At 63.1% G+C, this 57,117-nt stretch carries 50 protein-coding genes and 1 pseudogene (2 of these 51 running past the window's edge); 19 read left to right on the forward strand and 32 right to left on the reverse strand.

Annotated features, from left to right (window positions below):
• Positions 1-497: the beginning of an aspartate aminotransferase family protein gene (locus NKJ58_RS16885; protein WP_023681950.1), read on the reverse strand. It extends 703 nt beyond the left edge of the window; only the first 497 of its 1,200 coding nucleotides appear in the window; it begins with the start codon at positions 495-497; the stop codon falls past the left edge of the window.
• Positions 498-855: 358 nt separating this feature from the next.
• On the opposite strand from NKJ58_RS16885, the gene NKJ58_RS16890 reads away from it, so the two are divergent.
• Entirely contained in the window at positions 856-1,374 is a 519-nt protein-coding gene (locus NKJ58_RS16890) for a GcrA family cell cycle regulator (RefSeq protein ID WP_023669627.1), read from the forward strand.
• Positions 1,375-1,506: 132 nt separating this feature from the next.
• On the opposite strand, the gene NKJ58_RS16895 is transcribed toward NKJ58_RS16890, so the two are convergent.
• The 3 genes from NKJ58_RS16895 to NKJ58_RS16905 form a co-directional block, all read right to left on the reverse strand.
• Positions 1,507-2,514 carry a magnesium and cobalt transport protein CorA gene (locus NKJ58_RS16895; RefSeq protein WP_023669626.1) on the reverse strand — a complete coding sequence of 336 codons (1,008 nt, stop codon included), beginning with the start codon at positions 2,512-2,514 and terminating at the stop codon, positions 1,507-1,509.
• Positions 2,515-2,609: 95 nt separating this feature from the next.
• The gene (gene phoU, locus NKJ58_RS16900) at positions 2,610-3,332 is read right to left on the reverse strand and encodes a phosphate signaling complex protein PhoU (protein WP_023692535.1); all 723 of its coding nucleotides are present in this window, start codon (positions 3,330-3,332) and stop codon (positions 2,610-2,612) included.
• A gap of 114 nt (positions 3,333-3,446) precedes the next feature.
• Positions 3,447-4,715, reverse strand: a complete 1,269-nt coding sequence (locus tag NKJ58_RS16905) for an ATP-binding protein (RefSeq protein WP_023715333.1) — start codon at positions 4,713-4,715, stop codon at positions 3,447-3,449.
• A gap of 102 nt (positions 4,716-4,817) precedes the next feature.
• On the opposite strand from NKJ58_RS16905, the gene ppk2 reads away from it, so the two are divergent.
• Positions 4,818-5,723, forward strand: a complete 906-nt coding sequence (ppk2, locus tag NKJ58_RS16910) for a polyphosphate kinase 2 (RefSeq protein WP_023703442.1) — start codon at positions 4,818-4,820, stop codon at positions 5,721-5,723.
• A gap of 201 nt (positions 5,724-5,924) precedes the next feature.
• Here ppk2 and NKJ58_RS16915 read toward each other — a convergent pair whose 3' ends face one another.
• Both NKJ58_RS16915 and NKJ58_RS16920 read right to left on the reverse strand, forming a co-directional pair.
• Entirely contained in the window at positions 5,925-6,563 is a 639-nt protein-coding gene (locus NKJ58_RS16915) for an acyl-homoserine-lactone synthase (RefSeq protein WP_023681954.1), read from the reverse strand.
• Between the two features lie 275 nt (positions 6,564-6,838).
• Entirely contained in the window at positions 6,839-7,570 is a 732-nt protein-coding gene (locus NKJ58_RS16920) for a helix-turn-helix transcriptional regulator (RefSeq protein WP_023669621.1), read from the reverse strand.
• A gap of 303 nt (positions 7,571-7,873) precedes the next feature.
• Between NKJ58_RS16920 and NKJ58_RS16925 the strand changes: the two genes are divergently transcribed.
• Positions 7,874-8,683, forward strand: coding sequence for an ABC transporter substrate-binding protein (locus NKJ58_RS16925; RefSeq protein ID WP_502902312.1), 810 nt, complete (start codon positions 7,874-7,876; stop codon positions 8,681-8,683).
• A 60-nt stretch (positions 8,684-8,743) separates the two neighbouring features.
• On the opposite strand, the gene NKJ58_RS16930 is transcribed toward NKJ58_RS16925, so the two are convergent.
• Positions 8,744-9,157: a tellurite resistance TerB family protein gene (locus tag NKJ58_RS16930; protein WP_352853500.1), complete on the reverse strand. Its 414-nt coding sequence runs from the start codon at positions 9,155-9,157 to the stop codon at positions 8,744-8,746.
• Between the two features lie 156 nt (positions 9,158-9,313).
• Here NKJ58_RS16930 and NKJ58_RS16935 point away from each other — a divergent pair, with 156 nt between their 5' ends.
• A complete protein-coding gene (locus NKJ58_RS16935) occupies positions 9,314-10,963 on the forward strand; it encodes a lysine--tRNA ligase (RefSeq protein ID WP_352545742.1) in 1,650 nt (549 codons plus the stop codon).
• Here the strand turns inward: NKJ58_RS16935 and NKJ58_RS16940 are convergent.
• The 8 genes and pseudogenes from NKJ58_RS16940 to NKJ58_RS16970 form a co-directional block, all read right to left on the reverse strand.
• Positions 10,926-11,798 (reverse strand): thermonuclease family protein, encoded by an 873-nt coding sequence (locus NKJ58_RS16940; RefSeq protein ID WP_352853502.1) that lies wholly within the window; start codon positions 11,796-11,798, stop codon positions 10,926-10,928. The genes NKJ58_RS16935 and NKJ58_RS16940 overlap by 38 nt on opposite strands.
• Before the next feature lie 8 nt (positions 11,799-11,806).
• A complete protein-coding gene (locus NKJ58_RS16945) occupies positions 11,807-12,457 on the reverse strand; it encodes a S24 family peptidase (protein WP_023681959.1) in 651 nt (216 codons plus the stop codon).
• A gap of 304 nt (positions 12,458-12,761) precedes the next feature.
• Positions 12,762-12,895 (reverse strand): annotated as a pseudogene (locus NKJ58_RS31500) (thioesterase family protein); the annotation flags it as partial.
• A 43-nt stretch (positions 12,896-12,938) separates the two neighbouring features.
• Positions 12,939-15,158 carry a 3-hydroxyacyl-CoA dehydrogenase NAD-binding domain-containing protein gene (locus tag NKJ58_RS16950; RefSeq protein ID WP_352853504.1) on the reverse strand — a complete coding sequence of 740 codons (2,220 nt, stop codon included), beginning with the start codon at positions 15,156-15,158 and terminating at the stop codon, positions 12,939-12,941.
• Between the two features lie 23 nt (positions 15,159-15,181).
• A complete protein-coding gene (locus tag NKJ58_RS16955) occupies positions 15,182-16,390 on the reverse strand; it encodes an acetyl-CoA C-acetyltransferase (RefSeq protein ID WP_023669613.1) in 1,209 nt (402 codons plus the stop codon).
• 31 nt (positions 16,391-16,421) lie between these two features.
• On the reverse strand, positions 16,422-17,591 hold the full coding sequence (locus tag NKJ58_RS16960) for an acyl-CoA dehydrogenase family protein (RefSeq protein WP_352518520.1): 1,170 nt from the start codon (positions 17,589-17,591) through the stop codon (positions 16,422-16,424).
• A 232-nt stretch (positions 17,592-17,823) separates the two neighbouring features.
• On the reverse strand, positions 17,824-19,632 hold the full coding sequence (locus tag NKJ58_RS16965; RefSeq protein WP_023688701.1) for an acyl-CoA dehydrogenase: 1,809 nt from the start codon (positions 19,630-19,632) through the stop codon (positions 17,824-17,826).
• Positions 19,633-19,906: 274 nt separating this feature from the next.
• Positions 19,907-20,365: a MerR family transcriptional regulator gene (locus tag NKJ58_RS16970; RefSeq protein ID WP_023669610.1), complete on the reverse strand. Its 459-nt coding sequence runs from the start codon at positions 20,363-20,365 to the stop codon at positions 19,907-19,909.
• 480 nt (positions 20,366-20,845) lie between these two features.
• Between NKJ58_RS16970 and NKJ58_RS16975 the strand changes: the two genes are divergently transcribed.
• The 4 genes from NKJ58_RS16975 to NKJ58_RS16990 all read left to right on the forward strand — a co-directional run bounded on the left by NKJ58_RS16975 (position 20,846) and on the right by NKJ58_RS16990 (position 28,178).
• Positions 20,846-24,838, forward strand: a complete 3,993-nt coding sequence (locus tag NKJ58_RS16975) for a peptidoglycan-binding protein (RefSeq protein WP_352560130.1) — start codon at positions 20,846-20,848, stop codon at positions 24,836-24,838.
• A gap of 193 nt (positions 24,839-25,031) precedes the next feature.
• Complete coding sequence (locus NKJ58_RS16980) at positions 25,032-25,955, forward strand: sulfite exporter TauE/SafE family protein (protein WP_023669608.1); 924 nt, start codon at positions 25,032-25,034, stop codon at positions 25,953-25,955.
• Complete coding sequence (locus NKJ58_RS16985) at positions 25,955-26,746, forward strand: TIGR02186 family protein (protein ID WP_023692548.1); 792 nt, start codon at positions 25,955-25,957, stop codon at positions 26,744-26,746. The genes NKJ58_RS16980 and NKJ58_RS16985 overlap by 1 nt, the downstream gene beginning before the upstream one ends.
• 175 nt (positions 26,747-26,921) lie before the next feature.
• Positions 26,922-28,178, forward strand: a complete 1,257-nt coding sequence (locus NKJ58_RS16990) for an Hsp70 family protein (protein WP_023692549.1) — start codon at positions 26,922-26,924, stop codon at positions 28,176-28,178.
• A gap of 4 nt (positions 28,179-28,182) precedes the next feature.
• On the opposite strand, the gene NKJ58_RS16995 is transcribed toward NKJ58_RS16990, so the two are convergent.
• Positions 28,183-29,082 carry a LysR substrate-binding domain-containing protein gene (locus NKJ58_RS16995; RefSeq protein ID WP_023692550.1) on the reverse strand — a complete coding sequence of 300 codons (900 nt, stop codon included), beginning with the start codon at positions 29,080-29,082 and terminating at the stop codon, positions 28,183-28,185.
• A 278-nt stretch (positions 29,083-29,360) separates the two neighbouring features.
• On the opposite strand from NKJ58_RS16995, the gene NKJ58_RS17000 reads away from it, so the two are divergent.
• Genes NKJ58_RS17000 through NKJ58_RS17010 form a run of 3 tightly spaced genes read left to right on the forward strand, consistent with a single transcriptional unit; the run spans position 29,361 to position 33,960 of the window.
• Complete coding sequence (locus NKJ58_RS17000) at positions 29,361-32,291, forward strand: molybdopterin oxidoreductase family protein (protein ID WP_352518522.1); 2,931 nt, start codon at positions 29,361-29,363, stop codon at positions 32,289-32,291.
• Positions 32,288-33,016 (forward strand): 4Fe-4S dicluster domain-containing protein, encoded by a 729-nt coding sequence (locus tag NKJ58_RS17005; protein WP_352518523.1) that lies wholly within the window; start codon positions 32,288-32,290, stop codon positions 33,014-33,016. Before NKJ58_RS17000 ends, NKJ58_RS17005 begins: the two co-directional genes overlap by 4 nt.
• 5 nt (positions 33,017-33,021) lie before the next feature.
• Complete coding sequence (locus NKJ58_RS17010) at positions 33,022-33,960, forward strand: dimethyl sulfoxide reductase anchor subunit family protein (RefSeq protein ID WP_352518524.1); 939 nt, start codon at positions 33,022-33,024, stop codon at positions 33,958-33,960.
• 12 nt (positions 33,961-33,972) lie between these two features.
• Here the strand turns inward: NKJ58_RS17010 and NKJ58_RS17015 are convergent, their stop codons facing one another.
• Positions 33,973-34,851: a LysR substrate-binding domain-containing protein gene (locus NKJ58_RS17015; protein WP_352853509.1), complete on the reverse strand. Its 879-nt coding sequence runs from the start codon at positions 34,849-34,851 to the stop codon at positions 33,973-33,975.
• A gap of 94 nt (positions 34,852-34,945) precedes the next feature.
• Between NKJ58_RS17015 and NKJ58_RS17020 the strand changes: the two genes are divergently transcribed.
• Positions 34,946-35,917, forward strand: a complete 972-nt coding sequence (locus NKJ58_RS17020) for a quinone oxidoreductase family protein (protein ID WP_352853511.1) — start codon at positions 34,946-34,948, stop codon at positions 35,915-35,917.
• A 4-nt stretch (positions 35,918-35,921) separates the two neighbouring features.
• Here the strand turns inward: NKJ58_RS17020 and pdeM are convergent, their stop codons facing one another.
• Together pdeM and NKJ58_RS17030 are read right to left on the reverse strand one after the other, a co-directional pair.
• Entirely contained in the window at positions 35,922-36,638 is a 717-nt protein-coding gene (gene pdeM / locus NKJ58_RS17025; RefSeq protein WP_023703455.1) for a ligase-associated DNA damage response endonuclease PdeM, read from the reverse strand.
• Complete coding sequence (locus tag NKJ58_RS17030) at positions 36,635-39,124, reverse strand: ligase-associated DNA damage response DEXH box helicase (RefSeq protein ID WP_352518594.1); 2,490 nt, start codon at positions 39,122-39,124, stop codon at positions 36,635-36,637. The genes pdeM and NKJ58_RS17030 overlap by 4 nt, the downstream gene beginning before the upstream one ends.
• Here NKJ58_RS17030 and NKJ58_RS17035 point away from each other — a divergent pair.
• Complete coding sequence (locus tag NKJ58_RS17035; RefSeq protein WP_245261392.1) at positions 39,032-39,226, forward strand: hypothetical protein; 195 nt, start codon at positions 39,032-39,034, stop codon at positions 39,224-39,226. The genes NKJ58_RS17030 and NKJ58_RS17035 overlap by 93 nt on opposite strands.
• 141 nt (positions 39,227-39,367) lie before the next feature.
• Here the strand turns inward: NKJ58_RS17035 and NKJ58_RS17040 are convergent, their stop codons facing one another.
• From NKJ58_RS17040 to NKJ58_RS17050, 3 genes are all read right to left on the reverse strand, one after another.
• Entirely contained in the window at positions 39,368-40,228 is an 861-nt protein-coding gene (locus tag NKJ58_RS17040) for a C40 family peptidase (protein WP_352518527.1), read from the reverse strand.
• Between the two features lie 29 nt (positions 40,229-40,257).
• A complete protein-coding gene (locus tag NKJ58_RS17045; RefSeq protein WP_023669596.1) occupies positions 40,258-40,608 on the reverse strand; it encodes a MarR family winged helix-turn-helix transcriptional regulator in 351 nt (116 codons plus the stop codon).
• 69 nt (positions 40,609-40,677) lie between these two features.
• Entirely contained in the window at positions 40,678-42,039 is a 1,362-nt protein-coding gene (locus NKJ58_RS17050; protein ID WP_023715316.1) for a leucyl aminopeptidase family protein, read from the reverse strand.
• A gap of 237 nt (positions 42,040-42,276) precedes the next feature.
• On the opposite strand from NKJ58_RS17050, the gene NKJ58_RS17055 reads away from it, so the two are divergent.
• Positions 42,277-43,098, forward strand: coding sequence for a tetratricopeptide repeat protein (locus tag NKJ58_RS17055; RefSeq protein ID WP_023681978.1), 822 nt, complete (start codon positions 42,277-42,279; stop codon positions 43,096-43,098).
• A 113-nt stretch (positions 43,099-43,211) separates the two neighbouring features.
• Here the strand turns inward: NKJ58_RS17055 and NKJ58_RS17060 are convergent, their stop codons facing one another.
• The 9 genes from NKJ58_RS17060 to NKJ58_RS17100 form a co-directional block, all read right to left on the reverse strand.
• Positions 43,212-44,228 carry a type II secretion system F family protein gene (locus NKJ58_RS17060; RefSeq protein WP_023681979.1) on the reverse strand — a complete coding sequence of 339 codons (1,017 nt, stop codon included), beginning with the start codon at positions 44,226-44,228 and terminating at the stop codon, positions 43,212-43,214.
• A 39-nt stretch (positions 44,229-44,267) separates the two neighbouring features.
• Entirely contained in the window at positions 44,268-45,281 is a 1,014-nt protein-coding gene (locus tag NKJ58_RS17065) for a type II secretion system F family protein (protein WP_023715315.1), read from the reverse strand.
• 28 nt (positions 45,282-45,309) lie between these two features.
• Positions 45,310-46,815, reverse strand: a complete 1,506-nt coding sequence (locus NKJ58_RS17070; protein ID WP_023681981.1) for a TadA family conjugal transfer-associated ATPase — start codon at positions 46,813-46,815, stop codon at positions 45,310-45,312.
• Positions 46,816-46,844: 29 nt separating this feature from the next.
• On the reverse strand, positions 46,845-48,128 hold the full coding sequence (locus NKJ58_RS17075) for a CpaE/TadZ family protein (protein ID WP_023681982.1): 1,284 nt from the start codon (positions 48,126-48,128) through the stop codon (positions 46,845-46,847).
• 54 nt (positions 48,129-48,182) lie between these two features.
• The gene (locus NKJ58_RS17080; protein WP_023681983.1) at positions 48,183-48,920 is read right to left on the reverse strand and encodes a CpaD family pilus assembly protein; all 738 of its coding nucleotides are present in this window, start codon (positions 48,918-48,920) and stop codon (positions 48,183-48,185) included.
• Positions 48,921-48,934: 14 nt separating this feature from the next.
• Positions 48,935-50,467 (reverse strand): type II and III secretion system protein family protein, encoded by a 1,533-nt coding sequence (locus NKJ58_RS17085; protein ID WP_023681984.1) that lies wholly within the window; start codon positions 50,465-50,467, stop codon positions 48,935-48,937.
• A complete protein-coding gene (gene cpaB, locus NKJ58_RS17090; RefSeq protein ID WP_023681985.1) occupies positions 50,464-51,276 on the reverse strand; it encodes a Flp pilus assembly protein CpaB in 813 nt (270 codons plus the stop codon). Before cpaB ends, NKJ58_RS17085 begins: the two co-directional genes overlap by 4 nt.
• A 205-nt stretch (positions 51,277-51,481) precedes the next feature.
• Complete coding sequence (locus NKJ58_RS17095) at positions 51,482-52,000, reverse strand: A24 family peptidase (protein ID WP_023681986.1); 519 nt, start codon at positions 51,998-52,000, stop codon at positions 51,482-51,484.
• Between the two features lie 149 nt (positions 52,001-52,149).
• Positions 52,150-52,320, reverse strand: a complete 171-nt coding sequence (locus tag NKJ58_RS17100) for a Flp family type IVb pilin (RefSeq protein ID WP_023681987.1) — start codon at positions 52,318-52,320, stop codon at positions 52,150-52,152.
• Positions 52,321-52,667: 347 nt separating this feature from the next.
• Between NKJ58_RS17100 and NKJ58_RS17105 the strand changes: the two genes are divergently transcribed.
• From NKJ58_RS17105 to NKJ58_RS17115, 3 genes are all read left to right on the forward strand, one after another.
• Positions 52,668-53,090, forward strand: coding sequence for a pilus assembly protein N-terminal domain-containing protein (locus NKJ58_RS17105; protein ID WP_023681988.1), 423 nt, complete (start codon positions 52,668-52,670; stop codon positions 53,088-53,090).
• Positions 53,091-53,243: 153 nt separating this feature from the next.
• On the forward strand, positions 53,244-53,861 hold the full coding sequence (locus NKJ58_RS17110; protein WP_050587454.1) for a TadE/TadG family type IV pilus assembly protein: 618 nt from the start codon (positions 53,244-53,246) through the stop codon (positions 53,859-53,861).
• 57 nt (positions 53,862-53,918) lie between these two features.
• On the forward strand, positions 53,919-54,527 hold the full coding sequence (locus tag NKJ58_RS17115; RefSeq protein WP_245260268.1) for a TadE/TadG family type IV pilus assembly protein: 609 nt from the start codon (positions 53,919-53,921) through the stop codon (positions 54,525-54,527).
• A 28-nt stretch (positions 54,528-54,555) separates the two neighbouring features.
• On the opposite strand, the gene NKJ58_RS17120 is transcribed toward NKJ58_RS17115, so the two are convergent.
• A complete protein-coding gene (locus NKJ58_RS17120) occupies positions 54,556-55,509 on the reverse strand; it encodes a PhnD/SsuA/transferrin family substrate-binding protein (protein WP_352518528.1) in 954 nt (317 codons plus the stop codon).
• Between the two features lie 175 nt (positions 55,510-55,684).
• On the opposite strand from NKJ58_RS17120, the gene NKJ58_RS17125 reads away from it, so the two are divergent.
• Both NKJ58_RS17125 and mutM read left to right on the forward strand, forming a co-directional pair.
• Positions 55,685-56,923 (forward strand): phosphopentomutase, encoded by a 1,239-nt coding sequence (locus tag NKJ58_RS17125; protein ID WP_023681992.1) that lies wholly within the window; start codon positions 55,685-55,687, stop codon positions 56,921-56,923.
• Positions 56,916-57,117, forward strand: partial view of a bifunctional DNA-formamidopyrimidine glycosylase/DNA-(apurinic or apyrimidinic site) lyase gene (mutM, locus tag NKJ58_RS17130; protein WP_023681993.1) — the 5' portion only. Its footprint extends 689 nt past the window's final position; only the first 202 of its 891 coding nucleotides appear in the window; it begins with the start codon at positions 56,916-56,918; its stop codon lies off the right edge, out of view. Before NKJ58_RS17125 ends, mutM begins: the two co-directional genes overlap by 8 nt.

Below are 57,117 nucleotides of genomic sequence, written 5' to 3' on the forward strand. Positions count from 1 at the left end.
TCGATGTCGTCGAAGCCGACCTGGTCGAAGCCTTCGACCTTGGGGCCGAAGCCTTCGAGATATTTGTACTGGCCGCCGGCGGCGATGGTCGCCAGCGTGCGGCCGTGGAAGGCGCCTTCGAAGGTAATGACCCGGAAGCGCTCGGGATGGCCCTTGACGAACTGGTAGCGCCGCGCCGTCTTGATCGCGCATTCGAGCGCCTCGGCGCCGGAATTGGTGAAGAACACCTTGTCGGCGAAGGTGGCGTCAGCCAGCCGCTCGCCGAGCCGGGCCTGCCCCGGGATCTCGTAGAGATTGGAGACGTGCCAGAGCTTGGCCGCCTGTTCGGTCAGCGCCGAGACCAGATGCGGATGGCTGTGGCCCAACGAATTGACCGCGATGCCGCCAGCGAAATCGAGATATCGCTCGCCCTTGTCGGTAACCAGCCAGGTGCCTTCGCCATGGTCGAAGGCCAAAGGGGCGCGGGCAAAGGTCTCGTAAAGCGCCGAACCGCTCATTATATGCGTCTCCGGTACCGGAAAAATCAAAAAAGCCGCCAAAGCGGCGGCCTTTGCGGCTTATCGTGTTTTTCGGCCATGAAGTCAACGAAAACGTCGCGCAGAGGCGCGCGGCAAGCTCCCGACGAGACGCCGGCTCATAAGCGACCGGGCAAGTTGGGGAAAACCTAAAAAACCGATTCGTGTTGCACCTGGGACTCTTGTCACCGAGTCAACACATGAGGTAATTGTAGTCGGGAAATAACTAGATTTCGTGCGGCGGACCTAATCACCTAATATATGTGGTGTCTGCCCCGGCAAAGATTGCCGGGTCGGGAATGGATTCCGGCTGCCGCACACTTAGCAGGAGCGCGGTCTCATGAACTGGACTGACGAGCGGGTCGAACTTCTCAGGAAACTGTGGTCGGAGGGCTTGAGCGCAAGCCAGATCGCCGCACAACTCGGCGGGGTCAGCCGCAACGCGGTCATCGGCAAGGTGCACCGGCTGAAGCTGTCGGGCCGCGGACGCTCGACCGCGACGCCGGCGCGTCAGAAGAAGACAACGCAGGGATCTTCGATCCAGAAATCGGTGCCTCGCGCCGCAACCACGCAGCGCCATGTCACGACGTCGATCGGGGCGAACGCGCTGCAGGCGCAGTTCGACGCCGAGCCAGTGGCGCGCCACTACATCCGCCCGGTCGAAAACGTCGTCGTGCCGATCTCGCGGCATCTGCAGCTCACCGATCTCACCGAGCGCACCTGCAAATGGCCGAATGGCGACCCGCTGTCGGAAGACTTCAACTTCTGCGGCAACGAGGCGGCTGAAACCGGACCTTACTGCAAGTACCACGCAAGGGTGGCGTTCCAGCCGGCTTCAGAGCGGCGCAGAAGCCGGTAGTTAGGAATAGGGATTGGGGACTGGGCAGTAGGGAATGGGGTAGCGCTCGTGAGGCGCTACCTTATTCTGCCTACTGCCTACTGCCTACTGCCTACTGCCTACTGCCTACTGCCTACTGCCTACTGCCTACCATCACAGCCACCCACTCTTCCGAAATCGCCAATACAAAAACGAGCAGATCAGCGCGATCGAGACCAATACGACGGGATAGCCGTATTGCATCTTCAGCTCCGGCATGTCGTCGAAATTCATGCCGTAAATGCCGGCGAGCGCCGTCGGCACCGCCAGGATCGCGGCCCATGAGGCCAGCTTCTTGGTGTTCGCGGTTTCCTGGCTCTGGCCGACCAGCAGGCTGGCTTCGAAAGCGAAGGCCAGAACCTCGCGCAGGCTGTCGATCTTTTCCTGCACGGTGCGGATATGATCGGTGACATCGCGAAACAGCGGATGCATGGCGGTATGGATCTGCGGCAGGTCGGCGCTGGTCAGCCGGCGGCAGACCTCGACCAGCGGCAGCGCCGCATTGCGCAGGCGCAACAGATCGCGGCGCAGCATGTAGAGCCGCTCGATGTCGGGACCGGTCATCGGCTTCAGAAGCACCCTGTCCTCGATTGCCTCGACCTCGTCCTCGATCTGCTCGAGCACCGGCATGTAGTTGTCGACGATGAAGTCGAGAATGGCGTAGAGGACGAAATCCTCGCCCTTGGCCAGTGAGTGCGGACAGCTTTCCCAGTGCTGGCGCACGGCGGCGTATGAGGTCGAGGGACCATGCCTGACGCTGACGATATAGCCTGAGCCGACGAACAGATGCGTCTCGCCGAAGGTGACGCGTCCGTCGATCAGCTGTGCAGTGCGGGCAACGATGAACAGCGCATCGCCATATTGCTCGATCTTCGGCCGCTGGTGCGGATGTTCGGCGTCTTCAATCGCCAGCTCATGCAAATGGAATTGCGCCTTGACGCGCAGCAGAAGCTCGCGGTCGGGTTCGAGCAGCCCGATCCAGACGACATGGCCCGACTTCTTGGCCCATTCGCCGGCTTCTTCGATCGGAATGTCGGCGATGCGCTTGCCGGCGGTGTAGACGCTCGACGCGATGATGCCGGACGATGCCGGCGCCGGCTTGAACTCTCGGACATATTCCATCGCAGCCTCCTGAGCGCCTGGCCTTGGCCAGGAACCGAGACGCTAACATCCAGGTAGTTTAGCGCAATATGATTAAGCGTTCGAGGGGAGCGCGATCACTTCACCGGCAGCGCCGGAAGGGCAACCTTGTCGGTCTTGTCGCCCTTTGGACGCTCGGCCGGCAACTGCTCGCCGGTGACGATGTAGTAGATCGTCTCGGCAATGTTGGTGGCGTGGTCGCCGATGCGCTCGATGTTCTTGGCGCAAAACAGCAGATGCGTGCACGGCGTGATGTTGCGCGGATCTTCCATCATGTAGGTCAAAAGCTCGCGAAACAGCGAGGTGTACATGGCGTCGATCTGGTCGTCGCGGTCGCGAACGAAGCCTATTTTCTCGACCGAGCGCGAGGCATAGACGTCGAGCACTTCCTTGAGCTGGGTCAAAGCGAGTTCGGCAAGCGCCTCGAGGCCGCGAAACAGGCTGGTCGGCTGGCGGCCGTCAATGACGCTGACCACACGCTTGGCGACGTTCTTGGCGAGGTCACCGACCCGTTCGAGGTCGGCCGAAATGCGGATGGCGCCGACGATCTCGCGCAGATCCGTCGCCATGGGCTGGCGCTTGGCGATGATGACGATGGCTTTGTCGTCGATTTCGCGCTGGCCATCGTCAAGCACGATGTCGTCACGAATGACCTTCTGGGCGAGGCCGGGATCGGCATTGACCAGCGCCTGGATCGCCTGCTCGACCATGCGCTCGGCATGGCCGCCCATCGCAGCGATGCGCTTCGCCAGGTATTTCAGCTCTTCGTCATAGGCGCTGACAATGTGTACGGACTGCATGGGCGAAATGCCTTCCTTAAATCTTTGGCCTTTTGAGTCGTTTCCTCGACCCTGTGCTGATACGCTAGCCGGATGACAGAAAGAAGAAACAGGCAGTTAGCAGATAGTACCGCCTCAGCCTGCCGGCAAATGGACCGTGAACGCCGCGCCCTTGCCAACCTCCGACTTGATCGAAAGCCGGGCGTTGTGGCGCGTCAGAATATGCTTGACGATGGACAGGCCAAGACCGGTGCCTTTCTGCGTGCGGCTGCTCTCCACGTCGACGCGATAGAAGCGCTCGGTAATGCGCGGTATGTGCTCTTCCGGGATGCCCGGGCCATAGTCCCTGATGGTGACATCGATGCCCGGTTCCGGGCCGGCCTCGCCCCGCGCGATCGACACTGTGACGCGTCCGCCAGGCTGGCCGTATTTGCAGGCGTTTTCCAAGAGATTCTCGAACACCTGGAACAGCTCGTCGCGGTCTCCGGGCACGTCGAGCGGCCCCTCGGCGTAGTCGCGGTCGATGACGACGCCGTTCTCGCTGGCGAGCGGGCCTAGTGAATCGATGACGCTGTCGATGGTCTGGCGCAGATCGACCTCGGTTCCCGGCCTCAGGTAAGGCTTCATTTCAAGCCTCGACAGCGACAGGAGATCGTCGATGAGGCGCGCCATGCGGCCGGTCTGGTTCTGCATGATCTGCAGGAACTGCTCGCGCGCCGCCGGATCGTTGCGGGCCGGGCCGCGCAACGTCTCGATGAAGCCCGAGATCGAAGCAAGCGGGGTGCGCAGCTCGTGGCTGGCATTGGCTATGAAGTCAGCGCGCATGCGATCGATGCGGCGCGTCTCGCTCTGGTCCTTGAACACCAGCACATAGAGATCTGTGGCGTGGCCGACCGAGGATGCGCTGACCCGGTAGGCGCGTTCCACCGGCAGCTTCTCGGTGTAGTCGACGGCATCCGAGGCGACGGCTCCCGACAGCACGCCGTCGAGCAAGGCCTGCATTTCCGGCGCGCGGAATTTTAGCGACAGCGACAGGCCGGGCGCGATACCGACAAAGGCGGCAAAGGCGGCGGCATTGGCGTGGACGATGGTGGCGGTGCGGTCGAAGATGATCAGCGGATCGGCAACGGCAGCCGCAAGATATTCGCCGGAAAGCCGCTGCAGCCCGCTCGCCTCGACCGTGGCAATGGTCTTCTCAGCAGACCGGCTGGCGCCACCGGTTGGCAGAAGCGCGGCAGCCAGCAGCACCGTCAACGCAGCCAGGACGACATAGGCGGAGATACCGGCAAAACCATAAACGGCCAGGATAGCGATCGCACCGGCGGCAAGCAGCCATCGGCTGTTCCACAGCCGGCCGGCGACGGCCTGCCCCCTGGTTGTCCGCTCTGCCCCGGTGTCAGCCATTCGTGCTTTCCGTGCTTCTGCGCCGGTCCCGCCGAAACTTCCGCTGGACCGGGTTTGAGGCCCCCCATAGCATGAGTCCGCAAGCTGGAAAGGTTCGTCTCGATGAAAAAAGCCAAGGAAAGTCCCGCCGCAGAGCCGGCAAAGGGGCCGCTGAAGATCAAGGTGGACGGCAAGGAGCGGGAGTTCGACATCGAAAACCCCGAACTTCCCAGCTGGATCGAGGACCACAAACTGACCGCAGGCGACTACCCCTACGACAAGAAAATGAAGAGCGAGGAGTATGACGAGACGCTGGAGCGGCTGCAGATCGAACTGGTCAAGGCGCAGGCCTGGCTGCAGGCGACCGGCAGCAGAGTGATGTCGCTGTTCGAGGGGCGCGATGCCGCCGGCAAGGGCGGCACCATCTCGGTGCTGCGCCAGTATCTCAATCCTCGAACCGCGCGCAACGTGGCGCTGACCAAGCCGACCCCGACCGAGGTCGGGCAGTGGTACTACCAGCGCTACGTCGCCCATTTCCCGACATCAAGCGAATTCGTCACCTTCGATCGCTCCTGGTACAACCGCGGCGGCGTCGAGCCGGTGATGGGCTTCTGCACACCGGAACAGCATGCAAAATTCCTCGACGAGACGCCGCATTTCGAGCGGATGATCTCCAATGAGGGCATCTATTTCTTCAAATTCTGGCTCAACATCGGCCGCGAGACCCAGCTCGAACGGTTTCACGACCGCCGCTGGTCGCCGCTGAAGAACTGGAAGTTCTCGCCGATCGATATTGCCGGCATCACCAAATGGGACGACTACACCAAGGCGCGCGACCAGATGGTCGAGCGCACGCACAAACAGTTCGCGCCCTGGATCATCGTGCGGGCCAATGACAAGCGACGCTCGCGGCTGGCCGTCATGCGGCGCATCCTGTTGTCACTGCCCTATGATGGGCGCGATCTCGACGCCATCGGCAAGGAAGACAAAAAGATCGTCGGCGAAGGGCCGTCGTTTCTTGAGAAGTAGAGACTGGCCTCGATAGGCAGAGGCTGAAATTACAGAGCCCACCCCCACACGGAGGTGGGCTCTGTGGCCATTGTCTAAAGCGCATCGCATTTGAACGGATTCACGCGACGCGCTTTAGGTCTTTGTTTCATGCATGTCGTTCTCTCAAAACCGGGGCCACTTTGAGCGACATGCATTAAAGCGCGTCGGGTGAAGACAGTCTCACGACGCCTGCCGCATGCCGAGCATGTGGGGGGTGCCCCTGGCCAACACCGGGGCGTGATGGTTGCGGCGCGAACGCACGACATCCAGCGTATGCTCGTTGAAGGTCAGCAGTGTGGCGACGACCTGCTGGTTGCCATAGGTGCGCTGGTAACCGAGCGGCGTCGCCAGGAAGTGCAACTGCAGCGTCCGCAGCACCCACACCGGCTCGACCTCGATAATGACCTGATCGACATTGCGAGCAAGGCCCCATTCGACGAAGCCGGCGATCAGTTCGGTGCCGACCGTAGACACGCCGCGCTTGCCATCGCGAAAGCCTGGCGCCACCGCGTAACGGGTTAGCTCCCAGACATTCGGTCCCGAAGGGCGCTTTCCCTCGCAGAGTTCCGGCATCACATCGCTAAGGAGATGCGGCCGTGTGGTCGGCAGCATCCGATGATAGCCTGCAAGCTCGCCATTGCGTATGACAAGGTGGTGTTCGGCCTCATCATGGTCGAATTGATCGATTTCGAGGCCGTCCGGGCGATCGAGATCGGTCCACCGCATCTCATCGACGAAGACCTTGTAACGCAGGCGATGGACGGCCTCCCATAGGTCGGGACGTTCCATCAGTTGTTGAGTGGTAAGGGAAAATAGCATTAGCCGTCTCCTGGGCTTAAGAGGAAGATACGGCCGGGCTTTCCCGAAAAAATTGCGCGAAGGTGTTGGCAAGGATTTCCAGGCTGCCACAGCCGACATGGCTAATATAGCTGCGTCTAAACGCCTCCGCGATGGCGTGCACCCTGTTGGCGACGCCGAGTCTGCTTTTGGCGTTAAGAAAGCATTAGCCGTCTCAAGAGGACGACAGGGGCCGGTCTTTTCTGAAGATATGACGCCAACACTGCGGCCATAAATTTCGGGCCGCCAGAACCGGCCTAGCTGATATAGCCGTGCCTGACTGCTTCGGCGACTGCCTGCACACGGTTGGCGGCGCCTAGTTTGCTCTTGGCGTTGAGAAGGTGTTTCTCAGAGGTATGCTCCGAGATGCCGAGGATCTGCGAAATCTCCCACTCGGATTTTCCGACCGCCGCCCATTGCAGGCATTCGCGCTCGCGCGGCGTCAATTCAATGTGATCGATAGATTTGCCGGCCGTCGTTTGAAGCTGCATGGCGCGGCCGATGGCATAGGTGGAGGCCAGCGAGACCATTGCGAATTCGGCTTCGGACAGTTCGACCGCCTCACCGCCCAGCGAGACCAGCGCGATCTGGCCTTCGAGCGTGATCAGCGGGAAGGCGAGGCCGTCACGCAGCTTGAACTGGCGGGCGTCGCGCATCACCTCGGCGCTGCTCTTGTCGGCGGGCATGCTTTGAACGGCATCGCGCCATTGGAATGGCGCCCGAAACTGCTTCAAATGGCTGACGACCGGATCGTGGTCGACGTAGTTGCGCGATAAGTAACGCTCCAGCCATTCGCTAGGCCAATCGCAGAGCAGCACATGGTCCTTCGTCTGGCTGCTTGGTGTACCGGGCTGCGGCACCGTTGCGGCTATCAGGGCCGTCAATCCGAAATTCGAGGTGACACTAAGTAGCTGCTCGCACACCGCAGCCGACGTGTCGGCACGCTGCACCCGGTCAATATATTCAAGTGTCCGGTCAAAATAACCCATCGCAACATCTACCCCATGTTGCCTACCGCTCTTGAGACCGATGCTACGTGCCTGACCCGCGCTTAGCCATCAACCCCGGATTGCAAAGCCACATCCTTAGCTTTTCTAACGCCAGCGGCCGCCAACCCCGGGCCGACTCTGTGCGGCTATTTGCAACCTCGCCAAAGCATAACCCGAAATTTGCCCTTTGAAATCAAAAACAATTGTGCCTGCGCCGTTTTCGTATCACAAGCCAACGGCCAAGACGGGCGGAGTTTTTTCGTGACACCTCGCTGGATAGCCATCGCCTTGCTGTCGATGCTGATGGGAGTGCAGCCGTTTGCCGGCGCTGCGCGGGCAGCGGAACCGCAGGTACCGGTGCTTTGGGATGCCAAGGAGCGGCTGCCGAAACCGGACCTTGCGGCGCTGCCGAGGCTCAGGTTCCTCACCACAACCGATTTCCCGCCCTTCAATTTTCTCGACGGCACGGGCCGACTGTCCGGCTTCCACATCGACCTGGCGCGGGCGATTTGCGCCGAACTCGACATCGCCGACAAATGCCAGATCCAGGCGCTGCCCTGGGCCGAACTCGACGACGCGTTGCAGAAGGGCGAAGGCGAGGCGATCATCGCCGGCATCGCCGCCACGCCGGAGACGCGGGCGAAGTACAGCTTTTCGCGCTCCTATCTACAGTTTCCGGCGCGCTTCATCATGCCGAAGACCAAGGCCTTCGCCGAGCCGATCCTCGACAAATTGCGCTCGAAGCGGGTCGGCGTGCTGGCCGGCTCGGCGCATGAAAAGATGCTGCGCGATTATTTCGGCACCGTGCAGATCATCCGATTCGACCGGCCGGAAGACCTCTACAGCGACTTGAAGAGCGCCAAGATCGATGCCGCCTTCGGCGACGGCATGCGCTTTTCCTTCTGGCTGGGCGGCACGGACGCCGCCGGTTGCTGCCGCTTCGCCGGTGGACCCTACCTGGCGCCGGAATATCTGGGGTCCGGCATGACCATTGCCACCCGGGCCAGCGACCCAGCGCTGGCCGCAGCCATGGACTACGCGCTGCAGGAGATATCGGTGAAAGGCACCTTCGCCGAATTCTACCTGCGCTATTTCCCGGTCAGTTTCTTCTGATTCGGTTCTCGGTCCAGCTTTTTCTGATCCGGCCCCGGTCAGCTTCCTCTACGGGCTGGATCAGGTCAGCGTGCGCAGGCGGGCCTTCGCCCCGCGCGCGATGGCCGCGGCGGTCAGCGTATCGAGATCGAGCTCACGCCGGATCAACTGCAGCACCCGGAATTCCTCCATGCGCATTTCGAGATCGACGGCGGCAACTTCGAAGGCGACGGCATAAGCGGTGTCGTGCAGCCGTTCGGGCAAAGTCTCGGCGACACGCTCGAGCACGCCTTCCAATCCATCCTTTTCATGCAGCATCTTCTGGCAGTCCTGCGCAATGGCGATCAGCCTGTCCTGCTTGAAATCCTCGAACACCGGCCAGCTGCGGACGACGTCGCCGATGCGCGCCAGTTCGATATCGGTCATGTCGCGATCGGAAGCCGAGGTGATGACCATCAGGTAGATCAGGGCTTCATGGGTGGACGGCAACGGCATTCAAAACTCCTTGATAGTGAGGGTCGAAGGTAGGGACGCCACGGCGCCGTCGCAAGGAAAACGCCTGATATCGTTGACGCTCCGCCCTGTCGCGCCTAGAGACCCGGTTGAAAAATCTTACCAGCCGCGAAAGCCGGCCATGACTGGAACTTTGACATGACGGGATCAAACATCGCCGATCTCAACCCCGAAATGCTTGCGGCAGCCGCCGAAAGCAAGGCCTGGCCGTTCGAGGAAGCCAAAAAGATCATCGAGCGCTACAAAGGCGCCGACTTTCCCGAGACCGTCCTGTTCGAGACCGGCTACGGCCCGTCGGGCCTGCCGCATATCGGGACGTTCGGCGAGGTCGCGCGCACCTCGATGGTGCGCCATGCCTTTCACGTGCTGACCGGGAACAAGGTCAAGACCAAGCTGCTCTGCTTCTCCGACGATATGGACGGCATGCGCAAAATCCCCGACAATGTGCCGGATCGCGCAGCCCTCGAGCCTTATCTTCATATGCCGCTTTCGTCGGTGCCCAATCCGTTCGGCGGCGACTATGCGAGCTTTGCCGACCACAACAACGCGATGCTGTGCCGCTTCCTCGACACGTTCGGCTTCGACTACGAATTCGCCAGCGCCACGCAGTACTACAAGGCCGGCCGCTTCGATGCGATGCTGGTGCGCGCCGCCGAGCGCTATGAGCAGATCATGGCGGTGATGCTGCCGACGCTGGGGCCGGAGCGGCAGGCAACCTACAGCCCGTTCCTGCCGATCTCGCCGAAGAGCGGGCGCGTGCTCTACGTGCCGATGAAGCATGTCGACGCCAAGGCCGGCAACATCACCTTCGACGATGAGGGCACCGAGACCACGCTTTCGGTGACCGGCGGGAAGGTCAAGCTGCAGTGGAAGCCGGATTTCGGCATGCGCTGGGCAGCGCTCGGCGTCGATTTCGAAATGTTCGGCAAGGACCACCAGACGAACGCGGTGATCTACGACCGCATCTGCAACATTCTCGGCGGGCGCGCGCCCGAGCATTTCGTCTACGAACTGTTCCTGGACGAGAACGGCCAGAAGATCTCGAAGTCGAAGGGCAACGGGCTGACCATCGACGAATGGCTGCGCTACGCGCCGACCGAAAGCCTCGGCCTCTATATGTATCAGCGGCCAAGGCAGGCGAAAAAGCTCTATTTCGACGTCATCCCACGCGCCGTCGACGAGTACTACACCTTCCTCAACGCCTATCCGCGCCAGGACTGGAAGGAGCGGCTGGGCAATCCGGTCTGGCACATGCATGACGGCAAGCCGCCTTCCATCGACATGCCGGTGCCGTTCTCGCTGCTGCTCAACCTGGTCAGCGCCTCCAACGCGCAAAACAAGGATGTGCTGTGGGGCTTCATCTCGCGCCATGCATCTGGCGTGACGCCAGCGACGCATCCCGAACTCGACCAGCTGGTCGGTTTCGCCATCCGCTACTTCGACGATTTCGTGAAGCCGACGAAGACCTTCCGGCCGGCCGACGATGTCGAACGCGTGGCGCTGGAAGCGCTTGGCAACGCGCTTGCTGGCCTGCCGGCCGGCGCCGACGGCGAAGCGATCCAGAACGCTTCGCTCAACGTGGCGCGCAAGATCGAACGCTATCAGGACCATTCGAAGAAGAGCCCGGACGGCGGCCCTGGTGTCTCGGGCGCTTTCTTCCAGATGATCTACCAGGTGCTGATCGGCCAGGAACGCGGACCGCGCTTCGGTTCGTTCGCAGCCCTCTACGGCATCGCCGAAACCCGCGCGCTCATTGAGCGGGCGCTGGCTGGTCAGCTGGCGGCGTAATTTCCGTCCCGGCCGGCGGCGTGTCTATCGCCGGGGCATCGAGGATCGGTTGCGACGCCGTCGGTGCCACAACAGGCGTTGGCGCCGGTGGCAGGCCGCCAAGATCGGGCGCGGCGCCGAAGACGCCCTTCTTGGCGGCGCGCGCCTTGTCGCCCGCTTCGACATAGGGGCCGGCTGCCGTGGCGCGCGCCCAGCCGTTTTCGACCAGCCACTGGCCGACATCCAGCTTGCCGATGCGGCATTCGGCGGCGATCAGCGTACGGTCGGCCTCCGGCGGCACCTTGCAGGCAACGGCCCGGCCGCGCAGGAAAGACCGGAACGCGGTGCGCGCCCTGATACCGCAAGCCCAGGACTTGCCGCCCTCGGTGCAGGTCTCGTCTTGCCTGACGATGTCGATGCCGGAGACCGTCACGGAATAACCATTGGCTTCGATCAGGCCGGCGGCGGCCGCGACCGGCTGGAACAGTTTTGTTCCTCCCCAGTCGTCGACCGCTCTGCGCCCACGCGGCTTGGGCGGCCCGGCCAGCGCCAGGTCGCTCAGCGGCGCGCGTGGCTCAACCCGTTCAAGTTCTTCTACCGGCAGCGGCGGCGGAGCGATGGCCTCGGGATCGATCGCCCTCGAATGCACCTGAGGCGAGTGCATCGGAGGCTTGACGGGCCGGACCTCGGGGATCGCCGACGTCGCCGGCTCCTCGGGCACGGCCTCGGTGTCCGGGTCGATCTGGTCGACGGTGATGGCGGTGCTTTCGCGATGCAGCGCGCGACCGCCGGCGACGACAATGGCGACCATCACCGGGATCGCCAGGAGGGCTATGAGGATTTGAAGCAGACGCACCGCGAGACCTACTGGCTTGCCCAGACGATCCGCGCCACCCATTCGACATCGCGCATCGCGATGTCGCGGTCCGGGTGGTCGGGGTTGAGCGAAATCAGCACGATCGATTTCGTCGTCTGGCGGTCGAGCACCTTGGCCATGACTTCGCCGGCATTGGTCTTGACGACGACGCGGTCGCCCTTGCGGGTAGCGGCGCCCGGCTCGACGATCAGCACATCGCCATTGCGGTACAGCGGCAGCATGGAATCGCCCTGCACCTTCAACGCATAAGAGGTTTCGGTCGCCCGTGCCGGAAGCTCGACAAGGTCCCAGCCCTGGCCTGAGGGATAGCCGGCATCATCGAAGAAGCCGCCGGCGCCGGCCTGGGCAAAGCCGAGCAGCGGCACCGCCGAACGCTGCGCGGCTACCGAGCCCGAAGCGGCCTTGGCACGGCCTTCGACCAGCCCGGTGAATTCGTCGAGCGAGGCGCCGGTCGCCTCGATGATCTTCGCCAGCGATTCGGTCGACGGCCAGCGCGGCCGTCCATCCGAGGACAGCCGCTTCGATTTGTTGAAAGCGGTGGAGTCCAGACCGGCTCGCCGGGCCAGGCCGGAGGCCGACAACGAATAGCGCTCAGCGAGAGCGTCGATGGCTGCCCAAACTCGGTCATGCGAGAGCAATTCGCTCTCCTCAAAACAGGAAAAAATACCTTTTCCTTCTAACGCGCGGTCATCCGATTGTCCACCGGCGCGCGGCCCGATCCCCTAAAAAGCTGTGTGCGGCGAAGTCGTCATGGATGCCTCAAACTGCCTTGGCAAGGCTGCGCAATCCCTGGTCGGAGCTCATGAAACCCCGCTCGGCCTAGGTCGGCGGTCGCGGTTGAACGGAGCGGGCAAGCGTACTGTTGGACGCGCCAAGGACGCTGTAGCATTTTGATTTGGCGCATGACCCCGAAAATCGATTCCGATTTTCGGGGTCATGCGCGAGGTCGGCGAGCATCATGTAGCGGGCGTTGTTGAGATGGAGGTTGAAGTCGATCTCGGTCGGCAGGCAGCGAAAAGCCAGTCGGCTTTCGCTACCGACCGCATAAGGCCACGGCGCCTTGCCGTGGCCATCATGCGCGCAAGGCGCCCTCAGACGTACATGGGGCATTAATCTAGCTCAAGCGGCCTTCTTCACCTCGCCTTTCGCATAGGGATCGAAGCGCTGGTAGAAGGTCTCGCCCTTCTCGGCCAGGTCGAGCAGCAGCTTGGGCGCCTTGAACTCGGCGCCGTATTTCTTCTGCAGGCCCTTGGCTATTCTGACGAACTCCCCGGCGCCGATGCCGTCGATATAGGACAGCGCGCCGCCGGTGAATGGCGCGAAACCGAAGGCGAGGATCGAGCCGACATCGGCCTCGCGCGGATCGGTGACGATGCCTTCCTCCATCACCCGCGCGGCTTCCAGCGCAATGGTTACCAGCAGGCGCTGCTGCAGTTCCTCATAGTCGACCTTCTCGGCCTCCAGCTGCGGATAGAGATCCTTCAGGCCCGGCCACAGCTTCTTCTTGGCAGGCTTGGCCGGATAGTCGTAAAAACCCTTGCCGTTCTTGCGGCCGAAGCGGCCATGGGTGTCGACCAGCGTGTTGATCAGCGCCATCTGCCTGGGGTCGACAGACTTGTCTCCGAGGTCCCTGATGGTCTGCTTCATGATCTTCTGGGCAAGGTCGATCGCCGTCTCGTCGGTCAGCGCCAGGGGGCCGACCGGCATGCCGGCGGCCTTGGCGGCGTTCTCGATCATCGGCGCCGGAACGCCTTCGATCAGCATCTTGTAGGCTTCCGACATGTAGCGCAGCACGCAGCGGTTGACGTAGAAGCCGCGCGTGTCGTTGACGACGATCGGCGTCTTCTTGATGGCGCGCACGAAATCGATCGCGGTGGCCAGCGCCTTGTCGCCGGTCTTCTTGCCCAAAATGATCTCGACCAGCATCATCTTGTCGACCGGCGAGAAGAAGTGGATGCCGACGAAATTCTTCGGCCGCGCCGAATTCTTGGCCAGTGCGGTGATCGGGATGGTCGAGGTGTTGGAGGCGAAGATCGCCGACGATTTCAGCACGGCTTCGGCCTGCTCGGTGGCAGCCTTCTTGACGGCCGAATCCTCGAACACCGCCTCGACCACCAGATCGCAGCCGGCGAGATCGGCATAGTCGGCCGACGGCGTGATCAGCGACAGAAGTCTGTCCTTCTCCTCGGGCTTGACGCGGCCCTTCTTGACCTGATCGGAGATCAGGCTGTCGGAATGCGTCTTGCCCTTTTCGGCCGACGCCATGTCGCGGTCGAGCAGGACGACCGGGATGCCAGCCTTGGCGGTGACAAAGGCGATGCCGGCGCCCATGAAGCCGGCGCCGAGAATACCGATCTTCTTGAACTTGGTCTCCGGCACGCCGGCCGGGCGGCGGGCGCCCTTGTTGAGCTCCTGCAGCGAGACGAACAGCGAGCGGATCATCGCTGCTGCTTCCTTCGACTGCATGATTTCGGTGAAATAGCGCTGTTCGATCCGCAGACCGGTGTCGAACGGCACCAGCAGGCCTTCATAGACGCATTTCAGGATCGCCGCGGCGGCCGGATAATTGCCGTAGGTCTCGCGGCGCAGGATGGCGATGGCCGGCGGCCACAGATTGAAGCCGGCCGGCGTATAGATTTGGCCGCCAGGCAGCTTGAAGCCCTTCTCGTCCCAGGGCTGGACGGCTTTCAGGCCGTTCCTGATCATCGCCTTGGCGGTCTCGATCAGCTTGCCGGGTTCGGCGATCTCGTGGATCAGCCCCATCGCCTTGGCTTTCTGCGGCGACAGCGTCTGGCCGGTGGTCAGCATCTGCAACGCCTGCTGCTGGTCGGTCAGGCGCGGCACGCGTTGGGTGCCACCGGCGCCGGGGAAGATGCCGACCTTGACTTCCGGCAAGGCCATCTTGACCTTTTCGGAGTCAGCGGCAACGCGGCCATGACAGGCCAGCGACAGCTCGAACGCGCCACCCATGCAGGTGCCGTTGATCGCCGAGACCCAAGGCTTGCCCGACGTTTCGAGCTTGCGCCACAAGCCACCCATGCGGCCGGCATTGTCGAACAAAAGCTGTGCCGCCTTCTCCGGGTCCTTGGTCTTCTCCTTGGCAAATACGGCCAGCATCTTCTGCAGCATGGTCAGGTCGGCGCCGCCGGAGAAGCTGTCCTTTCCCGAGGTGATCACCGCGCCCTTGATGGCGGCGTCGGCCACCACATGGTCGATGATCTTCTCGAGCTCGTTCATCACCTCTTCGGTGAAGACGTTCATCGAGCGGTCCGGCATGTTCCAGGTGACCAGCGCGATGCCGTCTGCGTCGGTGTCGACCGTGAAGTTTGTATAAGTCATGTCTCTCTCCTTCCGGCCGAAAATCAGACGCGTTCGATAATCGTTGCGGTGCCCATGCCGGCGCCGATGCAGAGCGTCACCAGAGCGGTGTTCAAATCGCGGCGCTCGAGCTCGTCCAGCACCGTGCCCAGGATCATCGCGCCGGTGGCGCCGAGCGGATGGCCCATGGCGATGGCGCCGCCATTGACGTTGATCTTGTCGTGCGGGATTTCGAATGCCTGCATGTAGCGCAGCACCACCGAGGCGAAGGCCTCGTTAAGCTCGAACAGGTCGATATCCGACAGCTTCATCTTGGCGCGCTTCAGAAGCTTCTCGGTGACGTCGACCGGACCGGTAAGCATCAGCACCGGCTCGGAGCCGATGTTGGCAAAGGCGCGGATGCGGGCGCGTGGCTTCAGGCCCATCGTCTTGCCGGCCTTCTTCGAGCCGAGCAGTACGGCGGCCGCACCATCGACGATGCCGGACGAGTTGCCGGCATGGTGGACGTGGTTGACCTCTTCGACTTCCGGATGCTTCTGCACGGCGACCGCGTCGAAGCCGCCCATTTCGCCAGGCATGACGAAGGACGGGTTGAGCGAGGCCAGCGACTGCATGTCGGTCGACGGCCGCATATGCTCGTCATGATCGAGGATGGTGAGGCCGTTCTGGTCCTTGATCGGTATGACGGAGTTCTTGAAACGGCCATCGGCCCAGGCCTTGCCCGCACGCTTCTGGCTCTCGACCGCATAGGCATCGACGTCGTCGCGCGAAAAACCGTATTTGGTGGCGATCAAATCGGCCGAAATGCCTTGCGGCACGAACCAGCCGGGCAGGCCGACGGACGGGTCCATGAACCACGCGCCGCCCGAGGCGCCCATGCCGACGCGCGACATCGATTCCACGCCGCCTGCAATGACGATCTCGTCGGCGCCTTGAGCGATCTTGGCGGCGCCGAAATTGATGGCGTCGAGGCCTGAGGCGCAGAAGCGCGAGATCTGCATGCCCGGCGCCTTGTTGTCGTAGCCGGCCTCGAAGGCGGCGGCACGCGGAATGACGGAGCCGGCTTCGCCGACCGGATCGACGCAGCCGAAGATGATGTCGTCGACGTTTGCAGTGTCGAGGCCGTTGCGGTCGCGCAACGCTTCAAGCGTCCTGGCCGCAAGCCGCACCGCCGGCACCTCGTGCAGCGAGCCATCCTTCTTGCCCTTGCCGCGCGGTGTGCGCACGGCGTCATAGACATAAGCTTCAGCCATTTGCTTGCTCCTTGCTTTGCCGACGTCGCTCTCAGAGAGAGCGGCCGATCAGCAATTTCATGATCTCGTTGGTGCCGCCGTAGATGCGCTGGACGCGGGCGTCGCGGAACATGCGGGCGATCGGATATTCATTCATGTAGCCATAGCCGCCATGCAATTGAAGGCATTCGTCGACGACTTTTCCCTGCAGGTCCGAGAGCCAGTATTTCGCCATCGACGCCGTCACCGGATCCAGCCCGCCATTGATGTGGCGGGTGACGCAATCATTGTAGAAGACGCGGCCGATGGTGGCCTCGGTCTTCAGTTCGGCGAGCTTGAACTGGGTGTTCTGGAACTCGATGATCGCTTTGCCGAAGGCCTTGCGATCCTTGACGTAGTCGATGGTCAGCGCCAGGGCGCGTTCGATCATGGCGATCGCGCCGGTGCCGATCTGCAGGCGCTCCTGCGGCAATTGCTGCATCAGCTGGATGAAGCCCTGTCCCTCTTCGTGGCCAAGCAGGTTCGAGGTCGGCACGCGCAGATCATTGAAGAACAGCTCCGACGTGTCGTTGGCCTTCAGGCCGATCTTGTCGAGGTTGCGGCCGCGTTCGAAGCCTTCGGCCTCGTCGGTCTCGACGACGATCAGCGAGGTGCCCTTGGCGCCTTTGGCCGGATCGGTCTTGGCGACGACGATGATGAAATTGGCCAGCTGGCCGTTGGTTATGAAGGTCTTGGAACCGTTGATCTTGTACTGGTTGCCGTCCTTCTCGGCCCGCGTCTTGACGCCTTGCAGGTCGGAGCCGGCGCCCGGCTCGGTCATGGCGATGGCGCCGATCAGTTCGCCGGTCGCCAGTTTCGGCAGCCATTTCTTCTTCTGCTCTTCCGAGCCGTAATGAAGGATGTAAGGGGCAACGATCGCATTGTGCAGGCCGATGCCGAAACCGTCGACGCCGACATGGCCGATCGCCTCGATGATGGCGCTCTCATGCGCGAAGGTGCCGCCGGAGCCGCCATACTCCTCCGGCATAGAGGCGCAGAGCAGGCCGGCGGAACCCGCCTTGCGCCAGCTCTCGCGGTCGACCATCTCGTTCTTCTCGAACTCGTCGTAACGCGGCGCGATCTCTTCCGACATGAAGCGGTGCGCCATGTCGTAGAGCATGCCGACCTCGTCCGCCGCCCAGGCGGGCTTCGGCAAAGAGAGCACTTCGGCTGGATTTGTCATGCCGTTTCTCCCGCGCCAACGTCCCCCTCCCCCTCGAGGGGAGGGTGGCCGCGAAGCGGTCGGGTGGGGTCGCCGATGACGTGCTCGACCTTATCTTCGGAATTGACGCGGGTTTGGGGCATTGCGCTCATCTCCTACCAAAGCGCCAACCAGCCGGCGCACTGCACGCAAGGACCCCTCCCGGCCCTTCGGGCCACCCTCCCCTCAAGGGGGAGGGGGACGCCAGCCATTTCTAGAACGCTTCCGCAGGCAGCGCCATTAGCGTGTCCGCACCACTGGAAATGCGGGCGAGATGTGCCGATGTCTCGGGCATGATCCGCTCCATGAAGAAGCGCGCCGTCACCATCTTGTTATCGTAAAAAGCCCCATTTTCGTGGACAGATTGGGAGCCATTGGCCCCGGTCTTACCGAGCGCGGCCTTGGCCATCTGCGCCCACATATAGCCCAGCGCGACCAGGCCGAAGAGATGCATGTAATCGGTCGACGCGGCGCCGGCATTGTCGGGCTTGGCCATGCCGTTCTGCACCAGCCACATGGTCGCCGCCTGCAGATCGTTGAGGCCCTTCTTCAGCGCCTTGGTGAAAGGCGCCAGCTTCTCGTCGGCGCGGTTCTCCTCGCAGAACTCGCCGACGTCCTTGAAGAAGGCCTGCACGGCGCGGCCGCCATTCAGACCAAGCTTGCGGCCGACGAGGTCGAGCGCCTGGATGCCGTTGGCGCCTTCATAGATCATGGCGATGCGGGCATCGCGCACGAACTGGCTCATGCCGTGCTCTTCGATGTAGCCGTGGCCCCCGAACACCTGCTGCGCCATGACTGCATGGTCAAAACCCTTGTCGGTGAGCACGCCCTTGATCACCGGCGTCAGCAGGCCGGTATAGTCGTCGGCCGCCTGGCGATCCTTGTCGTCGGCGGAGCGGTGGGCGATGTCGGACTTGATCGCCGTCCACAGCGCCAGCGCGCGGCCGGCCTCATTGAAGGCCTTCATGGTCATCAGCGAGCGGCGGATGTCGGGATGGACGATGATCGGATCGGCTTGTCTGTCCGGCGCCTTGGCGCCAGACAGCGAGCGGCCCTGCAGCCGGTCCTTGGCGTAGGAGACCGCGTTCTGGTAGGCGATCTCGGACAGCGACAGGCCCTGCAGGCCGACGCCGAGGCGGGCTTCGTTCATCATCGTGAACATCGCCTTCAGGCCGCCATTGGCCTCACCGAGCAGCGTGCCTTCGGCCTCGTCATAATTCATGACGCAAGTCGAATTGCCGTGTATGCCCATCTTCTCCTCGATCGACCCGCAGGAGAGCGTGTTCTTCTCGCCCGGATTGCCCGAGGCATCGAGCTTCAGCTTTGGCACGATGAACAGCGAGATGCCCTTCACGCCTGCCGGCGCGCCTTCGATGCGGGCCAACACGAGATGGACGATGTTTTCCGACATGTCGTGCTCGCCGGCCGAGATGAAGATCTTCTGGCCTGAGATCTTGTAGGTGCCGTTGCCGTTCGGCACCGCCTTGGTGCGCAGCAGGCCGAGATCGGTGCCGCAATGCGGCTCGGTCAGGTTCATGGTACCGGTCCAGGACCCCTCGACCAGCTTCGGCAGCCATGTCGCCTTCTGCTCGTCGGTACCGTGTGTGATGATCGCAGCGATAGCGCCTTGAGTCAGGCCGGGATACATCATCAGCGCCATGTTGGCCGAAACCATGTATTCGGCAACCGCGGTGTGCACGGCATAGGGCAGCCCCTGGCCGCCGAACTCGACGGGCGCCGCCAGTCCCATCCAGCCGCCTTCGCGATACTGGTCGTAGGCTTCCTTGAAGCCCTTCGGCGTAATCACCGAGCCGTCCTCATGGCGCACGCAGCCTTCGATGTCACCGACGCGGTTCAGAGGATGCATAACGTTTTCGGCAAGCTTGGCGCCTTCGGCGAGGATCGCCTCGACAACGTCGGGCGTCGCGTCGGCAAATCCGGGAAGGTTAGAGTAGCGCTGATAACCCAGCACCTCGTTGAGCACGAACAGCGTGTCCTGGACCGGCGCCCTGTAGATCGGCATGTGTTTCCTCCACCATGCGGGTCTTGGCCGCGAGATCGGGCCCCGAAACATGAGGTTGGGGCGGCATGCGGGCCAATGTTGAAAGCGGGATAGCAAAAATTGACGTTTGCGTAAACGTCAATTTTGTCGCCGGGACAAAATTTACCTATGCCAGCCTATCGGCACGAGCGGTGCATGGCTTTGTGCAAAGCGAGGGGGGTCAAACAAAAAGAGCCGCGCGGGCGGGCGCGCGGCTCTTAAGTTCAAAGCTTTCGCCGGGAGCTGCGGAGCAAAATCAGCTGGCGGCGCTGGCCGGGGCCGAACGCTCGGACAGCATCTGGCGCACGGCCGACATCGAGCCGCTCAGCTCGTTGATGGCGTCGTCGATCAGCGCGCGCTGCTTCTGCAGGCGGGCTAGCTGCTTCTCCGACTTGTCGAGAGCCAGCCGCAGCTGCTTGGTGTTGGATCCCGTCGGATCGTAGAGATCCATCATCTGCTTGACGTCGCGTAGCGAGAACCCGACCTTGCGGCCGAGCAGGATCAGCTTCAGCCGCGCCTTGTCGCGACGCGTGTATAGCCGCGTCGCCCCATCCCGCTTTGGATTGAGCAGGCCCTTGTCTTCATAGAAACGCAGCGTGCGCAGCGTCACGCCGTATTTCTTGGCCATCTCGCCGATGCGCACGAGCTCCTCACTGGCTTCGGCAGACATATTGTTGGTGTTGGCCGCGGCTTCGCCGGGCGAAACAAGTTTCATAGTCACTGGCTTTCCCCTGTCGTGGCATCGCGGTCTCGGACCTTGCAACGCCTGAGTGGAAGCGGGGGCATGCTTCCAGTCGTGGTTTCAACTAATTCATCGCAAAAGGCACGAACGGCGCCCCTCTTACGTTTACGTCAATTCTATATCGATAGCCGCCGCATGACGCAAGGGCGTTCTGGGATTGCGAAACCTTATGCCGCACCCCCCGGCGCCGGGTCCGAACGGGCACCGCCTGTATTTCAGCAATGCCGTAACTTCTTAAGCTTGGTTAACACCTTGTTTACCACGATGGGTGAAATGTGCGGATGTCGGTCACCCGTGTTTATCCTGTAGCGAATTTTTCACGGTTTTTCGGAGAGCGGGCCTGGCCCGGGAAGCTCGTCTTCCGCCGCAGCAGTGCCGCGCGGCCGCCTTCGTTCCCGACAAGGACTTGGGAAACTGGCAGCAAGCCGGCCATTCTGAAAAACGGACGCATCGATGAACAGCAAGCGGTCCTATCTCGATACACTCAACGCCGGCAGGCCGCGCAGGCCGAACACCACACTTGATGAATTGAACCGCTCGCTGGAAACGCTGGAGCAGCGGCTGGAGCGCAAGCGCGAGGACGCCGCCGAGCGCTTCGATCCGCGCCGGCCCGCTCCGGAGCCGCGCTACGCAAGTGCCCAGCCCTACGCCCCGCCGCCGCGCTGGTACGAGGACCCGCAGCCCGCGCCGCGGCCGAAAAGCCCTGTGACGGCCGGCTTCGACCAGAACTATCAGGCGATCGCGCGCGACATCGACCGCGTGCGCGGCCAGGAAGACAGCGTCGCCGTGGTCGGCAAGATCGCCGGCGAATTGCGTGGCCTGCGCGAGGAACTGCGCCATCAGATGACGGCCGGCCTGCAGCGCGAATTCGCCGCGTTGCGCAAGGACATCGAACGGGCCTTCCAGGCGAGCAACCAATCGGGTGGTCAGGCAGGCGGCTTGCCCGGCAAGGGCAGCGCCGAACTCGGCGTCGAATTCGAGCGGCTGTCCGGCGCCATCCAGACGCTGGCCGAGAAGAGCGACGACCGAAGCGTCAACATGCTGCGGCTCGAGCTCGAGCAGGTAAAGACGGCGCTCGACACATTGGCGCGCGAGGAAAGCGTGCTGAAGGTCGACCGCCGCTGGGACGATTTCGACCGCCGCTGGAGCGCGTTCGAGGACCGTGTCGACGCCGACCAGCGCAACCGCGCCGACGGCCCCGGATTTTCGGCCCTGACCGACCGGCTCGAACAGATCAGCAATGCGGTCCACAATCTGCCGGAATCGCTGTCGCTGCGCTCGATGGAAGAAAAGGTCCGCACGCTTGCCGGCGCCGTCGATCATTTCGTCAGCCAGCAGAGCAACCGCGGCGGCGACACGCTTGGCCTGATCGACGAACGGCTCGATGAGATTTCGCGCGCCATCGTCGCCTCGACCGTCGCCGCACAGGCCAATTCCTTCGACCCCGAACCGTTCGAGCGCATCGAGAAGCGGATCGCCTCGCTGGCGCAGCAGATCGAGGAAGTCGTGCAGGTTCGTCCGAGCGGCGAGGTTCTCGACCGTCTCAGCACGCTGTCGAACAGGGTCGACGAGCTTGCCGGCCGCGCCAATCTGCCGGAACAGGCGATGGAGCGCCTCGGCAAGCAGATCGCGATGATCGCCGACAAGATCGACCGCGCCCCGGCCATGCCCGACGCCGACTATATCTTCCAAGGTCTGGAACAGCGCTTCGACGTGCTGTCGGGCATGATGGAACGCCGGCAGGGCGACGCCATCGAACAGGGCAACATGCTGTTTCGCGATCTCGAGCGGCGGCTGGACGAGGTTGCCGACCGGCTGGACCAGCGCCAGCCGCAGGCTGACAGCGCCGGCATCATGGACGCCATCGACGCACGCTTCACCGCGCTCGCCCAACGCATGGAGACGCGCATTCCCGATCCTGCCAACGAGGCGGCGATCCGCGGCCTGGAAAGCCGGCTCGAAGACATTTCAAGCCGGCTGGAATCGTCGGCCGCGCAGGTCGCCGGCATCGATCCGGCACTGATCCGCAGCCTCGAGGCGCAGGTCTCCAGCCTATCGGCGCATCTGTCGAAGCCCGGCACGCCGCTGCCGGAATTCGAGGACATCAGCCCGCGCCTCAACGAAATCGAGAAGTCGCTGGCCGGAACCCGCGAATCCATCATGGGCGCGGCACGCGAAGCAGCCGAGAGCGCCGTGCGCTCGCTGGCAGATTCCAACGCCAACACCGCGGCCGTTACCGGCCTTGCTCAGGATCTGAAGACGCTGGAAGCGCTGACGCGCCGTTCGGACGAGCGCAATTCACGGACATTCGAGGCTATCCACGACACGTTGCTCAAGATCGTCGATCGTCTGGGCTCGCTGGAGACCAGCGAACCGGCCGAGGCGGTGAGCGAGCTTCTGGATGCCCAGGCCGAGCCGGCGCGGCGGGCCCGCGCTGCACGCGCCTCCAAGATTTCGGTGCAGGACGCGCCGTCGATGGATATCGACCAGCCGCTGCCGCTGACCGGAGACATGGCCGATCTCGACGGCCGCGCCGCCGCCATCATGCGCAGCGAGCCGGATATGCGCGCCGACCCGGGTACGCGTAGCGACCCGGTCATGGGCAGCGAACCCGTGCGGCGCTCGCCAGCCGAGGCTGCCGCGGCCGCTGCCCAGGCAGCGCTCGGTTCCGACAGGATTGCCGAGAAAGGCGAAGCCACGGCCAAGAAGTCGCTGTTCGGTGGATTTGCGCGCGCCTTCAGGGGCAAGAAGCCGGCTGACATGCCGCCGCTTGCCGGCTCGGGGCCCAATGTCGACATGCCGAGCGTCGATCTCGACGAGCCGCTCGATCCGAAGCTCGCCAACCGACCGTTGGAGCCGGGCTCCGGCGCGCCCGACCTCAACGCCATCATGAAGCGCGTGCGCGACGAGCGCGGCCCGCCGGTGCGCCAAAACTCCGGCGATGCGTCGAAATCCGACTTCATTGCCGCGGCCAGGCGCGCGGCGCAGGCCGCGGCCGCCGAGGCCGACGCGCTGAAACGCCAGTCCACCATGAAGGGCCCGGTCAAGGCGCTTCGTATCGGCGACCTGCTCAAGGCGCGGCGCAAGCCGATCCTGATGGGAGCGGTCGCGATCATGCTGGCGCTTGCCGGCCTCCAGTTGGGCAAGGCCTTCTTCGCCGACCCGGTCGAGGTCGCAAGCAACGATACAGCGCCGATCGTCGCCTCGCAGCCGGTCGAGACTGCCTCGGTCAACGCTGCCAGCCAACCCAAGGCAGAACAGCAGGTGGCCGTTCAGGACGTGCCGGCCCGGATCGTCAGGCAGGCGGAGCCCACGGAACCGGCAGCTGGCAATGATGCGCCAATGAATGCGGCCTCGGTCGCTGGGCCCGAAGTGCCGGCGGTGGAGCCCGCGCCAGCGCCGATGGCTTTGGCCGATCCGGCCCCCACGCCAAATGCAATGCTGCCGACCACCGCCACTGCGGAACCGGCGGCTGCCGACGCGCAGCCTGCGGCCGCCGTCATGGCGCCCTCGGCCTCGGATACGACGGCCTCGGATACTACCGGCGCCGTTCCGCCGGCTGATGCCGCGGTAGCACCTGTCGTGGCCAAGATAGACGTTCCGGCCGATGCCGGCCCGCAAGCCTTGCGCGACGCGGCTGCCGGCGGTGACGCCAAGGCGCTGTTCGAGCTCGGTTCGCGCTATGCTGAATCGCGCGGCGTCAAGGAAGACATGGCGGCAGCGGCCAAATGGTACGAAAAGTCGGCCGAGCTCGGCTTCGCACCGGCGGAATACCGCATCGGCAATTTCTACGAGAAGGGCATCGGCGTCACGCGCGACGTCAAGAAGGCAAAGACCTTCTACCAGCTCGCCGCCGCGCAGGGTAATGCCAGCGCCATGCACAATCTGGCCGTTCTGTTTGCCATGGCCGCCGACGGCGTGACCGACAATGAATCGGCCGCGCACTGGTTTCAGGCGGCGGCCGATGTCGGCGTCAAGGACAGCCAGTTCAATCTCGGCATCCTGGCGGCAAAGGGCGTCGGCATGAAGCAGAGCTTGGAGGAATCCTACAAATGGTTCGCGCTCGTCGCCAAGACCGGCGACAAGGATGCGGCTGCAAAGCGCGACGAAGTCGCCACTGCGCTGCGCCCCGAACAGCTGGAGCGGGCGCGCGCCGCCACGGAACTGTGGAAGCCGAAGCCGCTCGACCCGGCGTCCAACTCGGCCGACATTCCTGAATCCTGGCAGGAAGGCACGCCGCAGACCACCGCCAGCGTCGACATGAAGAAGGCGGTCAAGAACATCCAGCTCATCCTCAACAAGAACGGCTACGATGCCGGCGGCGCCGATGGCGTGATGGGCGGCAAGACCAAGACCGCAATCATGGCTTTCCAGACCGACAACAAGATGCAGGCGACCGGCGAAATCGACGAAAAGCTGGTGAAGGCGCTGCTGGCGCACAAATAACGGCAGATGCGTCGCTAACGCGACGCCCTTGCCATACATTTGCCTGTTAACTGCTTGAGATGTTTTTTGTTTCGGTAGGGCGGCGGGGTTTGATCCCACTGCCCCGGCGGTGCAAGAAAGAATTGGCTTTTCGGTGCGACAATGCCCTGGAATGGCTGCAATCGCCGACAGGCAAACTGATCGAGACTGACGGGTGGGCATCTATCTCCCGATCGCGGAAATTTCCGTCAACGTCTTCGTGCTGCTGGCAATGGGCGCGGCGGTGGGTTTCCTGTCGGGCATGTTCGGGGTCGGTGGCGGCTTTCTGATCACGCCGCTCTTGATCTTCTACAACATCCCGCCGGCAATCGCCGTTGCCACTGGCGCCAACCAGGTTATCGCCTCCTCCTTCTCCGGCGCGCTGTCGCACATGAAGCGCGGCACGCTCGACTTCAAGCTCGGCGGGGTGCTGCTGGCCGGCGGCATCGTCGGCTCGACCGGTGGTATCTTTGTCTTTGCCTTCCTGCGCCGGCTCGGCCAACTCGATTTGTTCATTTCGCTGCTCTACGTCGTGCTGCTCGGCACCGTCGGCGGGCTGATGCTGGTCGAGAGCGTCAATGCGCTGCGCGCCACGCGCAGCGGTGCGGCGCCGGTCTTGAAGAAATCCGGCCAGCACAACTGGATCCACCGGCTGCCGCTGAAGATGCGCTTCAGGGCCTCGAAGCTGTTCGTCAGCGTCATTCCGGTGCTGGGGCTCGGCGCCGGCATCGGCTTCCTGTCGTCGATCATGGGTGTCGGCGGCGGCTTCATCATGGTGCCGGCGCTGATCTATCTCTTGAAGGTGCCGACCAACGTCGTCATCGGCACCTCGCTGTTCCAGATCATTTTCACCTCGGCCTACACCACGCTTGTCCACGCCACCACCAACCAGACGGTCGACGTCATGCTTGCCTTCCTGCTGATGGCGGGCGGCGTTGCCGGCGCGCAATATGGCGCCAAGGCAGGACAGAAGCTGCGCGGCGAACAGCTCAGGGCACTGCTGGCGCTGCTGGTGCTGGCGGTTGCCATCCGGCTTGCCATCGATCTCTTCGTCACGCCGCCAAACCTCTATTCGCTGACCGCCGCGGGCCTGAACTGATGCTGCGGTGGGGGATTTTTTCGGCCGCCGTTTTGCTTTTCGCCCTCGCTCTGCCGGCGGCAGCGCAATCGCCGAACCCCTTGCCGGAAGGCATCCAGATCGGTCTCTCCACAGACGCGGTGTCGATCACCGCCGGCTTTTCCGGCGCCGACCTGACCATTTTCGGTTCGCTGGAAAACCCCGACCCGCTGGTAGCGCGGCAGGGGCGCTATGACGTCATCGTCGTGCTCGAAGGGCCGCCGCGGCCGGTTGTGGTGCGCCGCAAGGACCGGGTGCTCGGCGTCTGGGTCAACCTGGAATCCGAGACCTTCGAGAACGTGCCGGTCTCCTACTCCGTCGCCACGACACGGCCGCTGCAGGACATCACCGAACCCAACAGCTACAAGCAGCTGTCGCTCGGCGCCTCCAACCTTTACATGCAACCGGCCGACGTAACCGACAGTCCGGCGACGATCGAGGAATTCACCGTGGCGCTGCGCGAGCGCAAGGCGGCGACCGGCCTCTATAGCGAGAATGTCGGCGGCGTGCAGTTCCTGTCGCAGAACCTGTTTCGCGCCACGGTGCGGCTGGCGCCCAACGTCCCGGTTGGAACGCATAAAGCCCGCGCGTTCCTGTTCAAGAGCGGTCTGTTCCTCAAGGAAAGCTCGGCCCAGCTCGAAATCCGCAAATCGGGCTTCGAACAGTCGATCTTCCGCGTCGCGCATGATTACTCGTTTCTCTACGGCGTCTTCTCCGTGTCGCTGGCCATGATCACCGGCTGGCTGGGCAGGCTGATTTTCCGCAGGGATTGACGCGCAGGACCCATTTCCGGGGAAAAGGGGTTCCCCTTTTCTCAGTCTTGCGATAGACCGCCGCCTCCCAACCCTCGGGTTACACGCACAATCATTCGGCAGAACGGTCCGGCCTCTGGACGGCGCGCGTCTTGCGACGCCTGCCACAGCGACGACCCAATGACAGGAGGCTGCAATGCATCAGGCATTTGGCGGCATCGATTTCGGTACGTCCAATTCGACGGTGGGCGTGATCCGCAACGGCCAGGCACAGCTGGTGGCGCTGGAGGGGGACCAGCCGACATTGCCGAGTGCCGTGTTCTTCAACTTCGAGGACGGCCACACCTATTTCGGCCGCCGCGCCATTGCCGACTACACCGATTCCATCGAAGGCCGGCTGATGCGATCGCTGAAGAGCGTGCTCGGCAGTTCGCTGGCGCATGAGAAGACGCGGATCAAGGCCCGGCAGATCGGTTTCATCGACATTGTCGGCATGTTCGTCGGCCATTTGAAGAAACGGCTTGAGGAAGATGCCGGCGCTCCGGTGGAGAACGTTGTGCTCGGCCGGCCGGTGCAATTTGTCGACGACGATGTGGAAGCCGATGCCAAGGCGCAAAGCGAGCTTGAAAAAGCGGCGCGCGCGCAAGGCTTCAAGCACATCGCCTTCCAGTTCGAACCGATTGCGGCAGCGCTCGACTATGAGCAGGACGTGAAGCGCGAGGAACTGGCGTTGATCGTCGACATGGGCGGCGGCACGTCCGACTTCTCGATCGTGCGGGTTTCGCCGCAACGCGCCCGCTCACGCGACCGCAAGGACGATATCCTGGCCAACCGCGGCATCCATATCGGCGGCACCGATTTCGACCGGCTGCTCAGCATTGCCCATGTCATGCCCAAGCTCGGCTACCTGACGCCCACAAAAGACGGCAAGCGCAACCTGCCGGCGAGCTATTTCATTGATCTCGCGACGTGGCAGCGCATCAACCTCGTCTATACTGCCAAGGCGATGACGCATCTGAGGCAAATCCGCTTCGAGGCCGTCCGCGCCGACCTTGTCGACCGCTTCATCCATATTGTCGAGCACCGTTACGGCCATGCGCTGGCCGGCCTCGTCGAACGAGCCAAGATCGCGCTGACGGATCAGGCTTCGGCCGATGTAACGGTGGCGCTGCCCGGCGCGCATTTCGCCGCCGAGATCTCGCGGACCGGCCTGGAAGAGACCATCGCCGCCGACATCGAGCGGGTATCCGCTACGGTGCGGCAGACGATTGCCGATGCTGGCATAACGGCGTCTGCGATCACCGCCGTATTCCTCACCGGCGGTTCGACCGCGATCCCGCTGGCACGGCGTGAAATCCTGTCGCTGGTGCCGCAAGCCGCCGTTATCGAGGGCGACATGTTTGGTTCGGTCGGCCTTGGCCTGGCGCTGGATGCGCAGCGGAAGTTCGCCTGATCGCTTACGCCGGATTGCTGACGCCCTCAGCGCCGAGATGCGCCTTGAGCGCCATCTGGGCCAGGCTTGCCTGGCGGTCACGATGGGTGATCATGGCGAAGTCGCGCTTCGGCAGTTCGAGCGGCACCGACCGGAGACTGCCCTCGGCGACGGCGCGTCCGACGACGAGGTCCGAGATGATGGTGGCGCCGGCGCCGGCCTCGACCGCCTGGCGAACCGCCTCGTTGCTCGGCAGCACCAGAAATATCTGCAGGTCGCCAAGCGATATCCCCTCGCGGCGGGCCAGATCCTCCAGCACCTCGCGCGTGCCCGAACCACCCTCACGGATGATCCAGCGCAGCCCTCTGATATCCGGGCGGCCCGGCGCGATCTCGGCGATTTCGGGATGCGAGGCGGCGACGACCAGCATCAACCTGTCGACGTCGACCTTGGTGCGGCGGAGGATGTCTGACTCGGTGCGCCCCTCGACCAGACCGAGATCGGCGGTGCCGTCGAGCACATTGGCCTCGACCTGCCTGGTGTTGCCGATGCTGACGCTTAAGCGCACCGCCGGGTAGGCCTCGTGGAAAGAGGCCAGCCTGCGCGGCAGCCAGTAGCTGGCGATGGTCAGGCTGGCGGCGATCGACAGGCTGCCGGCGACCGTCTGCGAGACATGCTCCAGCACATTTCGGGCGGCGGCGGCGCGTTCCAGCACCGCCTTGGCCTCGGGCAGGAAACGGTGGCCGGTCTGAGCCAGCTCGATGTTGCGGCCGACACGGTTGAACAGATGAACGCCATGCTGCTCTTCCAAAGCGCGGATAGCCGCCGACGCCGCCGACTGGGAGATGCCCAAAAGCTCCGCCGCCTTGGTCATATGGCCGCGTTCGGCAACGGCAACGAAAATGCGCAACTGGTCCAGCGTCATGTGTGCATTAAGAACCAATTCCGATCGAATTTACAAGAACAACTGATTAGACGGATCGATAGCTTTATTCTACTTTTTCAGTCGAAGTTAGAAAGAATTCGCCAACAAATCGCGGCCAACAAAATGATCGGGCGGTTCAGATCCCTGTTTGCGCATTGGACCCGTGGCCTCAGGCGGCGGCTGGCCGGCGATCGATATCATCCTGAAGAACACTATATGCGTGGCCCCGGACCGAAGACGCGGGCCAAATTCGCAGGTAGCAAAAGCACGCCGGCATCATGAACCCAGCTGCGCCGCGCGGAGCCAATTCCGCACCGTCGCAACGGCCGCTTCCCAATACACGCGCGCCTGATGAAGGCGACGGTGTCGACACCTCGCCAACCGTTTCCGACAGCATCGCCAAGACCACCTGCTATATGTGCGCCTGCCGCTGCGGCATCGACGTCCACATCAAGGACGGCAAGGTGCGCTACATCAACGGCAACAAGGACCATCCGGTCAACCGCGGCGTAATCTGCGGCAAGGGCAGCTCCGGCATCATGCAGCATTACAGCCCGGCGCGGCTGAAGAAGCCGCTGTTGCGCAGCGGCCTGCGGGGCTCGGGTGAATTCCGCGAGATCGAGTGGGAGGAAGCGTTTTCGATTGCGACCGAGCGGCTATCGAATATCCGCCGAACCGATCCGAAAAAGCTCGCCTTCTTCACCGGGCGCGACCAGTCGCAGTCGCTGACCGGCTGGTGGGCGAGCCAGTTCGGCACGCCGAACTTCGCCGCCCATGGCGGCTTCTGCTCGGTCAACATGGCGGCCGGCGGGCTCTACACGATCGGCGGCTCGTTCTGGGAGTTCGGCGAGCCGGACTGGGACAATACGAAATACTTCATGCTGTTCGGCGTCGCCGAGGACCATGATTCCAACCCGATCAAGATCGGCTTGGGTAAACTCAAGGCGCGCGGCGCCAAGGTGGTGTCGATCAACCCGTGCCGCACGGGCTACAACGCGATTGCCGACGACTGGATCGGGATCCGGCCCGGCACCGACGGCCTCTTCGTCTTCGCCCTCATCCACGAACTGCTCAAGGCGGGCCGCGTCGACCTCGATTATCTGCTCCGCTACACCAACGCCCATGTGCTGGTCATCCAGGAGCCGGGTGCGGCGGACGACGGGCTGTTCCTGCGCGACAGCGACAACAATCTTCTCGCGTGGGACAGAGTGGCGAAGACAACCGTCAACGCAGCCGATGCGGATGCGAAGCCGGCGTTGACCGGCAGCTTCACGTTCGCCGGCCGCCGCTGCCTGCCGGTGTTTCGGCTTATCGCCGACCGCTACATGGACGACAGCTACGCACCCGATGCGGTCGCGGCACGATGCGGCATTCCGGCCGACACCATCCGCCGGATCGCTGCCGAACTCGCCCACGTCGCCTTCGAACAGACGATCGAACTGCCGGTTGCGTGGACCGACTGGGCCGGACGGCGGCACGAGACGATCAAGGGACGGCCGGTGTCGATGCATGCCATGCGCGGCATCTCGGCCCACTCCAACGGCTTTCACTCCTGCCGTGCCATCCACCTGCTGCAGGTGCTGCTCGGCACGGTGGACGTGCCCGGCGGCTTCCGTTTCAAGCCCCCCTACCCGCGCTCGGCGCCCCCGGGACCGAAGCCGGCCGGCAAGGTGGTCAGGCCGATGACGCCGCTCGACGGCATGCCGCTCGGCTTCGTCTGCGGGCCGGACGATCTCCTGGTCGACGAGGCCGGCACGCCTTTGCGCATCGACAAGGCTTATTCCTGGGATGCGCCGCTCGCCGCGCATGGGCTGATGCATACGGTCATCCGCAATGCGTGGGCCGGTGACCCGTACCCAATCGACACGCTGATGATGTACATGTCGAACATGGCGTGGAATTCCTCGATGAACACCGTCGAGACCATTGCCATGCTCACCGACCATGACGAAGCGGGTAACTACAAGATCCCCTTCATCATCTATTCCGACGCCTATTATTCCGAGACGGTGCCGTTCGCCGACCTGGTGCTGCCCGACACCACCTATCTCGAACGTCACGACTGCATCAGCCTGCTCGACCGGCCGATCAGCCATGCCGACGGGCCGGGCGACGCGATCCGCCATCCGGTGGTCGAATCGGACCGAGATGTCAGGCCGTTCCAATCGGTGCTGATCGAACTTGGCGCTCGGCTTGGCCTGCCCGGCTTCGTCGAGGACGATGGCTCGGCCAGATATGCCGACTATGCCGACTACATCGTCAATCACGAACGCACGCCGGGCATCGGCCCGCTGGCCGGCTGGCGCGGCAAGGACGGCACTTCCGTCGGCAAGGGCGAAGTCAATCCCGACCAGTTGCAGCGCTACATCGGCAATGGCGGCTTCTGGCACCAGGATTTTGCTGAGGACCAGCGCTATTACAAGATGGCCAACCGCTCCTATCTCGACTTCGCAGAGCAGATGGGGTTCATCCCCAAGGCCGAGCCGATCGTGTTCCAGCTCTATTGCGAACCGATGCAGCGCTTTCGCCTCGCCGCGCGCGGTCATGGTCGCGTCCAGCCGACCGAGAGCGAACGCCAGCGCATCGAGACCTATATGGATCCGCTGCCGTTCTGGTTTACGCCGTTCGAAGAGGCCGCGGTCGATCCGCAGAAATACCCGCTGCATGCGCTGACGCAGCGGCCTATGCACATGTATCATTCCTGGGGCTCGCAGAATGCGTGGCTGCGGCAAATCACCAGCCAGAACCGCCTGTTCGTGCACCACCAGACCGCGGCAGTTCTCGACCTGGCCGACGACGACTGGGTGTGGATCGAAAGCATCAACGGCCGGGTGAAGGGACAGATCAAGCTGGTCGACGGGGTCAATGCGGATACGGTCTGGACATGGAACGCCATCGGCAAAAGGCGCGGCGCCTGGGGGCTGAAGGACAACGCCGCCGAGAGCAATCGCGGCTTCCTGCTCAACCACATCATCGGCGACCAGACATCGGCTGACGCGAAAGGCAAACGCTATTCGAATTCCGATCCGGTGACCGGCCAGGCGGCGTGGTTCGACCTCAGGGTACGCATCGTCAAATGCTCTGATGAGGAAGCCGGCTTCACCGAACCGCAATTCGAGCGTTTCAGCCAGCCGCCAAATGTCGAGCCTTCGCCCGACATCCTTCGCTTCGGCGCCGAGTTCCGCGTCCATAGGGAAGCCGTGGAATGACCTGCCTTCCCGCCCATACAGACAAGAAGCTTGGCCTAGTCATCGACCTCGACACCTGCGTCGGCTGCCAGGCCTGCGTCACCGCCTGCAAGGAGTGGAACACCGGCGGCCACATGGCGCCACTGACCGACATCGACCCCTATGGCGGCCGTGTCGACGGCGTCTGGTTCAACCGCGTGCACAGCTACGAGCACACGACCGAGGCGGGCGGGCGCACGGTCAACTTTCCGCGCTCCTGCCTGCATTGCGAGACGCCTGCCTGCGTCACTGTCTGCCCGACCGGCGCGTCCTACAAGCGGGCGTCGGACGGCATCGTGCTGATCGACGAAAGCAAATGCATCGGCTGCAAACTGTGCAGTTGGGCCTGCCCCTATGGCGCGCGCGAATTCGATACCGACGTCGGCGTGATGAAGAAATGCACGCTGTGCGTCGACCGTATCTACAACGACAATCTGGCCGAGGAAGACCGCGTGCCGGCCTGCGTAGCCGCCTGCCCGACCAGCGCCCGGCATTTCGGCGATCTCGGCGATCCTTCGTCGGCTGTCTCGCAATTGGTGGCGGAGCGTGGCGGCGTCGACCTGATGCCGGAGATGGGCTACAAGCCGACCAACAAGTACCTGCCGCCGCGCGCCCGGCTTGCCGCATCGGTGCCGGCGGCAAGGCTCGACCCGGTCAGGGCCGAAGGCGGTTTCCTCGGCTGGGTCGACCGCATGCTTTCGAACTGATATCCATGCATCCTGCCGCCTCGGTCGTTTTCTTCACCACTGCTACAGGAGCGGGCTACGGACTGCTGGCGCTGCTTGGCGTGCTGGGCGGGCTGGGCTTCATCCCGGCCGATTTCTGGCTTGGCCTTATCGGAATGGGGCTGGCGCTTGGGCTGATTGCTGCCGGCCTTTTGTCTTCGACCGTCCATCTCGGCCGCCCCGAACGCGCATGGCGCGCCTTCTCGCAATGGCGCAGTTCGTGGCTGTCGCGCGAAGGCGTATCGTCGGTCGCAACCTTCATTCCCGCCGGGCTGTTCGGCATCGGCTGGGTGTTTTTTGGCCGCACCGGAGGCTGGATGGCCATCGCCGGGTTTCTCGCAACTATCGGCGCAATAGTCACCGTCTGCACCACCGGCATGATCTATGCCTCGCTGAAGCCGATCGCGCAGTGGCATAGCCCGTATACGCTGCCGGGCTATCTCATCTTTTCGGCGATGACCGGCAGCGTGCTGTTGAACGCGCTGCTGCAGGCTTTCGCCATCAGCCCGACCGCCGTTGCGGTAGCCGCCTTGCTGCTGACCTTGCTCGGCTGGGGCTGGAAGCTGGCGACGTGGCGATACAATGACGCGCTGGAGATCGCGACCACCGCCAACACGGCGACAGGCCTCGCCGGAGGGACGGTGCGCTCGCTGGAATGGCCGCACACCAAGGAAAACTATCTGCTCAAGGAAATGGGCTTTCGGATCGCCCGCAAGCACGGCGCAAAGCTGCGCCTGATCACGCAGTTGCTGGCTTTCGCCTTGCCTGCCCTGCTGCTGCTTTCTGTCTTATTCGCTTTGCCCTGGCCATTCGCAGCGGTGCTGTCGGTGCTTGCGGCAATCGTCCAGTTCGCCGGCATGCTGGTCGAGCGCTGGCTGTTCTTCGCCGAGGCCAAGCACACCGTCAGCCTCTATTACGGCCGGTAGAGCGTCCCGCCGTCAGGCGGCCCGTGCTCGTGGCGCCGCCGGCAAATCCTTAAGCAGGATTTCGATCGCGGCATCGATTACAGCTGTCCTGCGGTCGTGCGCGTAAAGGCCGTATTGGACCGTGAGCGGCTCGGGCAGGCCGGCTGACGTCTTCAGCACCCGCATCGAAGCGGTACGCACGGATTCGGGCGGAAGCAGTCCAACGCCCAGTCCGTTCTCGATCGCGGCCTGAAGGCCGGTGACGCTCTGGCACGACAGGACGATCCGGTGCTCCCGACCGGCGGCGATCAGCGCCTCGATCATCCGCCTGCGCCAAGGGCAGGTTGCGCCGAAGGCGGCGAGATCGAGTGGCCGGTCATGGTCCAGCACATAGTCCTGGGCGCAGACCCACTGCAGTTCGACGTTCCATGTCGTCACGGCATCGGCCGCGACGACGGATGTCGGGGCAATCATGACATCCAGCGCATCCTCGCTCCACAGCCGTCCCAGCGCGACGCTGTGCTCGACCATCGCGTCGAGGCTGATGTCGGGATAGGTGCGATGCAGCCGCCCAAGCGCGGCCGAAAGCGCGGCCGTGGTGACCTCTTCGGCAAGACCAATACGCACGCCGCCGCCAATGCTAGCCTGCTGCAGACGCGCCACCGCTTCATCGCCGAGAGCGAGGATGCGGGTCGCGTATCCCAGAAAGAGCTCGCCTTCCGCAGTCGGCACAACGCCGCGGCCGGTGCGCTGGAACAAGTGCCGTTGGAGCAGGCCCTCCAGCCGGCGCATCTGCATGCTCATCGCCGATTGGGTCTTGCCGGTCTGCGCGGCGACCCTGCTCAGGCTACCTTGCCGGCAGACCGCGACATAGGTGCGGAGAAGGTCGAGGCCGATCTGTTCAGATATCATTTTGTTTGAACTCTGATGTCATAGGTATCAGTCTACAATGATATCTCGCCACGCGCTATCTCACACTCAAGAGAACAGCGCAGGGGAGAAAACCATGAAAGCGATCCGTGTTCACCGCCATGGCGGGCCAGATGTGCTCGCCTACGAAGATGTCGACATCGGCCAGCCCGGACCGGGCGAGGTGCGCGTGCGCAACCGGGCGGTCGGTCTCAACTTCGTCGACATCTATTTTCGCACCGGCGAATACGCGCCGCCCGCTCTGCCATTCATTCCCGGCAATGAAGGCGCCGGCGAAATCGTCGCCGTCGGTGAAGGCGTCAGCGGCTTCGCGCCTGGCGACCGAGTCGCCTATGTCGAGACCCTCGGCGGCTATGCCGAAGAACGCATCGTGCCGGCGCATTTCGTCGTGCATCTGCCCGACGCCATCGATTTCGAGACGGGCGCGGCCATGATGCTGAAGGGGCTGACGGCGCAATATCTGCTGCGTCGCACGTTTCGCGTCGAGGCGGGCCATACAATTCTGGTGCATGCCGCAGCGGGCGGCGTTGGCCTCATCCTGACGCAATGGGCAAAGCATCTCGGCGCCATCGTCATCGCCACGGTCGGTTCACCCGAAAAGGCCGAACTTGCGCGCGCCAATGGCTGCGACCATGTCATCGACTACAGCAAAGAGAATTTCGCCGCACGGGTGAAAGAGGTCACCAACGGCGAGGGCTGCCACGCCGTCTATGACGGCGTCGGCAACGCGACCTTCCCGGCCTCGCTCGACTGCCTGCGGCCGTTCGGCACCTTCGTCAGCTACGGCACAGCGTCGGGGTCGATCCCGCCATTCGACATCATGCTTTTGATGCAAAAGGGTTCGCTGTTCGCCACCTGGCAGTTGCTGTTCCATCATCTCGCCAGGCGTGAGGACGTCGTCGCCATGAGCGAGGATCTGTTCAGCGTCGTCCTCAGCGGCGCAGTGAAAATCCCGGTGCACACAAGCATGCCGCTTGCCGAAGTGGCGGAGGCGCACCGCCGGCTCGAAGCACGGCAGACGACAGGCGCAACCGTGCTTATACCGTAGAAACTCAGCCCGGCCGCAGCATCGAACCGGAAATGGCGAAGATGCGCGCGGCGCCCATCATATAAGCTATCAACGTCTCGCGGCGGAACAGGCCGGCATAGGCGCGGTCGAGCACGTTGAGCGAGCCGGTATAAGCGCCGAAGGCCGGCATGATCATGCGGCCGCCATCGCCGGCAAAGCAGCGCCGCCGCACCGAGCGGCCCTGCTGGACGATGCGGGCGCAAGGGTGAAGATGGCCGGCAACTTCGCCCTCGGTTCTTATCTTCGACGGCTCGTGGCGGAACAGCAGCGAGCCGATGGCGAGTTCGCGCACCGTCTCGCCGGGCAAATCCGCCGGCGCTTCCGGGTCATGGTTGCCGGCGACCCAGAACCAGTCGCGGCCGGCCATCAATGCTTCCAGCCGATCGCGGAAGGTTTGATGCATGCGCTCGGCGCCGCCGCCGTCGTGGAAGGAGTCGCCCAGGCTGATGACGATGGCCGGCTGGTAGTCCGCGATTACCGCCTGCAGCCGGAGCAGAGTGGCGCCGGTATCGTAGGGCGGGATCAGTGCGCCGCGCCTGGCGAAGGACGAGCCCTTTTCCAGATGCAGGTCGGAGACCGCGAGCAGCCTCAGATCGGGGAAATAGAGCACGCCGCGCGAATCACAGATCGCGCGCTCGCCCGCGATGCCGACAAAGTCGGCCTCGGCGATCAGCGATGCCCGCGCCAGCGAAAAATTCATTCCTCAACCATCCCAGGACCCATGGCTTCCTCGACCAAAGTCGCGGCATCCATCAGCAGCGTTTCGTCGGCCTCGCCGTTCACCGGCATCTTGCCGATTTCGAGCATGATCGGCACGGCCAGCGGCGATATCTGTTCGAGTGCCTTATGCACGATTCGACCCTGGATACGCGAGAGCATGTCGGCAAGTCTGCTGACATCGAGCAGACCGGTCGCCGCGTCGGCGCGCGTCGCCTGCAGCAGGATGTGGTCGGGCTCATGGCTGCGCAGCACGTCATAGATCAGATCGGTCGAGACGGTGACCTGACGGCCGCTTTTCTCCTGTCCCGGGTGGCGCTTCTCGATCAGGCCTGAAATTAGCGCGCAGTTGCGGAAGGTGCGCTTGAGCAGCCAGCTGTCGGCCAGCCAAGCCTCGAGGTCGTCGCCCAGCATGTCCTGGTCGAACAGAGCGCCAAGCGAAGGTTTCCGCGATTTGAACATCGCGCCCATATCGCCCAGCGACCAGATGGCCAATGCGTAGTCGGTGGCGACGAAGCCAAGCGGCCTGGCGCCGGCCCTGTCCAGCCGGCGGGTGAGCAGCATGCCGAGCGTCTGGTGCGCCAGCCTGCCCTCGAAAGGATAAGCGACGAGATAGTGACGGTTGCCGCGCGGAAAGGTTTCGATCAGCAGGTCGTCGCGTTTGGGCAATACCGATTTGTCGGCTTGGTAACGCAGCCAATCCGACACCTGCTCGGGCAGCTTCTTCCAGCGCTGTGGGTCGTCCAGCATGGCGCGCACCTGCTCGGCGAGGTAAGTCGAAAGCGGAAATTTGCCGCCGCCATAGTAAGGCACCTTGGCGTCGCTTCCCGGCGCATTCGAGACGAAGCATTCGTTCTCGCGGATGCCTTCGAAGCGCAGGACTTTGCCGGCAAACATGAAGGTGTCGCCATGCGTCAGCGTTTCGAGGAAGGCCTCCTCGATCTTGCCCAGAACCCGGCCGCCGTGCGAAGCCGAGCCTTTGCTGCCGGCCTTGACGTATCGCACATTGAGCGCCGGCACCTCGATGATCGTGCCGACATTCAGCCGGTATTGCTGGGCAACGCGCGGATTGGAGACCCGCCACATGCCGTCCTTGTTGAGGCGGATGCGGGCGTAGCGCTCGTAGTTCTTCAGTGCGTAGCCGCCGGTGGCGACGAAATCGATGACGCGGTCGAATGTCGGCCGGTCGAGGCTGGCATAGGGCGCTGCTGTCAGCACTTCCTCGTAGAGATCGTCGGCGCGAAACGGCGCTCCGCAGGCGCAGCCCAGCACATGCTGGGCCAGCACATCGAGCCCGCCATTGACCAGCGGCGGCGTATCCTGGGCGCCCAGATAGTTGGCGTCCAGCGCTGCCCGGCACTCCAGCACCTCGAAACGATTGGCCGGGATCAGGATCGCCTTCGACGGCTCGTCCATGCGGTGATTGGCGCGGCCGATGCGCTGCGCCAGCCGGCTGGCGCCCTTGGGCGCGCCGACATGGACGACGAGATCGACATCGCCCCAATCGATGCCAAGGTCGAGCGTCGAGGTGGCGACGATGGCACGGAGCGCGTTTTCCCCCATCGCCTTCTCGACGCGTCGGCGCTGGGCGACATCGAGCGAGCCGTGATGCAGCGCGATCGGCAAGGTATCCTCGTTGACCCGCCACAATTCCTGAAACAGCAGCTCGGCCTGGCTGCGGGTGTTGACGAACAGCAGGGTGGTCTTGTGGCGCTTGATCTCGCGATAGATTTCCGGCGTCGCATAGCGCGCCGAATGGCCGGCCCATGGCACGCGCTCTTCCGAATCGAGGATCGAGATTTCGGGCTTCGCGCCGCCGGTGACGACGATGAGTTCAGCCATGTCTCCCGGTGGATTCTGGCTGACCAGCCAGCGCCGCAATTCGTCGGGCTCGGCCACCGTTGCCGACAGACCGATCGTCTGCAGGCCGGGCACGATGCTGCGCAGCCGCGCCAGCCCGAGCGCCAGCAGATGGCCGCGTTTCGATGTCACCAGCGAATGCAACTCGTCGAGCACGACATAGCGCAGATCCTCGAAGAAGCGCCCGGCATCGCCGGCCGCAATCAGCAGCGCCAATTGCTCGGGCGTGGTGAGCAGGATATCGGGCGGCGCCAGTTTCTGGCGCTGCCGCTTGTGGGAAGGCGTGTCGCCGGTGCGCGTCTCGATGGTGACGGGCAGGCCGATCTCCTCCACCGGCTTGCCGAGGTTGCGCTCGATGTCGACGGCCAGCGCCTTCAGCGGCGAGATGTAGAGCGTATGGATGCCGCGCCGTGCCATACCGGCTTTGCGTCTGGGGCGGTTGGCCAGTTCGGTCAACGATGGCAAGAAGCCGGCCAGTGTCTTGCCGGCGCCGGTCGGTGCGATCAAGAGCACCGATTGCCCGGCTTGAGCCTTCGCCAGCAGCTCGATCTGGTGAGCGCGCGGCGACCAGCCTTTTTCGCCAAACCATCTGATGAATGGCTCGGGCAGAAGGACGGCGGCATTTTGTTTGGCAAGGCGCGGCTGCTCGGTCACGCGAAAGAGGTAGCGCGACGGCGCGCGATCGCCAAGCAAAATCGGAACAAAAGGTGATCGGGTGAGTTGTCCTCACCCCCTACGGGGAGAGGATGCCGGCAGGCACGTGAGGGACAGCGCGAGCTTTCAATCGCTGGCGCCGCCCCTCATCCGCCCTTCGGGCACCTTCTCCCCGTGAACGGGGCGAAGGAAGAGGCGCTACGGCCGCCGAAAGCCCGTCGGCCCGCCATAGAGATACCCAATCCGGCCGATCGCCTCCTTCAGCCCTTCGCGCGAGACCAGCATGGTGTGGCCGTTGGCGTGGATCATGGTCTCGGCGCCGGTCATAACGGCGACATGCCCCTTCCAGAACACGAGGTCACCGCGTTTCAGCCCGGCATAATCGGATCCCGGATCGAGCGGCTCGCCGAGGCCTGCCGCCTGCATGTCGGCATCACGCAGCACATTGCGGCCGGCCATGCGCATGGCCAGTTGCACAAGGCCCGAACAGTCGATGCCGAAGCCGGAGGTGCCGCCCCAGAGATAGGGCGTGCCGAGAAACATCTCGGAGACCGAGACATAGTCGGCGGCGATGTCACTGACCGGGCAAATATGGCCGGCGCTCAGCGCCTCGCCGGAGGGCAACAGCGCATAGTGCGTGCCGCGCGTTTCGGCGGCACCGGTTACCGTCACCGTCGAGCCCATCGACAATTGGCCGCTGATCGGGAAGCGCAGATCCGGGCCAGGATAGAGGAAGGTGCGCGGCGCCGTGACGATGTGGGTTGGCGCATGCTCGCGTGCGCCCAGCATGGTGGCGCCGACGTAGCCGACATAGCCGTCGCGTTCGGCCTGGACCCAGGCCCATCCCTCGGCTTCCTCGAAGACAAGCACATCGTCGCCGAACAGTACCTGCGTGTTGACGCCGGCATCCGGGCGCGGTGCCTTGCGCACGTCAGCCACGGAGGCTGTGATCCGAGCCGGACGGCCGGTGACGAAGCGATCGGCCGAAACCTTCCCTTTCAGCCTTGCATCGGCGAGGTCGGAACGGAAGGCGTGGAGGCGGGCATCCCTGGCAGTCAAATCGGTACTCGTTCTAATTCATGGATCGATCAGATGGGCAGTTCATGAGCCCTGGCAACGATACCATCCCCGAAGCGCTCGACAAAGAGCGCGCCTTCGACCGTGCGCCGGATCAGCACATTGCGCTTGTCGAGCTCGTCGCGATGGCGTGACACCAGTTTCAGCGCACCCATAGTGTCGAGGGCGCGGGTGATGACCGGCTTGGTGACATTGAGGCGGGCTGCCAGGCCGCGCACCGTGTGCGGCGGCGGGTCGAGATAGATGGTGAACAGGATCGCCGTCTGGCGCATGGTGAGATCTGGCGCGCCGGCGCGCACCTGCGACAACATCACCTGCTGCCATAGTCGCATCGCCTGGCTCGGACGCATCGAAATCGACATCGCGCGAGCATGACGGCAAATTGTTTCGGTTCCGTTTCAGTTTAGAGGCGGTGTGTTGTGCTCACGACCCTAGGGATAGCGCCTCGAAATGACCCGCTCCAGTGCACGGATGCCTTGCGCCTCGCCGCCGGCGGGTCCGTAGGGGCGATCGGACGGGTTCCAGGCGAAGATGTCGAAATGCGCCCAGCCCGTTGTCCGTTCGACAAAGCGCTTGAGGAACAGCGCCGCGGTGACCGAGCCGGCGAAACCGTCCGTGGTGACGTTGTTGATGTCGGCGATCTTCGACGCCAGCCTGCCGTCATAGGGCCGCCACAACGGCATGCGCCACAACGGATCCTCGACGGCCACCGAGGCCGCAGCCAGTTCGGACGCCAGCGCTTCGTCGCCAGTGTAGAAAGGCGGCAGATCGGGACCGAGCGCGACACGCGCTGCCCCGGTCAGCGTCGCCATGTCGATCAGCAGTTCCGGCTCCTCGTCATCGGCCAGCGCCAGCGCATCGGCCAGCACCAGCCGCCCTTCGGCGTCGGTGTTGCCGATCTCGACGGTGAGGCCCTTGCGGCTGGTCAGTACATCTCCAGGCCGGAAGGCGTTGCCGGCAATCGAATTCTCGACCGCTGGGATCAGGACGCGCAGCCGGATCTTCAGCCCGGCAGCCATGATCATCGAGGCCAGGCCCAGCACATTGGCGGCGCCGCCCATATCCTTCTTCATCAAGAGCATGCCCGACGACGGTTTGATGTCGAGGCCGCCAGTGTCGAAACAGACACCCTTGCCGACCAGCGTCACCTTCGGCGCGCCTTCCGGTCCCCAAACCATGTCGATCAGTCGCGGCGCTCCGACCGAGGCCCGGCCGACCGCATGGATCATCGGGAAATTCTGCTTCAGGAGATCATCCCCCTTGATCACCGACACCTCGGCCTTGTGAGTGGCCGCCAGGATCCGCACGGCCTTCTCCAACTCGTCCGGTCCCATGTCGCTGGTCGGCGTGTTGACGAGGTCGCGCGCCAGGAAGACGCCGTCGGCGATGCGCCGGACGCGTCCTGCATCTACGCCGAGCGGCAGCGCAAAACGCAGCGTCTTGCCTGATTTCTTTCCGTAGCGAGTGAAGACGTAACCGCCGAGCACCAAGGCTATGGCCGCGAGTTCCGGCTCGGCTTGAGCGGCGGCAAAATGCCAGTCGCCTTCCGGCAAGGCTCTCGCCAGCATGCCGACGGCCAGCGCGCCCTCGCCATCACCGACGCCGAACAAGGCGCCGGCAAGGGACCCGTTGTCGCCGGGGACGGCGAGCGTCCTACCGGCTTCGCCGGAAAAGCCGTTGGCGGCCGCCCATGCGGTCATGGAAGGCGAAAGCCCCAAGGCCTCCAGTCCATCGCTCGCGACCAGATGGACCGGCAGGGCAGTGTTTAGTGTCTCGATGAGTTCGACGGGCATTCGATGGTCTCCGGGAGGCTTGCAGGTCGTCCTCAGTCAAGTGACAGGGACGTCGGATGATTTCAACATCTATGCACAGGGGCCGGCATGGGACTGCCAGGCCAAAGGCTTCCGGCGGGCCGTTCACCGATCCGACGGCTCGCTTTTTAACTGTCCGTTAGGGTTAACAGAATATTTCTGCGGGGATGAAGATGGCCACGCGAATGGCCACGCGCAGGAATGGAGAGCCCCGTGCCGATGCCCACCAACCGCAGGATGAACGTCACGGGCAAACGGTTGGTCACCACGGCACTGCTGATGGCGCTGGCGGCCGGTGTTGCCGGGTGCGGAACCAGCAAGCTCACGACCGGCTCGATCGGGCGCACCAGCGGCAAACCGCTGGAAACCATGTCGGCCAGCGAGTTGCACGGGGCAACCGGGCGGCTCGGCGAATCCTACGCAAAGAACCCCAACGACAAGCGGCTGGCGACAAATTTTGCGGCGGCGCTCCAGATGGACGGCGATGCCGACCAGTCGCTTGCCGTGATGCGCAAGCTGGCGATCGCCTACCCCAAGGATCGCGACGTGCTTGCCGCCTACGGCAAGGCGCTGGCCGCCAACGGCCAGTTCGAGCCGGCGCTCGACGCCGTGCGCCGGGCGCAGACGCCGGAATATCCGGACTGGCGGCTGATGTCGGCCGAGGCCGCCATTCTCGACCAGCTTGGCCAGAAGGATGAAGCGCGCCAGAACTACCGCAAGGCGCTGGACCTCAAGCCGAACGAACCCTCGATCCTTTCCAATCTCGGCATGTCCTATGTGCTGGAAGGCGATCTGCGCACCGCCGAGACCTATATGCGCTCGGCAGCCCAGCAACCGAATGCCGACAGCCGGGTGCGCCAGAACCTTGCGCTGGTCGTGGGACTGCAGGGCCGCTTCGACGAGGCCGAGAAGATCGCCTCGCAGGAGCTTTCGCCGGAACAGGCGCAAGCCAATGTAGCCTATCTTCGCCAGATGCTTGCCCAGCAGAACGCCTGGAGCCAGCTCAAGGATCAGGACAAGGCAAAGGCGGCGACCAACTGAGCGCCGCATGGGCGCCGGCTCCGCACAGCGCAAAATCCGTCCACGCATCAACGCTGAAAGCCAAGAGCCGCACTGCATTGGCAGTGCGGCTCTTTGTATGGCTGCAACGAGGCCTACTGGCTTGAGGAATTGTGCTGGTCGCCGAAGATGCCGCGCTGGCTGACCTGAATGCCGGCTGGGCCCAGAATGATGGCGAACAAAACCGGCAGGAAGAACAGGATCATCGGCACGGTAAGCTTCGGCGGCAGGGCGGCGGCCTTCTTCTCGGCTGCATTCATGCGCATGTCGCGGCTTTCCGCGGCCAGCACGCGCAATGCGTGCGCCACGGGTGTGCCGTAGCGTTCCGCCTGGACCAGTGCCTGGGACACTGACTTCACCGATTCCAGGCCGGTACGAGCCGACAGGTTTTCATAAGCCTGCTTGCGTTCCTGCAGATAAGAGAGTTCGGCATTGGTCAGCACGAATTCCTCCGCCAGCGCCACCGATTGCGAACCGATCTCCTCGGAGACCTTGCGCAAGGCAGCCTCGACCGACATGCCCGACTCGACGCAGATCAGCATCAGGTCGAGCGCATCCGGCCACGCCGCCTGGATCGACTGCTTGCGCTTGGCGGCACGATTGTTGACGTAAAGGATCGGCGCGTAGAAGCCGGCGTAGGCGACGAGAATGCAGACGAACAGTTTCGCGAAGGCCGGCCGGTCAGGCAGTCCGCCGAGCACGAACAGATAGATCGCTGCCAGCGCGAAACCCACAAACGGCAGGATCAGGCGGAAAAACAGGAAGCGCGTCAGCGGGTTTTGGCCACGAAAGCCCGCCACCTTGAGCTTCTGCAACGTGCCTTCATCGGCCAACGCACGCCGCAGGTCGAGCCTGTCGACGATGTTGCGCATGCCGATCGACTGCTCTTCGCGCAGCCCCTTGCGGCGGCGATCGGCTTCGTTGGCAAGCCGCGAGCGCTGCTTGGCGCGCAATTCGTCACGCTCCAGCGCCACCGATTTCATGCGCGCCTTGAGCTGATTGCCGCCAAGCGCCGGCAGCAACGTGAAGACGGTCGCGAACACCGCAACGCCGACCAGCAATGCGATCAGGAAGGCAGGATCGGTCAGCGATTTTATGACTTGGTCGGTCATCCGTTTTCAGTCTTTTCGTTCGAGCTTTCCAAGGTGGGCCTAAACTTCAAAGTTCATCATCTTGCGCATCACCAGAATGCCGATCGACATCCACACGCCGGAACAGCCAAGGATCAGATTGCCGGTGCTGGTGGTGAACAGCGGCATGATGTAGTTCGGGCTCGACAGATAGACGAGAAGGGCGACGACAATAGGCAGCGCGCCGATGATGACGGCCGACGCCTTCGCTTCCATGGACAGCGCCTGGACCTTGGCCTTCATTTTCTTGCGATCGCGAAGCACGCGCGAAAGGTTGCCTAGCGCCTCGGAGAGATTACCGCCGGCCTGTGACTGGATCTGGATAACGATTCCGAAGAAACTTGCCTCGCTGCACGGCATGGTCTCAGCCATGCGCAAGGTGGCGTCGGGGATGGACATGCCAACCTGCTGCGAATCGACGATCCGGCGGAACTCGGTCTTGACCGGCTCCGGCGATTCATTGGCGATCAGGCGAATGGCGTCATTGAGCGGCAGGCCGGATTTGACGGCGCGCACGATGATGTCGAGGGAGTTGGGAAATTCGTTGAGGAACGCCTTTACCCGGCGCGCGCGGCGAAACGAGACGAACCAGCGCGGCAGGCCGAGCGCGCCGGCCAGAAGCGTACCCGGCAGGACAAGTAGCGGCGCGCCGGCGAGATAGGCGAGCACCGTCAGCGCGATGCCGCAAATGACGGAGTAGATATAGAAACGCTCGATCGAGACCTGCATGCCGGCCTGACGAATCTGGGCCTTCAACGGCGGCTTCTTGACGGCGAGTTCGTTGGTTTTCTGCTTTTCGTCGAGCTGTTTCAGCGTGTCCTGGACAGATTTACGCCGCTTGACCGCCTCCGCGACACGGTCGCGCGAAGCCTTCACGACCGAACGATCGGTCTCGGCGGCCTTGATCGTCTCGAGCCGCTTGCCGGCCTGCTTGTCGTTGCTCATCTTGGTGAACAGGAAGGCATAGGCGACCGCACCGGCGCTGAAGCCGGCGAGCACGATGAACGCCAGTACGGTGGTATCAATTCCGAACATTACCTCAGTCCCCACGCCTGGATATGCGTTAGTCAGCGCGTTTCTCCATCGATTCCAGAGCATTGGCGAGGCGCTGTTCCTCGCCATAGTAGCGGGCGCGATCCCAGAAATGCGGACGGCCGATGCCGGTCGACACATGCTCGCCAAGCAGCCTTCCGTTCGAGTCCTCGCCCTTGATGTTGTAGAGCACGATGTCCTGCGTGATGATGACGTCACCTTCCATGCCGATCACCTCGGTGATGTGGGTGATGCGGCGCGAGCCGTCGCGAAGGCGTGCTGCCTGGATGATGACATCGACGGAGCCGACGACGATTTCACGCACGGTCTTCTGCGGCAGCGAATAGCCGCCCATGGCGATCATCGATTCGATACGGTTCAGGCATTCGCGCGGGCTGTTGGAGTGGATCGTTCCCATCGACCCGTCATGGCCGGTGTTCATCGCCTGCAGCAGGTCGAAAACCTCCGGTCCGCGCACTTCGCCGACGATGATGCGTTCGGGCCGCATGCGCAAGCAGTTCTTGACCAGGTCGCGCATGGTCACCTCGCCTTCGCCCTCGAGATTGGGCGGGCGGGTTTCGAGACGTACCACGTGCGGCTGCTGCAGTTGCAGTTCGGCCGAGTCCTCGCAGGTGATGACGCGTTCCTCGCGGTCGATATAGTTGGTCAAGCAGTTGAGCAGCGTCGTCTTGCCGGAGCCGGTACCGCCGGAGATGACGATGTTGCAGCGGACGCGGCCGATAATCTTGAGTATCTCGGCGCCCTGCGGCGAGATGGCGCCGAACTTGACCAGCTGATCGAGCGTCAGCTTGTCCTTCTTGAACTTGCGGATGGTGAGCGCGGTGCCGTCGATGGAGAGCGGCGGCGCGATCACGTTGACGCGAGACCCGTCAGGAAGACGGGCGTCACAGATCGGGCTCGATTCGTCGACGCGGCGGCCAACCTGGCTGACGATGCGCTGGCAGATGTTGAGCAGCTGCTGATTGTCGCGGAAGCGGATGCCGGTCTGTTCGACCTTGCCGTTGACTTCGATGTAGACGTTCTTGGAGCCGTTGACCATGATGTCGGCGATATCGTCGCGGGCGAGCAGCGGTTCCAGCGGCCCGTAGCCTAGCACATCGTTGCAGATGTCGTCGAGCAACTCTTCCTGCTCGGCGATCGACATTGCGAAATTTTTGATGGCGATGATGTCGTTGACGATATCGCGGATTTCCTCGCGCGCGCTCTCGGGATCGAGTTTCGCAAGTTGCGACAGGTCAATGGTGTCGATGAGCGCGGAGAAGACCTGGCTCTTGGTGTCGTAGTAGGTTTCGCTTTTTTCGCGCTGGATCTTTTTTGGCGGCTCCGGCGCCATCGACGGCGCCTCAACGGCACGGCGAGTTGGCGGCGTTGCCAGCGCTCCCGGCGGCGGCGCTGCCGGGGGTCGGGCAAGTACCGCCATCTCCGCAGGCGTTGCAGCAGCCGGCGCCGCTGACGCTGGCTGACGGAACTCCGGGGTGAACCGGCCGCCGTCGTCGGAGCCTCTTTTTCCAAACATGATCGACTACCAATTTCGCTTGAGAAGCGTCATTTCTTGTTACGCGAGAGCTTGCCGAGGAGGCCGCCAAGGCCTGCCTTCTTCCTGGCCTTGATTTCGCTGCGACCGGTCAGCACGTGCGCGATTTCGTTGATCATGCCGACGACCGGGCTCTTGGGATCCATCTCGCCCAGCATGCGGCCGTTGTTCGCGGCATTTCCAAACAACAACGGGTCGAAGGCGATGACCGACATCGGCGTGAGGCTGAGCGGCTCGGCGAAGTCGGAAGCGGAAATCTCGGGCCGTTTCGGCACGCCGGCCTGATTGATGATCAGTTTCGGCGGCGGATCGTTCGGGCGAAGCCGCGTCAGCATATCGACCAGATTCTTGGTGTTGCGCAGATTGGCCAATTCCGGCGTCGCAGTGATGACGATCTCGTCGGCCTTGATCAGTGTGTTCTTGGTCCAGCCCGTCCAGATATGGGGGACGTCGAGCACCAGCAGCGGCACGCTGCGCTGGGCGGTATCGATGAGTTGCGTGAAGGCATCGGGATCGAAATCATAGACACGTTCGAGGGTGGAGGGCGCGGCGAGCAGCGACAGATGTTCGGCGCACTGGGCAAGCAGACGGTCGAGATAAACCTCGTCGACGCGTTCGGGCGAAAACACGGCCTCGGCGATGCCTTGCGCAGGGTCCTGGTCGAAGTTTATGTTGGCCGTCCCGAAAGCCAGGTCGAGATCGGCGACGACCACTTCCGACTTGAACAGCGATGACATCGCCCACGCCACATTGTGGGCGATGGTCGAGGAGCCGACGCCACCCTTGGCGCCGACGAAGGCGATCGAGCGGCCGATCGGCTCGGCTTCCGGATCGACGAAGATCGACGAAACCACCGAGACAATATCGGCCATCGACACGGGCGCGATGACGTATTCGGAAATACCGAAGCGGATGAGTTCGCGGTAAAGACCGACATCGTTGTAGTGGCCGATCACCACGACTTTAGAGGAGGGATCGCAATATTCTGAAAGCTGGGCAAGCTGCTCCAGCAACTGCTTCGGTTCGCTGCGCGACTCCAGAAGGATGAGGTTCGGCGTCGGCGCGGATTGGTAGAATTCGATCGCCGTGGCGATGCCGCCCATATGCACTTTCAGATGCGCCTTGGCCATGCGGCGATCCTCGCCGGCCCGCTCCACCGGATGCGCGACACCTTCCGTCTCGCAAAATGCCTGGATGGAAATACGCGGAACCGGCCGCAGCGCCTGCATCGCGGCAATATCCAATTGCGAGCTGTCGCCGCCGTCTACGGGCGTATCGTAGGCAAGATTGCTCATTGTCATGCTCTTTTCCGTGACTTCTCTTCCGGTCTCTACGCGGGACCGGCGCTCCTAGTACGTCACTTCCGAATTGCCGAGGAACTCGTCCGAAATACCTCTGCCGCGGTAGACGTCGATCACCGCGCCGCGGTTCTCGGCGTCGATGTCGGACGACTTTCTTGGCCCGAGCAGATCGGTCGGATTGGCGAGTTGCGCGGCGAGGTTGTTTTGAGACGAGCAGCCGTAATCGGCGTAGTGCTTGTTTTCGGAGGTTTCGAGGATGTCTTCGGGCCAGCGCCCGCATTTGTCGGTCTGGGCTCTCACCGAAATATAGGAAACGCGGATAGGCGCCGACGCTTCCGGGGAAACCGACTGGTAGGAGGTCACCACGATCCGGTTTAGCTTGATGCCGCTGGCAACCGCCAGCCTTGCGAAATCGCGCGCCGCGGCAGTCGCCGCGACCTCATTAGCCGAGCCGATCGGGGTTGCGATCGTCAGCGCCGGGGCAGCGCTCTTGTCGTAACCGTCGAGGAAGCCCAGAAGCGTGTCGCGCTGCGAGCCGGTCATGCCGCGATCGCCGGCGCCGACCGGGAGGTCGAGCTTCTGGTTCTTCTCAGCAATTACGATCGGATGCGTGGTGCGATAATCATCGGGAATCGCCCCAACCGTGATGCTGTCGCGCTTAGCGCAACCGGCAAGCGAGGCGGCGATCGCGACCGCCAGGATCGGCATTGCCGATCGGCGGATCCGGCCACGGCCAGACCATGCCGTTGCGGCAATCGCCAGTACCTTTGATGCTGACTGAGACATGTCCGCTTCCCCGCTTACTTGTAGATGAAGCCGACAACGCCGTGGTAGCGGCCGTTGGGCTTGTCGGTCTGCATGGTGCCGTAGACGCGGTTGACGCGGCCAAGGAACATGGCCGGACCATCGCCGGCGGCATTGAAATTGTCGTCCGGCTTAGCCAGGTCGTTGCGCGCCACCGGCCGAGCCAGATAAGGCGTGATGATGATGACCAGTTCAGTTTCATTGCGGACGAAATCGCGGCTGCGGAATAGCGTGCCGAGCACCGGGATCTTGGTCAGGCCGGGCAAGCCCGATACAGCCTGGCGGACGTCGTCGCGAACGAGGCCGGCAATCATCATCGAACCGCCCGACGGCAATTCGACGGTGGTGTCGGCAAGTCTCTTGCGGATCGACAGAAGCGTCAGGCCGGGCAAGCTGCCGCCGCCTTCCAGGGTGGTAGCACCTTCCGAGGTCGGCTCCGAAACCGATGTTCTGACCTTGAGGCTGATCCGACCCGCCGACAGCACAACGGGCTGGAACTCGAGGCCTATGCCGTATTCCAGCTTTTCGTTGGTGTAGGTGACCTGGCCGGTCTGGTTGTCGGTCGAAACGTTGTTCGTACGTGCCGTGATGAGATTGAATTCGCCGCCGACCCTGAACGTTGCCTTCTCGCCCGAAACCGCGGTGAGGGTCGGTTCTGCAAGCGTCTTCATGACGCCGCTTTGCTCCATGGCATTGATGTAGGCTTTGAGGCCACTGCCGCCCAAGTTAAAGCCTGAATTCTGCGAAAGCGGCTTTCCCAAACCGTAGTTGGGCGAACTCAGCGCACCGTAAGCGATGCCGTCCATGCTGCCGCTGCCAACCATGTTGACGCCGAGCTGCTTCATCACCGAGCGGCTGACTTCGGCCACGGTCACCTTCAGCGTCACCTGGTCGTCGCCGATGATCTGTAGCAGGTTGACGATCTTCGAGACCCGGCGTTCGGCATCCGGGTTGTTGATGTCGACGCCGCCATTGGCATTGCCGCCGGCCGCGGTCTGCGAATACTGGCCCGTCGTCGCTTCACCTCCGGACACGAAGATGGTTGCCAGATCGACGGCGCGCTTGGCATCGAGCGGCGTATCCACCGTCCCGGTCAGGACGACGTTGTCGTTCAGCAATTCGACCTTGATCTCGGCATTCGGAAGGAAGCGCTTGAGGTAGTCTTCCAATCCGGCGACGTCGCGTTCGACGGCCAGATCCAGGCTGGCAATCTGCTCGCCATTGGGACCGAAGACGAAGATGTTGGTTTCGCCCACCGACTTGCCGAACAGATAGATGCGCCTTGCGGTGCGGGTCACCGCATCGGCGACCGCGGGATTGGCGACAAGGATGTCGTAGGCGTCGCTCGGCAGATCGATGACGACCGATTTGTTGAGGCCGAGCTTGACACGTTGCGTGGCGGTCGAGGCCGTGACCCCGACGCTCTTTCCGGCGGCCTTGGCGTCGCCGAGGCCACTTGCATGGGCTCCGAGGAAAAGCAGGCCGACGGCTGCAGCCATGGTGACCGGCAGTTTAGCGACTAACCTCATTTCCTTGCCCCTACTTCGGAAACTTCGCCCGATTTGATCAACCGCACCGTTCCGCGCCGCCCACTGCCGGAAACGAGGTAGTCGGCTTCATCGGTACCCTTTTCCTTGTTGTCGGTGATCGAGCGCAGCGCCAGCGTCAGGCGATCGGCCATCTGCTGGGCGACGGTTATGATCTCGGCCTGCTGCGGCGTCAGCTCCAGCGTCGCCGTCTGTCCGACCCTGGTCTTCTTGCCTTCCTCGTCCTCCTGGATGGTCTGATCGATCGCCAGGACGCGGATGTTCTTGAGGATGGTCTCGGTGGTGAATCCGCTGCCGCCGTTGCCGGTGTCGGATCTGCGGGTCATGATGACGTCGACAAAATCGTTGGGCAGGATGAACCCGCCTGCCGACGTGTCAGCCGAGATCGCGGTGGCGACGGCACGCATGCCGGTGGGCAGGATCGAAGACATGAAGCTTTGCCCCTCGCCGATCAGCTTGGAGCGCCGCAGCGGCTCACCGGTGTACATCGCCATGCGGGCGACGGAGCCCTTCAGTTTCTCCCGCGCTTCGGGTTCGGCGGCACGGGTGATGAAATTCGCATTGATGCCATCGGACGGCCAGGACTCCCAGCTGAGATTGTTCTCAAGTGGGCTGCCCATCGGCACGTCGCCGGAAAGCACGAGCACATCCTGCAAGGCAATGGCCGGCGCCTGCGGGGCATCGGCGACGACCTGCTGGGGCGGGACCGCCACCATATTCTTGGCAACATAACCTGCACCACCCGCCGCAGCCACCGCCACGCCCAGAATAATCAGTCGGGATGCTGGCATCTGTCCGAACCCTCGCCTTTAGGCAACCACCTAGCCAGGCCGGACTTTGCAGCGGCAATCGTCAAAACAAGGTTAATGCAATGCTTACGATCGTGATTAATTTAAGGTTTACATAAATTGGACGGACCCGTGCTCCGACGACAGAAAGGGCGACCAGCGGCCTCTTTTCAGACCGATGTCGGAGCGGCAAAGGTTGCTTGCTGCTTCAGTTCGCCAGCTTTGCCAGTGCCCAAACCATCAGGGGTGAATCCGGATAGGTCAGCAGCCCGCCAATGCCGAGTGCAATGCCGTAGGGAACGCCAGTCGTGTCGTCGGCGAAATGGCGCAGGAATACATTGTGGCTGGTGTAAATCGCCAGCGGCGATTTCCGGTAGAGAAGGATGGCGAGCGTCAGCAGTCCGCCGATGAACGTCGATATCACGAGATACTCGACAACGTGAATGTTGAACCCCATCCAGACGGCGGTGCCGGCGAGCAGCTTGGCGTCGCCGCCACCCATGCCGCCGAGTGCAAACAGACCGAACGTCACGGCCAGCACTAGGGCGCCGGCGGCGAAATGCCAGCCATAGGTTGCCCAGTCCATGGCCGTCAGCGGCGCAACCAGCGCAAACACCGCCAGCAGCAGCACCGGTACGCGGTTGGCGATCGTCATCGACAGCATGTCGGAGATCGCGGCGAAGAGCATGCAAAAAGGAAAGATGACGAAGATCAACGCTTCGAGCATGGGCGCGACACCCTGTTGCCAACTGTGTCCAGCCTCAGCCTAGACATATATGATTAACGATCGATGAGACTGGGTTACTCAAAACCGCCCGACGCGATGAAATAAGGGCCGCCAGTCAGGCGGCCCCTATCTCTAAGGCAACCAGGGTATTACGAACCACTCACCTTACCGGCGATGGCGATGAACTTGTTGTTCAGGGCGTTGCCGAGCTGACCAGCGCCAAAAATGATGGCAAGCGCGATGAGAGCGGCGATCAGACCGTATTCGATAGCGGTCGCGCCGGATTCGTCCTTCGCGAAACGTGCGATGAGATTAGACATTCGAGAGCTCCTACTCCACGTGTTACAGCACTTCCGTCAACTTCTGTGGTGGTTGATCGGATGCTGCCAATCTACGGAGAAGCTCTTTCAATCGGCTTAATAAACAGCCTTACCGATTCCTTTCCCGCTTCGAACAGCTTGCGTGGTTAACCGTAAACTAAACGCTGGACAGTAGCTCGCCTGCCCGTGAAGAGCTGTAATTTCACGGCTATCGGCAGGATGCATTGTTACATTAGCTGGCAGCAGGATTGGTGCGAATACCCCGGCGCCGGTCAAGGGTTTAACCGTTGGTTCACCAATCTCCTTCATGTTTCTTTGAACAAGTTTTGCCGCTGTGGAGCGCCTTGATGACTGCCATGAAATCGTCATTCCTGCTTGTCGCGCTTCTCGCCGTCCCGGCTTTTGTGCTGCCGGCCAAGGCCGGAGCCGGCATCGAAGTGACGATGAATCAGGCCAAGATCGTCAAACTGACACGCCCCGCCGACACCATAGTCGTCGGCAATCCGGCGATTGCCGACGCCTCCGTCCAGGATGCATCGACGATCGTACTGACTGGCAAGGGGTTCGGCGTCACCAATCTGGTTGTCCTCGACCACGATGGCAGCCCGATCGTCGACGAGCAGGTGACCGTGGTGCGCCAGGACGCGTCGTCCGTGCGTATCTACAGGCGCGCCTCGGTACAGACCATGTCCTGCACGCCCTATTGCGAAAGCTCGTACAAGAGCGACTCGGAAAAGTCGTCCGAAGCCGAGATGAGCGCTGGGCAGTAAGCGCCTCAGTTGGCTCGATTGTCTCGGGAAAGCCGCGTCGGTTAGCGGCCGGTTAATGTCGCCTGGTCGAATTTAACGGTCATTCAAACCGGAGCTAAATGGGTTCTTGATAGTGGTGCTGACGGTACCGCATCAGGATCGCAGGAACGGGATATGGGCGACGTTTTGGACGAGGATTCAGAACGCGAGATCTGCAAGGCCAAGGCAGGGCGCGTGACGTTTGCCCCTCATTTCCTTCGTGATCGGCGCGGCAGCACGGCGATAGAATTCGCGATGCTTGCGCTACCGTTTGCGGCTCTCGTCTTCGCCATCCTCGAGAGCTGCGTTTCATTTGCCGGACAGGAGGTGATGGCCAACATCACCGATGATATCGCCCGTCAGTTGCGTACTGGCCAGTTGAGGCAAGCGGATGTGACGGAAGAGAAGCTGAAGGGCTTGGTCTGCGCCAGACTCGAGATCATTGTCGCGAAGGGTTGCCCCGGTTTGCTGGTGGATCTGCGCCCGTTCAAGACCTTTGCCGGGGCAGCCAGTGCGGGTTTCACGATTTCCGGCTCGACCATCACGCTGACGGGCAAGGATCCGGATACAGGCAAGGACCCGGCTTTCGGGACCCCTACAATAGGTCCGGCAGAATCAAAGAACATGCTGCGGGTCTTTTACCCTTGGCCGGTCATGACCGATTTCATGGCTCAATACATGTCGAATATGGATGGCGGCAAGACTCTGCATTACGCGACGACAACGTGGCAAAACGAGCCATTCGACAACTGAAATTGCACGTGTAAGCAAAAGGAAAAGTGCATGTTTCGTGCGGGGGCACATCCGGGGATGTCGGTTAGCTGGAAGAGAGCGGAGCGGTTTTTTTCCGATCGGCGCGGCATAGCGGCCGTCGAGTTTGCCCTCATCGTGCCTGTCTTGCTGATCATGTATTTCATTACGATGGAGGCCTCGCAAGCCATCGAGGCCAGCAAGAAGGTCAGCCGCATCAGCTCCATGGTTGCCGACCTCGTCACGCAGCAAACGTCGGTGGTCAACGCAGATCTCACCGACATCATGAAGATCGGCAACTCCAGCCTTCAGCCTTACAACCGCTCGGTCGCCAATATCTCCATTACGGCAATCGACATCAGAACCGACCCGAACAATCCGATACCGCAAGCAAAGGTGGCGTGGTCCTGGAGCGTGCTGGATGGGAAGACTGGCCGCGACTCCAACCCGACAACTTCCACCACCGTTCCGGCGACGCTCAATGTTGCGGGGACTTTCCTCATTCGTGTCAAAACCACTCTAGCATACCAACCGATCATCTCCTGGTCGGAAGGCTCCGAAAAGCCGCTCGGATTTATCTCGGCCTTCAACGAAGGCAAGATAACGATGAGCGAAACCTACTATCTCAGGCCGCGCCGGACCACGTCGATCCCCTGCAGCGATTGCTGAAGCAGCTCTGGCCCATCCGACCCCGGCTTTATTGCGCGCCGCTGTCGGTGCTGCCCGACACCAGGCGCACGATGGAATCGGCCATCGCATAGTCACTCGCAGCGGCGAGCGTGAACCCTCCCGAATGTTTCGATTCCACGAAATCGTAGACTTCCGGCGACTGCGATCTGAGATTGGTGAGGAAGACGGTCAGTCGGCTTTTGGCTTCGGGGTCGAGATCGCTGCGGACGGCGTGAGGGCCGTATCTGAGCACGCCGGAGGTCCAGATGATCTGGAGCGCGGCTTCTGGAATGCCCGCCGCCTCCAGTCGCGCCGCCGTGCCGTCCGGATCAGCCGGCTGATCGCCAGCAATCGCCGTCCGGTTTTCCGCCGTGGCCCGCTCCCAGCCGAACAAGGCATCGGCCTGGCCATCGACCAGCATCGCTTCTGCGGCGGCAGCCGAGCCGGCATGAGCGAGGAATGGCGCATCCTGGCTGATCTTGATGCCGTCGGCCGCCAGCCCGGCGAGCGGTAGAAGCGAACCGCCGACATTGTCGGAAGGCGCCATGGCGATGCGGTGCGTTTCCAGGGCCGCGAGATCGGAAAGCCTGCCGTCGCGCGTCAAAAGCACGGAGCGGATGCCCGTGGCACCGTCGGCATCGACCGGCGCCACAAGAGGTTCGACGCAGCCGCAGCGCTCCGAGGCGGTGGCGTAGGCGGTCGCCGAATAGACCGCGTACTGAATCCGGCCATTGGCCTGTGCCTCTATCAGCGCCGCATAGTCATGCGCGACGACGAATTCCACCTTCATGCCGAGCGCCCTGCCGTAGGCGTCAGTCAGCATGGCCAGACCCGGAACCGTGTTGCCGGCGCCCGGCTCGGCAACGATGCCGATCCGAAACGTGCCGATCTGGTCGCGCCAGTCGGCGTGCGCGGCGAGCTGCGAGGCCAGCAGCGCTACAGTGGTCGCCAGTGCACTCCAACCCAGGTCAGCCCGTCTCATCGATCCATGCCCCGCACGCCGTTCCTTGAAGCGCATCGCATGTCTCAAGGATGCGTACAGCGCGCCTGCCCGACTTCGCGACCATCGCGTCAGGCCGTTGCCGCCTGGTTTACGATTTGCCAATGCCGCGACGGGACCTTATGTCTGGTCAACCAGACTGGCAATGACGGCACCGATGGCACGCGCTTTCCTCTTCGTTCTCGATTCTTTCGGCATTGGCGGCGCCGCCGATGCCGAACCCTATGGCGACGCCGGCTCGAACACATTCGGACATATCGCGCTGGCCTGCGCGGAAGCCCGCGCCGATCGCGAGGGCCTGCGCGAGGGACCGCTGAAGGTGCCCACCATGGTTTCGCTCGGTCTCGGCCGCGCAGCAGAAACCGCAACCGGCTTCCAATTCGACAGCAAAGCCGCTGTTTCAGCCTCCGCTTTCCACGGCGCCGCGCAGGAGATTTCGAGCGGCAAGGATACGCCGTCGGGTCACTGGGAAATCGCCGGGCTGCCCGTGCGGTTCGACTGGGGCTATTTCCCCGATAAGGTGCCCACCTTCCCTGCCGAACTGACCGAAGCGATGATCCGCGAGGGTAAGGTGCCGGGCATTCTCGGCAACTGCCATGCGCCCGGCACGGAGATCATCGAGCGCTTCGGCGAGGAGCATATCCGCACTGGCCAGCCGATCTGCTACACCTCGGTCGATTCCGTCCTGCAGATAGCAGCGCACGAAGTTCATTTCGGCCTGGAGCGGCTCTACGAGTTCTGCAAGACGGTACGCCGGCTGGTCGATCCGCTGAAGATCGGACGGGTGATCGCACGGCCTTTCCTGGGCGAAACATCGGCCACCTTCGAGCGCACCTACAACCGCCATGACTACGCCGTGCCGCCGCCTGAGCCGACGCTGCTCGACCGCTTGACCGGGCGCGGCAGCCGGGTGATCGCGGTCGGCAAGATCGGCGACATCTTCGCCCATCGCGGTATCTCGGAAGTACGCAAGGCGCCCGGCAACATGGCAATGTTCGACAAGGCGCTGGGTGCGATGGACGATGCCGGCGACGGCGACCTGGTGTTCGCCAATTTCGTCGACTTCGACACCGATTTCGGCCATCGCCGCGACGTCGCCGGCTATGCTGCAGCGCTCGAAGCCTTCGACCGCCGGCTGCCCGAGGCACTGGCAAAGCTGAAGCCGGGCGATCTGCTCATCCTCACCGCCGACCATGGCAACGATCCGACATGGCGAGGCACCGACCACACGCGCGAACGCGTCCCGGTCATCGGCACCGCACCGGGTCTCACGGGCGGCGACATCGGGCTCAGGACCACCTTCGCCGATATCGGCGAGACGGTCGCCGAACACCTCAAGCTGGCGCGCGGCCGCCACGGCGCTTCCTTCCATGCGGCGATAGGCGGCCATGCCTGAACTGCCCGAGGTCGAAACCGTCCGGCGCGGCCTGCAGCCGGTTCTGGAAAGCGCGCGGATCGTACGCGTCGAGGCGCGCCGGCCCGATCTCAGATTTCCGTTTCCGGCGAAATTTGCGCAGCGGCTGACCGGCAAGACGGTCATCGCGCTTGGCCGCCGCGCCAAATATCTCACCATACACCTGGACGATGGCC

The sequence above is a fragment of the Mesorhizobium sp. M0139 genome, from assembly GCF_040322455.1.
Taxonomy (GTDB): Bacteria; Pseudomonadota; Alphaproteobacteria; order Rhizobiales; family Rhizobiaceae; genus Mesorhizobium.

Bases quoted from the DNA above. Each gene is read 5' to 3' on its own strand.
- NKJ58_RS17100 (WP_023681987.1), bottom strand. From the start codon at position 52,320: ATGTCTAATCTCATCGCACGTTTCGCGAAGGACGAATCCGGCGCGACC.
- NKJ58_RS17110 (WP_050587454.1), top strand. From the start codon at position 53,244: ATGGGCGACGTTTTGGACGAGGATTCAGAACGCGAGATCTGCAAGGCC.
- NKJ58_RS17120 (WP_352518528.1), bottom strand. From the start codon at position 55,509: ATGAGACGGGCTGACCTGGGTTGGAGTGCACTGGCGACCACTGTAGCG.
- NKJ58_RS16960 (WP_352518520.1), bottom strand. From the start codon at position 17,591: ATGACAAATCCAGCCGAAGTGCTCTCTTTGCCGAAGCCCGCCTGGGCG.
- NKJ58_RS16965 (WP_023688701.1), bottom strand. From the start codon at position 19,632: ATGCCGATCTACAGGGCGCCGGTCCAGGACACGCTGTTCGTGCTCAAC.
- NKJ58_RS17010 (WP_352518524.1), top strand. From the start codon at position 33,022: ATGCATCCTGCCGCCTCGGTCGTTTTCTTCACCACTGCTACAGGAGCG.
- NKJ58_RS16985 (WP_023692548.1), top strand. From the start codon at position 25,955: ATGCTGCGGTGGGGGATTTTTTCGGCCGCCGTTTTGCTTTTCGCCCTC.
- NKJ58_RS17045 (WP_023669596.1), bottom strand. From the start codon at position 40,608: ATGTCGATTTCGATGCGTCCGAGCCAGGCGATGCGACTATGGCAGCAG.
- NKJ58_RS16995 (WP_023692550.1), bottom strand. From the start codon at position 29,082: ATGACGCTGGACCAGTTGCGCATTTTCGTTGCCGTTGCCGAACGCGGC.
- NKJ58_RS16905 (WP_023715333.1), bottom strand. From the start codon at position 4,715: ATGGCTGACACCGGGGCAGAGCGGACAACCAGGGGGCAGGCCGTCGCC.
- NKJ58_RS17070 (WP_023681981.1), bottom strand. From the start codon at position 46,815: ATGTTTGGAAAAAGAGGCTCCGACGACGGCGGCCGGTTCACCCCGGAG.
- phoU (WP_023692535.1), bottom strand. From the start codon at position 3,332: ATGCAGTCCGTACACATTGTCAGCGCCTATGACGAAGAGCTGAAATAC.
- NKJ58_RS17065 (WP_023715315.1), bottom strand. From the start codon at position 45,281: ATGTTCGGAATTGATACCACCGTACTGGCGTTCATCGTGCTCGCCGGC.
- NKJ58_RS16925 (WP_502902312.1), top strand. From the start codon at position 7,874: ATGGGAGTGCAGCCGTTTGCCGGCGCTGCGCGGGCAGCGGAACCGCAG.
- NKJ58_RS16955 (WP_023669613.1), bottom strand. From the start codon at position 16,390: ATGGCTGAAGCTTATGTCTATGACGCCGTGCGCACACCGCGCGGCAAG.
- ppk2 (WP_023703442.1), top strand. From the start codon at position 4,818: ATGAAAAAAGCCAAGGAAAGTCCCGCCGCAGAGCCGGCAAAGGGGCCG.
- NKJ58_RS17125 (WP_023681992.1), top strand. From the start codon at position 55,685: ATGGCACGCGCTTTCCTCTTCGTTCTCGATTCTTTCGGCATTGGCGGC.
- NKJ58_RS17075 (WP_023681982.1), bottom strand. From the start codon at position 48,128: ATGAGCAATCTTGCCTACGATACGCCCGTAGACGGCGGCGACAGCTCG.
- NKJ58_RS17055 (WP_023681978.1), top strand. From the start codon at position 42,277: ATGCCCACCAACCGCAGGATGAACGTCACGGGCAAACGGTTGGTCACC.
- NKJ58_RS17015 (WP_352853509.1), bottom strand. From the start codon at position 34,851: ATGATATCTGAACAGATCGGCCTCGACCTTCTCCGCACCTATGTCGCG.
- NKJ58_RS17115 (WP_245260268.1), top strand. From the start codon at position 53,919: ATGTCGGTTAGCTGGAAGAGAGCGGAGCGGTTTTTTTCCGATCGGCGC.
- NKJ58_RS17095 (WP_023681986.1), bottom strand. From the start codon at position 52,000: ATGCTCGAAGCGTTGATCTTCGTCATCTTTCCTTTTTGCATGCTCTTC.
- NKJ58_RS17020 (WP_352853511.1), top strand. From the start codon at position 34,946: ATGAAAGCGATCCGTGTTCACCGCCATGGCGGGCCAGATGTGCTCGCC.
- NKJ58_RS16915 (WP_023681954.1), bottom strand. From the start codon at position 6,563: ATGCTATTTTCCCTTACCACTCAACAACTGATGGAACGTCCCGACCTA.
- NKJ58_RS17005 (WP_352518523.1), top strand. From the start codon at position 32,288: ATGACCTGCCTTCCCGCCCATACAGACAAGAAGCTTGGCCTAGTCATC.
- NKJ58_RS16970 (WP_023669610.1), bottom strand. From the start codon at position 20,365: ATGAAACTTGTTTCGCCCGGCGAAGCCGCGGCCAACACCAACAATATG.
- NKJ58_RS16920 (WP_023669621.1), bottom strand. From the start codon at position 7,570: ATGGGTTATTTTGACCGGACACTTGAATATATTGACCGGGTGCAGCGT.
- NKJ58_RS17000 (WP_352518522.1), top strand. From the start codon at position 29,361: ATGAACCCAGCTGCGCCGCGCGGAGCCAATTCCGCACCGTCGCAACGG.
- NKJ58_RS16890 (WP_023669627.1), top strand. From the start codon at position 856: ATGAACTGGACTGACGAGCGGGTCGAACTTCTCAGGAAACTGTGGTCG.
- NKJ58_RS16975 (WP_352560130.1), top strand. From the start codon at position 20,846: ATGAACAGCAAGCGGTCCTATCTCGATACACTCAACGCCGGCAGGCCG.
- NKJ58_RS17105 (WP_023681988.1), top strand. From the start codon at position 52,668: ATGACTGCCATGAAATCGTCATTCCTGCTTGTCGCGCTTCTCGCCGTC.
- cpaB (WP_023681985.1), bottom strand. From the start codon at position 51,276: ATGCCAGCATCCCGACTGATTATTCTGGGCGTGGCGGTGGCTGCGGCG.
- NKJ58_RS16935 (WP_352545742.1), top strand. From the start codon at position 9,314: ATGACGGGATCAAACATCGCCGATCTCAACCCCGAAATGCTTGCGGCA.
- pdeM (WP_023703455.1), bottom strand. From the start codon at position 36,638: ATGAATTTTTCGCTGGCGCGGGCATCGCTGATCGCCGAGGCCGACTTT.
- NKJ58_RS17060 (WP_023681979.1), bottom strand. From the start codon at position 44,228: ATGACCGACCAAGTCATAAAATCGCTGACCGATCCTGCCTTCCTGATC.
- NKJ58_RS16895 (WP_023669626.1), bottom strand. From the start codon at position 2,514: ATGGAATATGTCCGAGAGTTCAAGCCGGCGCCGGCATCGTCCGGCATC.
- NKJ58_RS17080 (WP_023681983.1), bottom strand. From the start codon at position 48,920: ATGTCTCAGTCAGCATCAAAGGTACTGGCGATTGCCGCAACGGCATGG.
- NKJ58_RS16950 (WP_352853504.1), bottom strand. From the start codon at position 15,158: ATGACTTATACAAACTTCACGGTCGACACCGACGCAGACGGCATCGCG.
- NKJ58_RS16990 (WP_023692549.1), top strand. From the start codon at position 26,922: ATGCATCAGGCATTTGGCGGCATCGATTTCGGTACGTCCAATTCGACG.
- NKJ58_RS17085 (WP_023681984.1), bottom strand. From the start codon at position 50,467: ATGAGGTTAGTCGCTAAACTGCCGGTCACCATGGCTGCAGCCGTCGGC.
- NKJ58_RS17050 (WP_023715316.1), bottom strand. From the start codon at position 42,039: ATGCCCGTCGAACTCATCGAGACACTAAACACTGCCCTGCCGGTCCAT.
- NKJ58_RS16930 (WP_352853500.1), bottom strand. From the start codon at position 9,157: ATGCCGTTGCCGTCCACCCATGAAGCCCTGATCTACCTGATGGTCATC.